Raw genomic sequence first — 57,671 nt, 5'->3', positions numbered from 1 at the left:
CCGACAAACGCAGCATCCGGTAGCCCCGGGATTCGAGTCAGCCGTATCGGAAGATCCGCCGAGATGCACTCGACGGCGAGAACGTTCAACGCGTCCACGTCCTCGTCCGCGTGATCCCACTCGTCTGCGACGGTGACGGTCCGCGATTCCCCGGCTCCACCGAGCTGGGCCAGCACGGTCACGATCGATCGACCGAACCCCGCGCCGGACAACAACCTCGCCACCTCCCCCGGAGTCGAGCGCCCGTTGCTCAGAACCAGCAGGCGGGCGCCGTCGGTCACGGCAGCCAACACGGTCGCCGAGTCTCGGTTGACCAGGCTCACGACGTCGATCTCGGCCGATGCCCATCCCATTCGCGCGCTCGCCAATGCCACCGACGACGGGTGGGAGATCACTCGCACATTGTCCGCGCCGAGCAGCCGCACCAAAGTCACCCCGAGACCGTGGAACATCGGGTCACCGCTCGCAAGTACACACACTCTGCGATCGGCGCTCTCGGCGAACATCGACGGCAAGGCCGGAATCATCGGAGACGGCCAGGTCAGTCTGGTGTGCGCTCGCCGTGCCCCGAGATGCGTAGTCGGAACCAAGTCCAACTGGCGCGGTGATCCCATCAGGACCTCCGCGCCCAGAACCGCGCCCTTTGCGCTCTCGGACAGCCCTTCCCAGCCGTCGGCACCGATACCGACGATCACCACCGGGTGTGTGGTCATCGCGGCATCCGGCGCCAGATCGTCTGAGGCAGAAGCCGCATGACGAAGAACACCGGCTGCAGAATTCGCGGTACCCACACACGCGTCGCCCCGGAGTTCAGTCCCCGTACGACGGCGTCGGCGACCTGCGACGGGGTGCTCGACATCGGGGCAGGCGACATTCCCTCGGTCATCTTGCCGATGACAAATCCCGGCCGTACCAGCATCAATTGAACACCCGAACCGTGCAGTGCGTCGCCGAGGCCGCTGGCAAACCCGTCCAAGCCGGCCTTTGCGCTCCCGTAGACGTAGTTGGCGCGGCGAACCCGAACGCCGGCGACGGACGAGAACACCACGATCTTTCCGGTTCCCTGTCGGCGCATGATCTCCGCGAGGTGAGTAAGGATGCTGATCTGAGCCACGTAGTCGGTGTGCACCACAGCTACCGCGTGCGCCGCGTCGGATTCGGCACGCGCTTGATCGCCGAGAATTCCGAAAGCCAGCACGGCAACCGAAATCCGGCCGTGCTCGGCGACCACGGCGCCGAGGAGGTCTCCGTGAGTCTCCACGGCGTCGGCGTCGAACTCGACGGTCGAGACGTCGACAGCGCCGGCGTTTTTGAGCATCTGCTCCTGCTCCGACAGCTCTCCGCTGCGTCTGGCAGCCAGAACGATGTTGCGGCCCGGCGCGAGCCTCACCGCGATCTCGAGGCCGATCTCACTTCGTCCACCGAGTAGCAGCACTGTCTCGATATCATTCGCGTTCGCACCCGCAGTCACCGCTCCAGTGTCCTGGATTACCGTCGTGGCATGACGCTCACCCCCTCCACCACGCCATCGTCACAGCAGACTCTCACCGAAGACGGGCTGAAGTTCGTCGGCGAATACCACCTCGCGACACTCACGACGTTGCGTCCGAACGGCACCCCGCACGTCGTAGCCGTCGGATTCACCTGGGATCAGGAAGCCGGAAAGGCGCGCGTGATCACCAGCGGTGGTTCGCAGAAGGCGATCAACGCCGCCCGGGGTGGATACGCCGCCGTCAGTTCGGTCGACGGTGGGCGCTGGCTCACGCTCGAGGGGCCTGCACGCGTGCTCACCGACGCGGACTCCGTGGCTGACGCCGTTCGGCGTTACGCCGAGCGGTACCGCCAGCCACGGGTCAACCCCGCGCGTGTGGTCATCGAAATCGACGTCACACGCATACTCGGGTCCGCGGCGTTCAAGGAAAGCTGATCAGTCGAGGACCGTCAGGCCGTGCGGACGGTTGTTGAACGACTCGCAACCGTCGGCGGTCACGACGACGATGTCCTCGATACGGGCGCCCCAATTGCCGCGGAAGTAGATTCCCGGTTCGATGCTGAACGCCATACCTTCGACGAGTTCGATGGTGTTGCCCTCGACGATGTACGGCTCCTCGTGTACGGACAGTCCGATACCGTGACCGGTGCGGTGAACGAAGACCTCTGCAAGCCCTTGTGCGGCAAGCACTTCGCGGGCGGCAACGTCCACGGATTCTGCGGATACTCCTGGCCGCACCGAGTCGACCGCAGCCTGCTGCGCCGCTTCGAGTACTGCGAACTGTGCTGCTACTTCGGCGGACGGCTGCCCCATGCTGTACGTGCGGGTGGAGTCCGAGTTGTATCCAGGCTCGACCGGTCCACCGATGTCGATCACCACGACGTCACCGCTCTCGATCACCCGGTCCGAAACCTCGTGGTGCGGATCGGCACCGTGCGGGCCCGATCCGACGATCACAAACGCGGCCTCGGTGTGCCCCTCTTCGAGAATCGCGGCTGAAATCGCCTCACCCACTTCGGCTTCCGTGCGGCCGACGATCAAGAACTCGGCCATGCGAGCGTGAACACGATCGATCGCCGCGCCAGCCCGTCGCAACGCCTCGATCTCGGCGTCGTCCTTGACCATCCGCAATTCACGCAACACTCCGGTGGCGAGGATCGGCAACGCACCCAACGTGTCTGCGAGCGGGATCAGATGCAGCGCGGGCATCGCATCCGTCACCGCAACCTTGGCGCCGGCCGGAAGTTGCGACGCCACAATCGCATACGGATCGACACCGTCGACCCAGTCGAGGACGGTCAACCCGAGATCGCCCACCGCCGATTCCTTCAGCGACGCCAACTCCAAGCGAGGAAGCACAACGGACGCCTTCGCCGTGTCCGCGGCGATGATCAACGCGGTCAAGCGCTCGAACGAGTCAGCCCGAGAACCCGTCAGGTACCGCAGATCCGGACCGGGAGTCACCACCAGACCGTCGAGACCTGCTGATCGAGCCAACTCGGCGGCACGAGCGATACGTGCGCCGTACACGGCGCTGGAGAATCGGGAATCCTGTTCGGCTGGAGACGTCATGGCTTACAGGTTAGTGCCGACTGGCAGGATGGTGACCATGAGTGGGCCATTGCTTCTCCTCGACGGTGCCAGCCTGTGGTTTCGTGCGTTCTACGCGCTGCCCGAGTCATTCGTCGACCCCGACGGCAGACCTGTCAACGCGGTGCGCGGATTCACCGACATGGTTGCTTCCCTGATCACCAAACACCAGCCGAGTCGTCTCGCCGTGTGCCTGGATTTGGACTGGCGACCGCAGTTCCGCGTCGATGCAGTCCCGACGTACAAAGCGCATCGCGTCGAGGAAGGCTCTGACGGTGCGTCCGAAGAAGTTCCGGACACGTTGACGCCTCAGGTCGACATGATCATGGACGTGCTCGCTGCAGCGGGTATCGCGACGGCGGGTGCGGTCGGACTCGAAGCCGACGACGTACTGGGAACGCTTGCCGCCACCGAGCGCGAAGATCTCACCGTCGTCGTCAGTGGTGACCGCGACCTTCTGCAGGTCGTCACCGACGAGTACGTGCCCGTTCGTGTTCTCTACGTCGGCCGCGGTTTGTCCAAGGCGGAACTGTTCGGACCGGTCGAGGTCGCCGAGAAGTACGGGGTACCCGGAGACCGTGCGGGCGAGGCTTACGCCGAACTCGCGGTACTGCGCGGAGACGCCTCCGACGGTCTACCCGGCATCAAGGGTGTCGGTGAGAAGACTGCGTCGACGCTGATGCTGCGCTACGGCTCGTTGGCCGGACTTCGTGCGGCCGCGGCTGACCCCGAATCGGATATGGCCAAGGGAATTCGCGCGAAACTCACCTCACCTGAGGCAATGGCATACCTCGACGCTGCGTTGCCGGTGGTACGAGTAGTTCGCGACGCGGACGTTCAGTTCTCGAAGGACGACCGACTCCCGGCGACCCCCGTCGATCCCGCACGCTTCGAGGAAGTGGCCGCTTCACTGAACATCGAACGCTCGGCCGGCCGGCTTGCCGCCGCGCTGAAGGCTGCGGCGGCAGGCCGTTCCGACCAGTAGAGCGTCAGCTCGGGCGGCTGACCTCGTACGTGCCGTTGTCGTCGACAAACGTCACGGTCACGTTCGACTTCACGCCCGCGATCGAGAGCGTGCAGGTGAACTTGTTGCCTGACTTGACTTCCTGGTCCGCGGGGCACTGAACATTGCTCACGTTCTTTGCCCCGTAGGACTCGGTGACGATCTTCTCGACGCCGGCCTGAGCCGCGCTCTGATCGAGTGTGTTCTTGCCGAATACACCGAACACCAGGGCAACCACGACAGCCGCCAGAACAACGAGAACACCGATCGCACCGAAGATCAGGGGCTTCTTCGACGTACCCGCCTGGTTTCCGGGCGCACCGGGACTCGGGAACGGCTGAGCCTGGTTCCACTGGTTCTGTTGTCCCGGTGCTTGGCCGGGAGTCGCGGCGCCCCACGCCTGCTGAGGCGCGGCAGCAGGAGGCTGACCCCACGCCTGGGTTGCATCCGGTGCCTGCTGTTGCCCGGGCTGACCCCACGGCTGAGCCGGAGGTTGTTGCTGAGGCTGGCCCCAAGGCTGTTGCTGACCAGGCTGCGCCTGGCCTGGTTGCTGGGGCTGGCCGTACGCAGGCTGACCACCCGGCTGCCCAGGCTGACCGTAGGCAGGCTGGCCCCAAGGCTGTTGCTGACCGGGCTGTTGTTGCGGCTGACCCCACGGCTGTTGCTGGCCGGGCTGCTGACCAGGCTGCTGCTGACCGCCCGGCTGCTGGGGATTCTGCCCCCACTGCTGCTCGTTCGGCTGCTGCTGATCACCAGGACCCCATTGCCGATTCGGATCGTTCGGTCCGTAAGGCCCGCTCATGTTCGCCTCCCACTCGAAATACCAGTCTGCGAATCAAACCACATAGTTGTGGTCATGCTGCGTCGACAGCAACTACCCCGCGACGAATCGCAGCTACCGCCCGCGCCGCGGTCTTCGCCACGTCGGCGTCCGTCGATGTCAGGCGGACCTGATCGAGGAGGTCGATCACCTGACGACACCACCGGACAAAATCACCCGCAGACAGCGCGCGGCCTTGCACTCCGGCTGCGATCAGAGCGTCGACCAGCGAATTTTCACTAGCCCAGTGGTAAACGGCAGTGACGAATCCGAGATCGGGTTCGCGCGTCGGCGGCAGCTTGTGGCGAATTTCGTCGGACCGCAATTCGCTCCACAGTCGTTGAGTGTCGTTGAGCGCGTGACGAAGTGCCGCTGTCGGCACCCGATCGACCGTGTCGCCGTCTCGACGTGATTCGTAGACCACCGAGGACACGACTGCCGCCAGTTCGGCCGGGCTGAGACCTGTCCACGCACCGGTCCGCAGGCACTCGGCCACCAGAAGGTCGCTTTCCGAATAGATGCGACTGAGTCGTCGTCCGGATTCGGTGACTTCGGGCGCTGCTTCGGCAGTCATGTACTCACGCTCTTTGAGTAGCGCGATGATTCGGTCGAACGTCCGCGCCAACGAGTTTGTGGTGGCCGCAGCCTTTTCCCTCATCGACTGCGTTTCCCGGGCCAATCGGTTGTAGCGCTCACCGATCCGGCTCAGATGTTCACGATCGGGCCAGCTGTGGCACGGATGCGAGCGAATAGCGCGTCGCAAAGTAGCGACCTCGGCGTCTTCGGACGCACCCGCCTTGTGACGCTTCTTCCGCCGAGGGGCGCTGATTCCGGTGCTACGCAACGCCGAGGCCAGATCGCGCCGAATCCGGGCGGTGTGGTGATCGACATGCTTGGGTAGGCGCATCTTTCCCAAAGCCTCGGCTGCTTCCGGGAAATCGCTCGAGGAGAGTCGGCCGGCCCACTGATCGGCAGTCAGAACCAGCGGACGGGGGTCTTTCGGATCGTTGTCCGGAACGAGGACCACGGCCACTCCGGAATGACGACCGATGGGAATCGCGATCACGTCACCGCGGGTGAGTGCACGGAGGGACTCCACCGCATCTTCGCGGCGATCCTCGCGGCCCTTACGTTCGAGCGCCCGCTCGCGCGCACTGAGCCGCTCACGCAACGACGCGTATTCGAAGTACTCGCCGTCTGCACCACCGAGTTTCTCCTGCAAACCCTTCAGTGCTTCTTCGTTCCGTTCGATGCCACGCACCAGGCCGACCACCGAGCGGTCCGCTTGGAACTGTGCGAAGGAACGCTCGAGCAGCTTGCGTGAATCGGCCGCTCCCATGCGCTCGACGAGGTTGATCGACATGTTGTACGAGGGGCGGAACGAACTGCGGAGCGGGAACGTCCGTGTCGACGCCAAGCCGGCGACATCCGTCGGCTCGACCCCGGGCTGCCACAACACAACAGCGTGTCCTTCGACGTCGATGCCGCGACGGCCGGCCCGACCGGTCAGCTGCGTGTACTCCCCCGGCGTCAGTTCGGCATGCGTCTCGCCGTTGTACTTGACCAGTCTTTCGAGCACCACGGTGCGTGCCGGCATGTTGATACCGAGGGCCAACGTCTCGGTCGCGAAGACCGCTCGCACGAGACCCTTGACGAACAGTTCCTCGACTGTCTGGCGGAATGCCGGCAGCATGCCCGCGTGGTGGGAGGCCAGTCCGCGTCGCAGTGCCTTGCACCAGTCCCGATATCCGAGGACTTCGAGATCTTCTTCGGGTAGTTCCCCGGTGTGCTTCTCGATGATGGTGTCGATCTCGCGAACCTGCTCCGGCGAAGTGAGATCGAGTCTGGACCGCAGGCACTGTGCAAGTGCCGCATCACAACCGGCGCGGCTGAAGATGAAGGTGATCGCCGGGAGCAGTCCGGACTGATCGAGTTGAGCGATGACCTCAGGTCGCGGCAAGGGCCGGAAATCGTTGGAACTCTGGTAGCTGCCACGCCGTCCGCGGCCACGCGGCTGCCAGCTCTCGACGCGTTCGAGCGCCTGACGCTGCTTGACGTGGCGAACCAGATCCTGGTCGACGAGTACAGTCTTCGGCCCAGCGGCGGGATGACTACGACTGTCGAAGAGATCGAAGATCCGTCGACCGACCATGATGTGCTGCCACAGCGGGATCGGCCGCGTCTCGTCCACGACCACGCTGGTGTCGCCGCGGACGGTTTCCATCCAGGCGCCGAACTCTTCGGCGTTGCTCACGGTCGCCGACAAGCTCACCAGGCGAACATCCTCGGACAGATGCAGGATCACTTCCTCCCACACCGCCCCACGGAACCGGTCGGCCAGGTAGTGCACTTCGTCCATGACGACGTGCGAAAGCCCGCGCAGTGCCTCGGAGTTGGCGTAGAGCATGTTCCGCAGGACTTCGGTGGTCATGACGACCACCGGTGCGTCGGAGTTGATGCTCGAATCGCCCGTCAGCAGGCCGACCTCGCTCGCGCCGTAGCGCTCGACGAGCTCTGCGTACTTCTGATTGCTCAATGCCTTGATCGGCGTCGTGTAGAAACACTTGCGGCCGGCCGCGAGAGCCAGATGGACAGCGAACTCACCGACCACGGTCTTGCCTGCGCCGGTTGGTGCGCAGACAAGGACACCGTGGCCCGCTTCGAGCGCAACGCATGCCTTCACCTGGAATGGATCGAGTTCGAACTTCAGGCTGGACGCAAACGTGCTCAGTTCACTCTTGTTCATAACCACCTCGTCAGGGTTTCACACGCCGCCGACGTGGTGGCACGGCGCTCAGAGCGTGTCAGTGAAATCCTGACCTGGTGCGTTGTCGCCGGCGGTGTCGGATTTCTTCGCGGCCGGAGCCTTGGGCTTGGACTTACGTCCGAACAATCCACTCGATTCGGCCTTGGGTTTGGTCGGATTGTCGAAAGCCTCGTTCAGATCGGACGGAGCCGAGATGGAGGAAGCTTCCTCGTCGGAGATTGCGCCCCAGTCTTCACCGGATCGCTTGGCCTTACGTTTGTCGTTGAGGCGAGCGATCTGGACCGCGACCTCGAAGAGAAGCGTCAGGGCCAATGCGAGCGCCAGCATCGAGAACGGATCCGAACCCGGGGTGGCAACTGCGGCAAAAACGAACAGCCCGAAGATCAATCCTCGACGCCAGGCCTTCAAACGCTCGTACGTCAGAATGCCGGCAAAGTTCAGTACGACCACGAGCAACGGAATCTCGAAGCTGACACCGAAGATCAGCAGCAGATTGATGATGAAGCCGAAGTACTCCGAACCACTGAGCGCGGTGATCTGGACGTTGTCGCCGATGGTCAGGAGGAAGTGCAAAGCCTTTGCCACGACGAGGTACGCCAGGATCGCGCCGAGGATGAACAATGCAGCACCGGCGGTGACGAATCCGACCGCGTATCGACGTTCCTTTGCGTAGAGGCCCGGGGTGATGAATGCCCACAGTTGGTACAGCCACACCGGGCAGGCAAGGACGATACCGGCGGTGAGCGCCACTTTGAATCGCAGCATGAACTGCTCGAACGGCCCGGTCGCCAGCAATCGGCACGCGTCGTCGGTGCTGAGGTTGGCGCGACTCTCGGACGGAAGCTCGCAATACGGTCCGCGAAGCAGATCGCCCAGGCTCTCGAGACCGAGTATCGAGTGTGAGTACCAGAAGAAGCCGAACGCCGTGGTGATGATCACGCCGAGGAATGCGAACAACAAACGAGTCCGCAATTCGTACAGGTGGTCGACCAACGACATGGTGCCGTCTGGATTGACCTTCCGCTTGCGGTTACGCGGGTCTAACGGAATACGCACTGTGCATCCTGGTCTTGGTCAGCAGACAACCGGGGTGAACGAATATTTCACCCCGGCTAGAACGCAGTGTGTACTAGAGCGGCTTGACTTCGGTCGGCTGCGCAACAGGTGCTGCTGCACCGTTTGCGACCACCGCGGTGTTGGCCGTCGGCAACTGTGCCGGAGCAGGCTGTGCGACCGGCGCGCTTGCGGGCGCCGCATCGTCGTTCTGCATTTCCTTGACTTCGCTCTTGAAGATGCGGAGGGAACGACCCAAACCGCGTGCTGCATCGGGAAGCTTCTTCGACCCGAACAGAATTACGACGACAACAGCGACAATCAGCCAATGCATCGGCTGCATTGCACCCATAACGACCTCCCATGATCAGATTCCTCGATGCTACCGGACACAACCGGCGCTCGGAGGTGTCAAAGCACTTACTTCAGCTACCTTTTACCTGTTTGTTTCCTGCGAACTCACTGAGGGTGAAGTTTCCCGAAGTTTTACGAACCGATTACGTCGTACGCGTCAAGTGCCGCAACGGCCCGATCGTGGACTTCGGAGACCAATTCCGGCGGATGCAGGACCCGAACACCCTCACCGAACCCGAGGACCAGCCTTGCCATCCATTCGAGAGTTCCGAAACTCATCGTCGCCTCGACCGACCCGTCGTCGTCCACGTGCACGACGTCCATCGGGTAGTAGTCGAGCATCCACACCCATTCTTTGGTGATGAACAACCGTGCTTCCGGAAGGGAACCGTCGCCGCTGAACAACTCGAGATTCGAATCCTCCTCGAGGGCTTGTGGCGGAGGATCGGCAGGTTCGTCGAGTTGGACTGCTGCGTCGATCCGATCGAATCTGAACAACCGCACACCCTCGGCTTGGCGACACCAGGCCTGGAGGTAGCTGTAGTTGTCGACCAACACGATACGAACGGGATCGACGATGCGCTCCGAAACCGCGTCGCGCGAGGCCGAGTAATACGTCAATCGAAGGGCGGTCTTGTCGGCGAGCGCGGCTCTGACCGTCGCGGCGATCGGGTCTTCGGCAATATCCGGAGCCGGCGAAGTACTGCGATCCTGGCCGACGGCTCGCGCCGCGGCCGAGCCTGCTGCGTCCTCGATCTTCGCGATAGCGCGCTGGGCCGAAGACGGATCGACCATGCCCGGCATTTCCACCAATGATCGAAGCGCGATCAGCAATGCAGTCGCTTCCGTTGAGGTCAGGCGCAACGGGCGATCGATTCCGGCCGAGAACGTGACCTCGATGCTTTCCTCGGAGAAAGACAGGTCGATGAGATCGCCCGGACCGTAGCCGGGCAGTCCACAGACCCACAGCTGATTGAGGTCGGTCATCAGTTGAGTGGTGCTGACACCGAGTTCTTCGGCAGCCTCGGCGGGACTGATGCCCGGATTCGCGATGAAGTACGGCACGAGGTTGAGCAGCCGCGCCAACCGAGATGACAGTCGATTGCTCATCAGTTCTCCCCCTGTCCGTCGTTGCCGGTGATCGGGCTCGCCGCGGCGCGTAGCTTCGCGACGACTTCCGCACGCAAATCCGGTGGGTCCAACACCAGTGCATCCACCCCGTGTCCGGCGATCAACCGAGCGGTCCACTCCCAGGATCGGACGGGGATGGACAGCACGCTGCCGTCGCGATCGGTCAACCGCCGATCGGACGACGCCGTCGCAAGCCGGCGAAGCTCGTGTGCGCGACCGTCTGCGACCCACACCGTAGCGGTCCCGGTCACCACGCCCGACCCGGTCACCCGGTCGACGACCTCGCGAAGATCGACACCCTCGGGTTTGTGGACCGATCCGGCGGGCCCGAACTCCCTGACGTCGTCACCGATCCGGGAGAGCCGGAAGGTTCTCACCGCATCACGGTCGACGTCGTGCCCGACCAGGTACCACTTGCCGTTGTGCGTGACGACGCCCCACGGTTCGACGGTGCGTTCGGTGAACGGTTCGTTCAATGCACCACGGTGCTGAAAATGAACTGCTCGGCCGGCGTCGACCGCTGCAAGCAGCTTTCCGAGAGCGGGCTCCGAGCCGCGGGTGCGTGCGGGAATCGCAGTAACCGGTGCGGCACTGACTTCTGCGTCGACCTGCACGCCGGCTGCTCGGAGTTTGAGCAGCGCACTCTGGGCTGCCGAAATAAGTTCCGGAGATTCCCACAACTGCACAGCGACGGCGACGGCAGCAGATTCCTCGCTGGTGAGGTCCACGTCCGGAAGCTCGTAGGCATTGCGATTGATCCGGTACCCCTCGACCGTCGAGAACCGTCCTGCCAGACCGGTTTCCAAAGGGACACCCAGGTCACGAAGTTCGTTCTTGTCGCGCTCGAACATGCGACTGAACGCTTCGTAGTTCGCGGAATCGTTGTACCCGGCCACACTGTCGCGGATTTTCTCCGCCGTGAGGAACTGTCTGGTGGACAGCAATGCGATCACCAGGTTCATCAACCGCTCGATTTTTGATGTCGCCACGCCGAAATCCTAGTGGCTATCCGATAACCGAACGCGCGCCGGACACTTTCGTGCCCGGCGCGTCGCCGCAAAACAGACCTGCCGTCTTGTACATCTCGAAAATGAGGGACCTACATCGAAGCGATCAAACGCTCGACACGCTCGTCGACAGAACGGAAAGGGTCCTTGCAGAGCACAGTTCTTTGCGCCTGATCGTTGAGCTTGAGGTGAACCCAGTCGACCGTGAAGTCCCGGCCGGCGGCCTGGGCTGCAGTGATGAAGTCCCCTCGCAGCTTGGCGCGGGTGGTCTGCGGCGGATTCTCGACGGCCTCGTCGATCGTCTCGTCCTCGGTGACCCGCTTGACCAAGCCTTTGCGTTGCAGCACGTCGAAGACGCCGCGGCCACGTTTGATGTCGTGGTAGGCCAAGTCGAGCTGCGCGATCTTGGGATCGGACAGATCGAAGCCGTGACGGTCCTGGTAGCGCTGGAACAGCTTGCGCTTGATGACCCAGTCGATCTCCGTGTCGACCTTCGCGAAATCCTGAGCTTCGACGGCGTCGAGGGTACGACCCCAGAGATCGACAACCTGCTCGACCTGCGGGTCCGGTTCGCGGTTACGCAGATGCTCGACTGCCTTGGAGTGGTACTCGCGCTGAATATCGAGAGCACTGGCCTGACGTCCACCGGCCAGCCGGACAGGCTTCTTGCCGGTCACGTCGTGGCTGACCTCGCGGATGGCACGAATCGGGTTGTCCAGGGCGAAATCGCGGAACGAAACTCCGGCTTCGATCATTTCGAGCACGAGTGCTGCAGAACCGACCTTGAGCATCGTCGTCGTTTCGGCCATGTTGGAATCGCCGACGATCACGTGGAGACGGCGGTACTTCTCGGCGTCCGCGTGCGGTTCGTCGCGAGTGTTGATGATCGGACGCGAGCGAGTGGTCGCCGACGAGACGCCTTCCCAGATGTGTTCCGCACGCTGCGAGAGGCAGAACGTCGCAGCCTTCGGTGTCTGCAGCACCTTGCCGGCGCCGCAGATCAACTGGCGCGTGACGAGGAACGGCAACAAGACATCCGAAATCCGGGAGAACTCCCCGGCGCGCGCGACGAGGAAGTTCTCGTGGCATCCGTACGAGTTTCCGGCCGAGTCGGTGTTGTTCTTGAAGAGGTAGATGTCGCCACCGATCCCCTCCTCGGCGAGTCTCGCCTCGGCGTCGATCAGCAGTTCTTCGAGCACACGCTCACCAGCTCGGTCGTGATTGACCAACTGGATGAGACTGTCGCACTCGGCCGTCGCATACTCCGGATGCGAACCCACATCCAGGTACAAGCGGGCTCCGTTGCGGAGGAAGACGTTGGAGCTGCGACCCCACGACACGACACGACGGAAGAGGTAACGAGCAACCTCGTCGGGGCTCAGTCGCCTGTGCCCGTGAAAGGTGCAGGTAACGCCGAATTCCGTCTCGATACCCATGATTCGTCTCTGCACACTTCGACAGTACAACCAGAATGCGAGGTTCACCCATGTACTTCGATCGCGTCGTAAGTCACGACTCGACAACGTCGGGCGGCGGCATAGTGTGACGGTGTGAGCCTTATTCGCCGAAAAGTTGTCCGAAGCGACGTCAAAGTCATGGAAAGCACTGGAGCACTGCGCCCTTCCGTGCTCGACCCGACCATGCGGTTTCTCTCCAGAGCGGCCGATCACGGCGTTTTGTGGATGGTCGTCGCCGCCTTGCTCGCGCTGATCGGTGGCCGGCCCAGGAGGGCCGCGGCACGAGGGATGCTCGCACTTGCCGGTTCGAGCGCGCTGGCCAACGGCATCCTCAAGCCCCTGTTTCCCCGGCGGCGCCCACCGGCGCGTGTCTGGCTGAGCCCGAAGCGAGGAGTCGACATTCCGACGTCGTCCTCGTTCCCCTCCGGTCATTCGTCGTCAGCGGCGGCATTCACCGCGGCAGTGGCCATGGAATCCCCGGCGGCAGGCGCGGCCATCGCACCATTGGCCGCAGCGGTCGCGTACTCACGCGTTCACAACGGAGTGCACTGGCCGTCCGACGTATTCGCCGGCCTCGCGGTCGGCGGCGCAATCGCTGCCGGCACACGACGTTGGTGGGCGGTGCGCGACGAAGAGCCCGCCGAACTCGGACCCGAGTGCGTAGTTCCCGCGCTCTCTCGGGGAGAAGGCTTGCTGGTCTTCACCAATCCGGGTTCGGGCTCCGAGGACGACGGGATCGTCGAATCGATTCGAGAATCACTACCGGCAGCGATCATCTACGAATTCGACGCCGACATCGACTTCGACATGCAGATCGACGCCAAGATCCCCGAACTCTCGCCGAAAGCGTTGGGTGTATGCGGGGGCGACGGAACAGTGGTCACGGTCGCGACCGCGGCAACAAAGCACGACCTACCCCTTGCGGTTTTTCCCGGCGGAACGTTGAACCACTTCGCCCGTGATGTTGGTGCGGTGAACGTCGAGGAGACCGCACAGGCAGTCGAGTCGGGACAGGCCGCATTTGTCGACCACGCGGTGGTGCGCACGGATTCCGGTGTGACTGCGCGCTTTCTCAACACCGCGAGCCTGGGTGGATACCCGGACGCCGTGCGGCTGCGGGAGAAGTGGGAACCGCGATTCGGAAAGTGGCCGGCCGCGGGCGCCGCAATGATCCGTGTTCTCGCGGCTGCGGAGCCGATGACTGTCAGCATCGACGGAAAGCGGACAACAATCTGGATGCTGTTCGTCGGAAACGGGCGATACTCCCCCGCTGATCAGGTGCCGATGTCGCGTCCGGAGATGAACCGTGGACTACTCGACGTCCGCTACTTGCGCGCAGACAAGAAGTTCTCGCGCTCACGTCTTCTGTTTGCAGCTGCCACAGGAACATTGGGCAGCTCGCGGGTCTACGTACGCGAACTCGTGTCGTCGATGTCGGTGCGGGTGGCCGATTCACCGGTAGCCATCGCCACCGACGGCGAAGTGGTGGCAGACGCGCGCCGGTTCGATTTCGACACCGAACCGGGCGCGGTGGCCGTCTACAGAATCACGCAGTAACTCCCAGACCTGCAGTAACTACGAGGGTGCGTCGCCGTTAGCCGGCGGCGCATCCTCAGTTGCTGCCGGAGCTGGAAGCATCCCTTCCAAAACCGTTCCAGCGATTCGTTTGAACGCGCGGCGTGGACGGTTGCTGTCGAGGACAGCAACCTCGAGCGCACTCACATCGAGTGTTCGCGGTTCCGCCTCGGTGGTTCCGGCTGGTGCCGGGCCACCCTTTTGAAGCGCCCCTACCGCGATCCGCACCGCGGATTCGAGGTCGAGGTCTCGCTGGTACGACTCACGCATCGCCGTCACGATCGGTTCGGTTGTACCGCCCATGACGACAAATTCCTGCTCGTCCGCGATGGAACCGTCATACGTGATCCGGTAGAGCTGAGCCGGCGTACTGCTTCCGAAGCGGCCGATCTCGGCAACGCAGATCTCGACCTCGTACGGCTTGGGCTGCTCGGTGAAGATCGTTCCCAACGTCTGCGCGTACGCATTGGCGAGGGAACGCCCCGTGACATCCCGACGGTCGTACGAGTACCCGCGCATGTCCGCGTGCACGATGCCCGCGCGGCGCAGATTCTCGAACTCGTTGTACTTGCCCACTGCAGCAAATCCGAGACGGTCGTACAGTTCACTGACCTTGTGCAGCGCCCGCGACGGATTCTCCGCGACAAAGAGAACTCCGTCGCGGTAGGTGAGAACGACGACGCTGCGTCCGCGGGCAATTCCCTTGCGCGCCAATTCCGAACGATCGCGCATGATCTGTTCGGCTGATGCGTAGTACGGCATCGTCATAGCGCAGACTCCCCTTCCGGACTCGCGGTCGCAGTGCGAGCCGCGACGATCTCCCTGGCAATCTCGGCAGCCCGCGTTGTCGACAACTCCACCGCACCGGCGGAGGTGATGGTGACCGCTGTCGGATAGATCCCGCGTGTCAGATCGGGACCACCGGTAGCCGAATCGTCATCTGCTGCGTCGTACAGCGCTTCGACTGCGAATCGAAGTGCAGTGTCCTCGTCGATTCCCGGGGAATACAGCTTCTTGAGCGCCGATTTCGCGAACAGAGAACCCGACCCGACTGCGTGATATCCAGCGCGCTCCTCGTATCGCCCACCGACGACGTCGTAGGAGACGATCCGGCCGGCCGTTGACGGATCGACCGCGTCCAGGTCGTAACCCACGAGCAGCGGCACGACCGCCAGTCCCTGCATCGCTGCTCCGAGATTTCCGCGAACCATCGACGAAAGTCGATTGGCCTTACCGTCGAACGTGAGTGGAACGCCTTCGATCTTCTCGTAATGTTCGAGTTCGACTGCGAAGAGCCGAACCAGTTCGATTGCGATCCCGGCCGTTCCGGCGATACCCGCAGCCGAGTAATCGTCGGTGACGTACACCTTCTGCACGTCACGGCTGGCGATGAGGTTGCCCATCGTCGCTCGGCGATCACCGGCGAGCAGAACACCACCCGCATAGCTGATCGCGACGATGGTGGTGCCGTGCGGAGCTATGTCTCCCCCGCCCATGACAACACCTCCTGTGTCGGCGAAGCGGTTCTGCGGAAGATGCTCCGGTGCATGCACACGAAGGTATTCCGAGAATGACGACAGATTCGAGCCGAAGCTCAACCGTGTGTCCCCGTCGGTGATCCGGGGCGCGCGATCCACCGTCACTGGCCGCCCTTCTGGACATAGGCGCGGACGAAGTCCTCGGCGTTCTCTTCCAACACGTCGTCGATCTCGTCGAGCAGGTCGTCGGTTTCTGCAGCCAGCTTCTCGCGACGTTCCTGGCCTGCGCTGCCGTCGCCACCAGTGGTTTCGTCGTCTTCGCCGCCACCGGCACGCTGCGTCTGTTCTTGAGCCATCGCCGTCGACCTCCTTGTGTGAAGGGAGCTCTCGCGAGCATCCTGTTCGGCCCAGCAGAGTCGGTAACTGATCCCGCTCGGACCTTCACCCTACCGAGCGGCACCGTCAGGTGTGGAGAGACGCGACGGCGAGCCGCATCGGCTGATTTCAGTGAGTGAGCTGATCAACCAATTCCGCGGCGCTGTCGACGGAGTCGAGCAACGCTCCGACGTGCGCTTTGGTGCCGCGAAGCGGCTCGAGGGTGGGGATTCGGATCAACGACTCGCCCCCGAGATCGAAGATGACCGAATCCCAGCTCGCGGCCGCGATATCGGCACCGAATCGACGTAGGCACTCGCCGCGAAAGTATGCGCGAGTGTCGGTGGGAGGGTTCATGACCGCGTCGAGAACCTGTTGTTCGGTGACAAGCCGCTCCATGGAGCCACGAGCAACCAGGCGGTTGTACAGCCCCTTGTCGAGCCGCACGTCGGAGTACTGCAGATCCACCAGATGCAACCGCGGCGCCGACCACGCGAGTCCCTCACGATTGCGGAAACCTTCGAGCAGACGCAGTTTGGCCGGCCAGTCCAGGATGTTCGCGCACTCCATGGGATCGCGCTCGAGTAGGTCGAGAACCATCGCCCACTTGGCGACGATGTCGTCCGCTCGCGGATCACGATCGGTCTCACGGTCCAGGAACTTCGAGACACGTTCGAGGTAAATACGTTGCAGCGCAAGTCCTGTCAGTTCACGTCCGTCTGCCAGCGCCACGGTCTTGCGCAGAGTCGGGTCGTGGCTGATGTGGTGGACGGCGGTGACCGGACGTGCCAGCTGCAGATCGGTGAGGTCGACACCAGCCTCGATCAGGTCGAGTACCAGCGCCGTTGTTCCCACCTTGAGGTACGTCGACATCTCCGCGAGGTTCGCGTCGCCGATGATGACGTGCAGCCGGCGGTACTTGTCCGCATCCGCATGCGGTTCGTCGCGGGTGTTGATGATTCCGCGCTTGAGCGTGGTCTCGAGGCCTACTTCGACCTCGATGTAGTCCGATCGCTGCGAAAGCTGGAATCCGGCCTCGTCGCCGGACTGACCGAGACCCACACGACCTGAACCACAGATCACCTGCCGGGACGCGAAGAACGGCGTCAAGCCGGTCACGATCGAGGCGAACGGGGTATCGCGCGAGCACAGGTAATTCTCGTGCGTGCCGTACGACGCCCCCTTGCCGTCGACGTTGTTCTTGTACAGCTGCAGCCGTGGTGCACCGGGCACGCTGGATGCGTGCCGCGCAGCAGCTTCCATCACGCGTTCGCCGGCTTTGTCCCAGATCACGGCGTCGAGCGGGTCGGCGACTTCGGGGGCCGAATATTCCGGATGGGCGTGGTCGACGTACAACCGTGCCCCGTTGGTGAGAATCATGTTCGCGGCGCCGATCTCGTCCGCGTCGATCACCGGTGCAGGGCCGCTCATGCGCCCCAGGTCGAAGCCTCGGGCGTCACGGAGCGGAGATTCGACCTCGTAATCCCAGCGTGTGCGCTTGGCCCGTGGCACGCCCGCTGCGGCGGCGTAGGCAAGCACCGCCTGGGTTGAAGTGAGAATCGGATTCGCCGACGGCTCACTGGGTGAAGATATTCCGTATTCGACCTCGACACCGATGATCCGCTGCATGACACAAGAGCCTATGTGATTGCGGCGCGGTGCCTACAGCCGTGGCACAGTTGGAGGAATGCACCAACCTCTCACCGCAGACCTCAATCCCGCGGACGAGGTAGTCGCCGTGTACGACCGGACGGGTAATCCGATCGGCCGAGCAACACGTTCCGTCGTCTACTCGGGTGGGCTCTGGCACGCGAGCGCAGGCGTCCTTGTTCGCACCATGGACGGCTCTCGTATCTACGTCCATCGCCGAACCGACACGAAGGCAGTATTCGGGGGCTATCACGACTGTCTTGCCGGAGGCGTCGTCGATCCAGATGAGACGCCGCAGGAAACTGCGATTCGTGAAGTCGGTGAAGAACTCGGAATCTTCGGAACGGCAGATCAGCCACTCCAACTGACGGAGATCGCTCGAAAATCCTGGGACGGCGAGTGGAACAATTCTCCGTTGCGCTGTCACCTGTTTGCGTTCGAACTCAGGTACGACGGTCCGATGGCTCATCAGCCCAGCGAGATCGCCGAAGGTTGGTGGTGGACGCCGAAAGAACTCGGCGTCCACCTGCAAGACCCGTCGTGGCCGTTCGTTCCGGACTCACGCGCTCTGCTGGCCGACTATTGCTGGAGCTGAACACCACCGGGACGGTGATCAGCCCGGGGTGATCGCCGAGAGCCACGCCGCAAACGCGCTGGGGTTGCGGGTCTGTGCGAGAACGCGTCCGGGGCCGGTGAAGTCGAAGACAAATCCTTCGCCGGACTTCATCGATTGAATGGTGCGTCCCTGAACGGCGCGCCGCATATTGAAGTTCATCCCGAGGTCGTAGGCGACCACGTGACCGGTGTCGATCGTGATCGTCTCGCCCGGCTGCAAGTCGATGACGTCGATCGCGCCGTACACGGCCAGTACTACCTCACCGTCGCCACTTGCCCGCAGGCCGAATCCGCCCTCACCGCCGAAGAGGTTGGACATCCCTCCCCATTTGGACTCGATCGTGACGCCGTAGGAGTTGGCCAACCAGGTTCCACGGTTGAGGAAGAACGGACGATCGGACGTGATGGTCAGCGGGATCAGATCACCGGGAAGAACACCCGTCACATCGACCCAACCGCCTTGCGGCGGAGCGGTATACGTCGTGACGAAAAACGATTCTCCACTGAGCATCGACCGCTTGAGGCCTTGCAGGACGCCGCCCTGCGCCTTCGCTTCGAGAACCACGCCGGCAGAATGCGCGAGCATTGCCCCGCTCTCCACGCGCAGCGGTTCGCCGGGCGCGAGGTAGCAGCGAGCGACTGTGGACGACGGATTGTGTCGAAGATGTATCTGCACGGCGGGACTCTAAACCAGCGCGACCGACCGGTCCAATCGGCCATGTCACCTCACACACCCTGAGGCACCGCTGGTCAGTCAACACGCGAAGTACAAGGCTCCAGGTCAACCGCCCGCGTGCGCGTTGGCCCGCCGCGCCGCCTCGATCAAGGCTCGCGCAGCACGCTCCGCTCGTTTCGTGTCATCACGACCAATAGCCAGATGGGTGTATCCCGCGCGAGTTTTCAGTCCGAGCAGAATCTTGAGATTCTTCGCCGACACCTTGTCGACGGACCCGAGCAGCGTTATGGCCTCGTTGTGGTTATCACTTTGCGAGAACTCCCCAAGCCCCGCACAGCAAATGACGTCGGATGCGGCGATGCCGGCATGAACCCAGAGCGTGACAATTGCATCATCGATGTCATCAGCACCGTCGAGGGCAATATCGGCAGCTTGGATGAACTGTTCGGCTTTGTTCATGCGCCCGTCACGAAGAACCTTGTTACACAACCTCGTTCGAGCCATTACGCATCCCCTTGCCTCAGCAACCGCACAAACGCCGTTCTCGAACCGACGATGGTGAGCCCCTCCCGGACGACGTCCATCAGGACCGGCTCAGCTGCTCCAACTCGAATGATTTCCTGTTCGGTGAACTGGAGATCACGAGCGTCATTGCCGGTCCAGCTGGTCACGTCGGCCGTCAACGACGCGACCTGAGAATCCCAGAGATCGCCGTCGACCAGATTCGGCCGCACGAGGAAGATGTCAATGTCACTGTCCGACGTCATCGATCCCCGTGCTGCCGAACCGAACAGAGCCGAATAGACGGGTGGGGTCTCCCAACCTGTCATGGTCGATTCCAGTCGCTCCAAGAAGACCGTGAACATACGGGCAAGGCCGATTACGTGGTTGTACGCCAGGTGCTCACGATTGAGTCGATATGCGTAGGCGTTTCCAACCTTCGACGAGAGGACGGTCCCCTGCACGTCCAATCGGCGCAATACCTTTCGAATTCCCTCTTCGGAATGCCGGTTGAGAACACGGTGCAGTTGCCCGGGCGTGAAAGCGATTTCCTCGGCAGATGACATCGCAGTGAGGACGTCACCGTCGACGGTCGGCGTGATGGACTGGAATGGGCGATTCAAATTCATGACCCGGCACTCGCCTCCGTTCAACCCGAACTCCATTGGGCATCCCCCACTATAGTACGGACTACTGGAGAATAGTACGCATTATGGAAAGAGATCGGGCCGACAACTCTCGAGGAGTGGCCGGCCCGATCGGTGTTGGTTTTCGCTACAGGTACTGGCCCGTGTTCGACTCCGTGTCGATCGCGCGGCTTGCACTGGCGTTCTTGCCCGTGACGAGAGTGCGGATGTAGACGATCCGCTCGCCCTTCTTGCCCGAAATACGTGCCCAGTCATCAGGATTGGTGGTGTTGGGCAGATCCTCGTTCTCGGCGAACTCGTCGACGATGGAATCGAAGAGGTGCTGCACACGCAAGCCCGGAGCACCGGTGTCGAGCACCGACTTGATCGCGTACTTCTTGGCGCGGTCGACGATGTTCTGGATCATCGCACCCGAGTTGAAGTCCTTGAAGAACAGAACTTCTTTGTCACCGTTGGCGTACGTGACCTCGAGGAAACGATTCTCTTCGCTCTCCGCGTACATGCGATCGACGACGCGAACGATCATCGCCTTCAAGCATGCAGTGCGATCTCCACCGAACTCGGCGAGGTCGTCCGCATTGATCGGCAGACCGTCCACCAGGTACTTCGAGAAGATGTCCTGAGCAGATTCCGCGTCGGGACGCTCGATCTTGATCTTCACGTCCAGTCGGCCCGGACGCAGGATGGCCGGGTCGATCATGTCCTCACGGTTGGACGCACCGATGACGATGACGTTCTCGAGCCCTTCCACGCCGTCGATCTCGCTGAGCAACTGCGGAACGACCGTAGTCTCCACGTCGGAGGAGACTCCCGAACCACGGGTACGGAAGATCGAGTCCATCTCGTCGAAGAAGACGATCACCGGAGTGCCCTCGGACGCCTTCTCGCGAGCACGCTGGAAGATCATCCGAATGTGACGCTCGGTTTCGCCGACGAACTTGTTCAGAAGTTCCGGGCCTTTGATGTTCAGGAAGTAGGACTTGGCGTCCTTGCTGTCCTGACCGCGGGCTTCGGCGATCTTCTTGGCCAACGAGTTCGCTACGGCCTTGGCGATGAGCGTCTTACCGCAACCGGGAGGACCGTAGAGCAGTACTCCCTTCGGCGGTCGCAGCGAGTACTCGTGAAACAGGTCCTTGTGCAGGAACGGAAGCTCGACGGCGTCACGGATCTGCTCGATCTGACGACCGAGACCGCCGATGTCGTCGTAGTGAACATCCGGAACTTCTTCGAGAACCAGATCTTCGACCTCGGCCTTCGGGATGCGCTCGAAGGCGTACCCGGCCTTGGTGTCGACGAGCAACGAGTCACCGGGACGCAGTTTTCTGGTCGGAGAATCGGCGTCGTACGCGATGATGTCGGCTTCGGGATCGGCGAAGACGGCCGCCAACGGTGCTGCGAGCCAGACGATGCGCTCTTCGTCGGCATGTCCGACCACCAGCGCGCGCAGTCCGTCGTCGAGTACCTCACGGAGCGTGCTGATCTCGCCGACCTGCTCGTAGGTGCCCGCCTCGACGATGGTGAGTGCCTCGTTGAGGCGAACCGTCTGTCCGAGGGCAAGGGTGTCCGTGTCGATGTTCGGTGAGCACGTCAATCGCATCTTGCGACCGGACGTGAACACATCGACGGTCTTGTCCTCGTGTACCGAGAGAAGGACTCCGTAACCGCTCGGCGGCTGACCGAGTCTGTCGACTTCTTCACGAAGTGCGATGAGCTGCTGACGGGCCTCCTTGAGGGTGTCCATCAGCTTGCTGTTTCGGATGGACAGCGAGTCCACCTTCGACTCCAGCTCACGCACCTGCTCCGGCGATTGTGCGAGTTGTCGGCGCAGTACCTGTGCTTCCACTCGTAGCGCGTGGAGTTCTTCTGCTGCCGCAACCGAATCCGGGTTCTCTGTCGAGCTCATGTGCGTCTCCTCCCAGTGCGATCCATCAACGCTACCGGCATAAGGCCCCAACTGTCGCCAGACACGGTGCGCGAGTGCGAATTCACACCCGCACGGGGACCGTGCCGACTGGTCTCGAGCCAGAATTTGGTCATGTTAGCCTTGCCTACAAGATGGAGACAGCGCCTGTCTCTCTTTACAACGAAAGGTAACGCTGTGATCATCCGCAAGACTCTCATCAGCGCTTGTGCCGTCGCTGCCGTCCTGACCATGGGTGCATGCAGCTCGGACGACAACAAGGATTCGACGGCTGCCAGCTCGACTTCCGCCGCCGCCTCGAGCACCACGGCCAAGGCCTCGGCTTCCGCCACGACGTCAGCTGCCGCTGCCGCAGCGGCTCCGACGGCCGAGGAGCTCAACGCCTCGCTCGTCGCTCTGATCGATCCGGCCAAGCCGATCGAGGAGAAGACCGCTCTGGTGGTCGACGGAACCAAGCGTCAGGCCAACATCGAGACGATGAGTGCTGCGCTGGGCGGTAACCCGGCCTACGCGATCACGTTCAACGTGGACAACGTCAAGGTCGACGGTCAGACCGCAACTGCAGACGTCGCCGTCGTCAGCCCGCACGGCGCCGCACCGGCCACCCCGTGGACCTGGGAGCTCGAAGACGGGTCCTGGAAGCTGTCCGACACCTCGGCTTGCGTGCTCCTGGAAATGGGCCGCGCTTCCTGCACCGCATAACTTCCAGCTACAACAAGAGCGGCGATCCGGATACCGGATCGCCGCTCTTGTTGGTTTCGTGTGACTACTTGGCCGCGGTGTTCGAGCCCTTGCCCGCACGCCGTTGGGGCTTCGGGGTGACAGTTCCTTCGGCGAGACGACGAGCGCTCACGAGGAACGCGGTGTGGCCTTGCATCCGATGTTCGGGGCGCACCGCCAAACCGACGACGTGCCAACCGCGCACGATCGATTCCCACGAGCGGGGCTCGGTCCAGCATTCCTGCTCGCGCATCGCCTCGACGACCTTCGAGAGCTGAGTAACGGTCGCGACGTAGACGATCAGAACGCCGCCAGGCACGAGCGCCTTCGAGACGGCGGGCAGGACGTCCCACGGAGCCAGCATGTCGAGTACGACGCGATCGACCTTGCCGCCGTGCGCTTCCGGATCGAACTCCGCGAGATCGGCGATGGTCAGTTCCCAGTTCGGGGGACGCTCCCCGAAGAAGGTCTCGACATTGCGGACCGCGTGTTCGGCGTGGTCGTCGCGGACCTCGTAGGAGATGACCTTGCCCTCGGGGCCGACAGCACGCAGCAACGAACATGTCAGTGCGCCGGAGCCGGCTCCTGCTTCGAGCACGCGAGCTCCGGGGAACACGTCGCCCTCGTGGACGATCTGAGCCGCGTCCTTCGGGTAGATGACCTGGGCACCGCGCGGCATGGACAGCACGTAGTCCACCAGCAGGGGGCGCAGTGCGAGGTAAGGCGTGCCGTTGACCGACTTGACGACGCTGCCCTCGTCGGCACCGATCAGGTCGTTGTGAACGATTCCGCCCTTGTGGGTGTGGTACTCACGGTTCGCCTCGAGGACGATCGTGTAGTGGCGTCCCTTGCCGTCGGTCAGCTGGACGCGATCGCCGACGCGGAACGGTCCCGACGGCCGCTTACCCGGCGCGGTGAGATCAGCGTCTGGAAGCTCTGGTTCGGGAATCTCGGCGACAGCGGACTGCACAACCTCATCCACTTCGGTCGTGCCTTCTTCTGGTTGCAGCTCGTTCGCCATGCGCAGATGATCCCTGTTCGCTTGTTTCCGGTGTCCTCGCCACCGGCTCCGACGGAGTTGTCGGACCAACCGCATAGCCTGCCAGGTGTGAGCTCTGTCGAATTGCCAACCCCCACTCCAACGGGTGCCACATCACACGAGCGCCCGCGTAGTCGGCCGGCGCTCTCTCCGTCTCGGGCGGGTGACTACAAACAATGCCCCCTGCTCTATCGGTTTCGAGCGGTCGACAGAATCCCGGAAACACCAACCAGAGCACAGGTCAGAGGTACCGTCTTACACGCGGCACTGGAAGCGCTGTTTGCACTCCCGACCGGTCACCGGGTTCCCGATCGCGCAGCCGAACTCGTCCGGCCCGCGTGGGAACGTGTCAGTGCCGAGTCTCCCGAGGCCGCCGATCTTGTTCCGGACGACGAGCTGGACTCGTTTCTCGGTGAAGTCGGCAAGCTCGTCGCGACCTACTACACGCTCGAAGATCCCACTCGATTCGATGCCGAGGCGTGCGAGGTCTACGTCGAGACAGAATTGGAGAACGGCGTTCGACTCCGTGGCTTCGTCGACCGGATAGACGTTGCACCGACGGGTGAGGTGCGGGTGGTCGACTACAAGACCGGGAAGGCTCCTCGTGAGTTCACCGAGTCCAAGGCGCTCTTCCAGATGAAGTTCTACGCGCTCGTACTGCTGCGCACTCGCGGAATCGTTCCCGCACAACTGCGCCTGATCTATCTGGCCTCCGGCTCGATTCTCACGTACGCCCCGGATCACGACGAGCTCATTCGATTCGAGCGAACCCTCTCCGCCATCTGGAAAGCGATCCTCGCAGCAGGTGCGACCGGAGACTTCAGACCCAAGCCTGGCAAACTGTGCGACTGGTGCGATCACAAGTCACTGTGCCCCTCGTTCGGCGGAACACCTCCGCCGTATCCAGGTTGGCCGGACCTGCTGAGCACCGAACCTGTTGCCGCAAAGGAGAATTCATAACATGACGGACAGTTCGTATTACCGCTACCTCGGAACGACGGAGGAAGGGCACGAGCGGTTCGCGAGCACCCAGGCAACTGTCAGCATCTGGGGCCCGACGCTGCAGCACGGCGCTCCCCCGTCGGCACTGTTGGTACGAGCCCTCGAGCGGTGCGGTGCGCGCGACGAGACCCGTCTGACGCGTGTCGTCGTCGAGATTCTCGGACCGATTCCGATCGCCGACCTCGAAGTCCGGTCCTGGATCGAACGACCCGGTCGCCGTATCGAATTGATCGTCGCCGAACTGTGGGCGACCACCGCCGACGGATCTGCACGCGCTGTTGCGCGAGGGACGGCGTGGCGGATGGAGACGGTGGATACCGGTGACGTCGTCCACGTAGTCGATCCCCCGCTCGAACCCCGCGACAGTGGAACCCCGGGCGTGCTCGAGGGTCTCTGGAGCGTTGGCTACCTCAAGACCCTCGACTGGTCCTGGATTGCTCCGATCGGGTGCGTGGGCACCGGAAAGGTGTGGGCACGCCCCAAGCCCGAACTGGTCGAGGGCGAGAAGATGTCTGCCCTCGAGCGCTTGTTCGCGGTGGCCGACATCTCCAACGGCGTCGGCGCCAAGCTCGACCCGGAGCACTGGACGTTCCTCAACACCGATCTCACGGTGCACATCTTCCGCGTGCCCGAGGGCGACTGGGTCGGTGTCGCCGCCGAAACCACAACCGGTCCGGACGGCGTCGGCATGTGTGCGGGTGTGCTCTACGACGAGCAGGGTGCCGTCGGCCGTATCGCCCAGACTTTGCAGATTCGCGCCCGTTCCTGACTTTCAGGAACGGGCGCGAATGCGCGTAGATCTATCAGGCAGTGATCAGAAAGCGCGTACCGAGCGGATGTTCGACGCGAGGATGGCCTTGGCGCCGAGTTCGGCCAAGGCATCCATCACCTGGTTGTGTCCCTTGATCGGGACCATCGCGCGAACCGCGACCCAGTCAGGATCGGCCAACGGTGAGAGCGTCGGCGACTCCATACCGGGGGTCATCTTGATGGCGTCGTCGAGGATGGTGCGCGGGCAGTCGTAGTCGATCATCAGGTTCTGCTGAGCGAAGACGATTCCCCGTACGCGTTCGATGAGCTGGTTGCGGGCGGGATCGTCCTGCGGAGCGCCGGTGCGCTCGATCAGGACACCCTCGGAATCGCAGAGCGATTCGCCGAAAGCCACGAGGTTGTGTTGACGGAGAGTGCGACCCGATCCGACCACGTCGGCGATCGCGTCGGCGACACCGAGCTGAATCGAGATCTCCACGGCGCCGTCGAGACGGATGACGGTGGCGTCGAGTCCGCGATCTGTGAGGTCATTGCGGACGAGGTTCGGGTACGACGTCGCAATACGAAGGCCGGACAGATCCTCGACCGTCCAATCCTTGCCGGCCGGTGCTGCGTAGCGGAACGACGAACGGCCGAAGCCCAGCGACAGACGCTCGGACACGGGAGCTCCCGAGTCGCCGGCGAGGTCGCGACCGGTGATGCCGAGATCCAGTTCACCGGAACCGACATAGATCGCAATGTCCTTGGGGCGCAAGAAGAAGAACTCGACCTGATTGGCGGGATCGAGGACCGTCAGATCACGGGAATCGGTGCGTCGACGGTAGCCGGCCTCGCTGAGAATCTCGGCGGCGGACTCGGACAGTGAGCCTTTGTTGGGAACTGCTACGCGCAGCATGGTGGATGTCCTTTCGGAAGGTGTGGTTGACGTGAGACGACGTGAATCGGAAGCCCTGGACGAGCGAGATGGCGAACATCTCGCTGGTCAGCTCCGATCACAGATGTCGGTACACGTCCTCGAGGGTCAGTCCGCGACCGACCATCAACACCTGCGTCCAGTACAGCAGCTGGGAAATTTCCTCGGCTAGCTGCTCATCGCTCTGGTATTCCGCAGCGATCCACACTTCACCGGCTTCCTCGATGACCTTTTTGCCCTGCGCATGCACACCGGCGTCGAGGGCGGCGACAGTGCCGGACCCCTCGGGGCGAGTAGCAGCACGCTCGGTCAATTCGGCGAACAAGGATTCGAAGGTCTTCACGGGTAGACATTCTTTCACGAGGACGGAAGCGGTTTTCACACGCCCACGAACAGCGGTGTTCACAGCCCTGCGTCGAGGCTGCGCGAACTGACGAACCTGCGGGTCTGCCCGGTGATCGGATCCGGGTACTCCAGCGCCCGCGCCAACAATCGCAATGGCGTGGAGAAGTCGCCAGGCACCGCGGGTAGGTACTCGGGGTAGTAATTGTCGCCGACGATCGGGATTCCAAGTGAGTTCAGATGCAGGCGAAGCTGATGGGTCCGGCCGGTCCGTGGGAGCAACCTGTATCGCCCGAGCGTCCGGCCGGCCGAATCGGTGATCACCTCGATCAGTTCGATCGAGGTCTCACTGTTCGGCTCACCCTCGATCTCGGTGGCCGTCATCTCGCCGTGAACCTTGTTGATGCGACTGCGCACCGTGCGCGGGAAAGTCAGTTCCGGATCGAAGCCCGCAATCGCCTCGTATTCCTTGACGATCCGCTGCTCGGCAAAAAGTTCCTGGTACGGCCGTCGTAGGTCCGGTGTCACGGTGAACACGATGACCCCCGCCGTCATCCGGTCGAGGCGGTGAACCGGCGCAAGATCCGGAAGATCCAGGTCGCGACGCAGTCGCACGACCGCACTTTCGACGATGTGCGCTCCCCGCGGAATGGTCGCCAGGAAGTGTGGTTTGTCGATCACGAGAATCGAGTCGTCGCGGTACAGGATCTCGATCTCGTGCGGGACCGGAATCTCGGGAGCTGGTTCGCGGTAGAAGTACACGAAACGGGTCGGCTGATAAGGCGTTTCGCCGGTGATCTCGCGCCCGTGCTCGTCGACGACATCCCCGGCGCTGACGAGGTCCGCCCACAGATCCCGCTCCCCCGGATTGTCGGCGATCAGGTGCTCGAGGACGGTACGCGCGGACGACTCGGCCGGCATCCGCAGCCGATCCGGCCCGAGACCGTTTCGGATCGGCAACGGAGCCTTGGGCACTGCTCAGTCCTGCTCGAGGTCTGGTGAACAACTTTCGCAGAGCAATTCGAGGGTGCGACCGTCGCCGTCGATCCGATTGCGGAACCGCGGCGTCGGAGTACCGCAATCGACACAGACGCCGAGCGTCTTGGCTTCGGATGAGAACTCGATGTTCATCCGCTTGTCGAACACGTACAAGGAACCGTCCCAGAGACCGCGGTCGCCGAAAGTTTCGCCGTAACGGACGATTCCGCCGTCCAACTGGTAGACCTCGTCGAAGCCACGTGAGCGCATCAGTGAAGACAACACCTCGCAGCGCACTCCCCCGGTGCAGTAGGTGACCACGGCTTTGCCCTTGAGATGGTCGTACTTGCCGCTGTCGAGTTCGGCGACGAAATCGCGAGTGGTGGCCACGTCTGGAACCACTGCATCTCGGAAACGGCCGATCTCGGCTTCGAACGCATTGCGCCCGTCGAAGAACACGACCTCGTCACCGCGACTGTCGACGAGTTCGTGTAGTTCTTTGGGCGCCAGGTGAACTCCGCCGCCGACTACACCGTTCTCGTCGACCTTCAGCTCGTCGGGGGCACCGAACGTCACGATCTCCGAGCGAGCCTTGACGCTCAGGCGAGGGAAATCGTCACCGAGTCCGTCCGACCACTTGATGTCAGCGGTGCGGAACGGCTCGTAGCCACGCGTACCTCGGACGTATCGCTTGACATCCTCGATGTCTCCGCCGACCGTCGCATTGATCCCGTGAGGCGAGACGATGATCCGACCCGTCAAGTTGTTCGACTCCGCGAGGCTGTGCTGCCACAGTTTGATCGCTTCCGGGTCCGCCAAGGGCGTGAACTGGTAGAATAGAACAATTTTCGGAATAGCCACAGCAAATCCAGCCTAACGTGCCGCGCTCGAGTGAACGTCGTGAAGATCGTGAATGGACAAGTCCACCAGGGACTCTCGGAACACGCGGCCAGGACCGGCCGGGACGTCGACCTCACACGGAACGACGAGCACCGCGCAACCCGCGGCGCTGGCCGACGCCGTACCGGTCGGTGAGTCCTCGATCGCGAGGCACTGCGCCGGCTCGAGTCCGAGCAGGTGCGCGCCGCGCAGGTACGGATCCGCTGCCGGTTTCCCGTTGGGGACCTCGTCGCCGCACACCGAGTGGTCGAAGAACTCACGGCCGAGCATGCCGAGTGCCCGATCGACCAGAACTCGCTCGGTGTTGGTGACCAGTGCAGAACGCAGACCACCGTCACGCACGGTCGACAGAGCATCGCGAGCGCCCGGTCGCCAGGTCACGCCGTCCTCGAACAGATCGCCGACGCGGGTGTACATCCAGTCCTTCGCCTCGGCGATGGCATCGGGATGCTTCTCCAGGCCGAGCGCGTCGAACACCGTCGCCAGGGCGAAGGGGCTCGACGCACCGATGACGGCGATGCGAGTCGCTTCCGTCATCGGTCCGCCCAGGCGCAGGGACAGCTCACGTAGCGCGATGTCCCACAGCTTCTCCGAATCGAGCAGCGTGCCGTCCATGTCCCACAGGACACCACCGAGGGTCGTTTCGGATACTTCGGTCAACAACTCAGACATTGAAATACTTTGCTTCCGGGTGGTGCAGGACAAAAGCGTCAGTGGACTGCTCGGGATGCAGCTGCAGTTCCTCGGACAGTTCGACGCCGATCCGCTCGGGTTCGAGCAGAGCAACCAACTTGGCACGATCCTCGAGGTCCGGGCACGCGCCGTATCCGAACGAGTAACGAGCGCCGCGGTACTCGAGATCGAAGTACCCGGCAACCTCGGTCGGATCCTGCTCCGCGACGGTGTGGCCCTCGGGAAGCACAAGCTCTTCACGGACGCGTCGATGCCAGTACTCGGCCAGAGATTCCGTGAGCTGGACGCCGATTCCGTGTACTTCGAGGTAATCGCGGTACGAGTTCGACGCGAACAACTCGTTGGCGAAGTCCGCGATAGGCTGACCCATCGTCACCAGCTGGAACGGAAGAACGTCGACCTGGCCGGTGGCCTCGGCGTCCTTGCGCGAGCGGACGAAGTCCGCGATGCACAGGAAGCGATCGCGGTGCTGACGCGGGTAGGTGAACCGGAACCGTTCGGGTGCATCCGGTTTCGGCTCGGTGAGCACGATGACGTCGTCGCCCTCCGAGATCGCCGGGAAGTACCCGTACACAACAGCGGCGTGCGCGAGGATTCCCTCGGACGTCAGGCGATCGAGCCAGTATCGAAGCCGCGGACGGCCTTCCGACTCGACCAGTTCCTCGTACGTCGGACCGTCGCCCTTGCGCTGACCGCGAAGACCCCACTGGCCGAGGAAGAGAGCGCGCTCGTCGAGCAGGCCCGAGTACTCGGACAGCGAGATTCCCTTGACGATGCGCGAACCCCAGAACGGAGGTGTCGGCACCGCAATGTCGGTGGCAACGTCGGAACGCTCCGGCAGGATGACGGGAACCGCTGCAGCCTTACGCTTTTCGGCGATTCGCTTGGAACGCTCGTGACGGGCTTTACGCTCGGCCGCCTTCTCACGCGCTGCGATGGCCTCTGGGCTGTCCGGCGCTGGGCCGCCGCCACGCTTGGTCGTCATGATCTGGTCCATCAAGTTCAGACCCTCGAAAGCGTCGCGGGCGTAGCTGACGTCGCCCTCGTACACCTCCTGCAGATCGTTCTCGACGTACGAGCGCGTCAGCGCCGCACCGCCGAGCAGAACCGGGAACTTCTCGGCGACACCGCGTGCGTTGAGTTCCTGCAGATTTTCCTTCATCACGACAGTGGACTTCACGAGCAGTCCGGACATGCCGATGACGTCGGCCTTCTTGTCCAACGCGACGTCGAGGATGGTCGCGATCGGCTGCTTGATGCCGATGTTGACTACCTCGTAGCCGTTGTTGCTCAAGATGATGTCGACCAGGTTCTTGCCGATGTCGTGAACGTCGCCCTTGACGGTCGCGATCACGATACGTCCCTTGCCGTCCTCGTCGGTGGCTTCCATGTGCGGTTCGAGGAAGGCAACCGCAGCCTTCATGACCTCGGCCGACTGCAACACGAACGGCAGCTGCATCTGACCGGAGCCGAACAGCTCACCGACGGTCTTCATGCCGGACAGCAGAGTCTCGTTGATGATGGCCAGCGGCGGCTTGATCGTCATCGCCTCGGTGAGGTCGTCGTCGAGGCCGTTGCGCTCACCGTCGACGATGCGACGCTCGAGGCGGTCGAACAGCGGAAGTCCCGCGAGTTCCTGTGCACGGGACTCACGCGCCGATGCAGCCGAAACGCCCTCGAAGAGAGCCATCAGCTTCTGCAGTGGGTCGTAACCCTCGCGACGACGGTCGTAGACCAGGTCGAGTGCAGTTTCACGCTGCTCGTCCGGAATGCGGGCCATCGGCAGAATCTTGGACGCGTGAACGATCGCCGTGTCCAGACCGGCCTCGGTGCACTCGTGCAGGAACACCGAGTTGAGAACCTGACGTGCGGCCGGGTTCAAACCGAACGAAATGTTGGAGATACCCAGGGTGAAGTGCAGTTCCGGGTAGGCGGCCTTGAGCTGACGGATGGCTTCGATGGTCTCGATGCCGTCGCGTCGAACCTCTTCCTGACCGGTCGAGATGGGGAAGGTCAACGCGTCGACGATGATGTCGGACTCGGCGAGTCCCCAGTTTCCCGTGATGTCCTCGATCAGACGCTTGGCGATGGCAACCTTGGTCTCGGCGGTGCGAGCCTGGCCTTCTTCGTCGATGGTCAGGGCGACAACGGCCGCGCCGTGTTCCTTGACCAGCGTCATGATCTTGTGGAAACGCGATTCCGGGCCGGCGCCGTCTTCGTAGTTGACGGAGTTGACGGCGCAGCGGCCACCGAGGTGCTCGAGACCGGCCTGCAGCACGGCAGGCTCGGTGGAGTCGAGCATGATCGGGAGCGTCGAGGACGTCGCCAAACGGCTTGCCAGTTCTGACATGTCGGCGGCACCGTCACGGCCCACGTAGTCGACGTTGAGGTCGAGCATGTGTGCGCCGTCGCGGGTCTGGTCCTTGGCGATGTCCAGGCACTTCTGGTAGTCCGCGGAGAGCATTGCCTCGCGGAAAGCCTTGGAGCCGTTGGAGTTCGTGCGTTCGCCGATCATCAGGATGCTGGCGTCCTGCTCGAACGGCACCGCGGAGTACAGCGAAGAGGTGCTCGGCTCGTGGATCGGAGTGCGCTGGGCCTTCTCGACCTGACGGACCGCCTCGGCCACCGCACTGATGTGCTCCGGTGTCGTACCGCAGCAGCCACCGACGAGACCGAGTCCGAACTCGGAGACGAAACCACTGAGGGCTTCGGCCAATTCGTCGGCGGTCAGCGGGTACTCGGCGCCCTTGGGGCCGAGTTGCGGCAGGCCGGCATTGGGCATGACCGACACCGGCAGCGTGGAGTACTTGGAGAGATGTCGGAGATGTTCACTCATCTCGGCCGGCCCGGTGGCGCAGTTCAGGCCGATCATGTCGATACCGAGCGGCTCGAGTGCCGTCAGCGCCGCACCGATCTCACTGCCCAGGAGCATCGTTCCGGTTGTCTCGACCGTCACGTGCGTGATGATCGGCAACCGCAGTCCGAGTTGCTCCATCGCGCGCTGACTGCCGAGGATTGCAGCTTTCACCTGAAGCAGGTCCTGGCAGGTTTCGACGAGGATGGCGTCGGCGCCACCGTCGATCATGCCGAGCGCAGCTTCGGTGTACGCGTCACGAAGGACTGCGTACGGTGCGTGTCCGAGACTGGGAAGCTTGGTTCCCGGCCCCATCGAGCCGAGTACGAATCGGGCCATTCCGTCACGGCCGGGTCCCATCTCGTCCGCCACTTCGCGGGCGAGAGCAGTGCCTTTTTCCGAGAGTTCGCGGATCCGGTGAGAGATGTCGTAGTCGGCGAGGTTGGGCAGGTTGCAACCGAAGGTGTTGGTCTCGACGGCATCGGCACCAGCGGCGAAGTACGCGCGGTGGATGTCTTTGAGCACGTCGGGACGGGTGTCGTTGAGGATCTCATTGCACCCCTCGAGGCCGAGGAAGTCGTCCAGGGTGAGGTCCGCGGCCTGCAACATGGTGCCCATCGCTCCGTCGCCGATGACAACGCGCTGTTTCAGCGCATCAAGCAGGGCAGAGTTAAATGGGGCAGACATGCCGTCCAGAGTAGTGGGCGCACCGACAAGCTCTGGCCGTAGGCTGGGTGGGTGAGTCCAAGTGAGTTCCCCGTCACTCCCGACGGCCCGGTCGATTTCGACGATTCCGCGGCCTTCGAGAGTCCTGACGGCTTTGCCGTCGACAGCAGCGACCGCCTCGAGGGCGACATCCCTGTCCTACGTGATCCCATCCTCGTTGCAGCTTTCGAGGGCTGGAACGACGCCGGTGACGCGGCCAGTGGTGCGGTCGAACATCTCGAGCTGATCTGGGATGCCCAGCCGCTCGCCGAACTCGATTCCGAGGACTACTACGACTATCAGGTCAACCGTCCCACGGTCCGTCAGGTCGACGGAGTCACCCGCGAAATCGTCTGGCCTGCAACACGTTTGTCGGTCTGTTCGCCCCCTGGCAGCGAGAGCGACATCGTCCTGCTGCGCGGGATCGAACCCAACATGCGGTGGCGCAGCTTCTGCGAGGATCTGCTCGAGTTGATCGACCAGCTGAACGTCAAGACCGTGGTCATTCTTGGTGCACTGCTTGCAGACACTCCGCACACACGCCCGGTCCCGGTCACGGGCACGGCGTACAGCAGTGAATCCGCCGCCCGGTTCAATCTGGAACAGACCCGCTACGAAGGACCGACAGGCATTACCGGAGTCCTTCAGGACGAGTGCGTTCGTGCTGGTGTACCCGCTATTTCGTTCTGGGCAGCGGTTCCGCACTACGTGTCGCAGCCACCCAACCCGAAGGCCACAGTGGCCCTCCTTCAACGCGTCGAGGATGTCCTCGACATCGAGGTCCCCCTCGGGGAGCTCCCAGCTCAGTCGGAGGACTGGGAGGAAGCGGTCAACGAAATGACCGCGGACGACGAGGAAATCGGCGAATACGTGCGCACCCTGGAAGAACGGGGCGACGCTGAAACCGACATCAGCGAAGCCATCTCCAAGATCGACGGCGACGCCATCGCCGCGGAATTCGAGCGCTACCTCAGACGGCGAGGCCCCGGCAGCTTCGGACTGTGAGCAAGAACACTCCAGAGGAAGAAGGCGGAAGTACACAGCGCCCCTTGCGCCTCCGACTTCAACTGATCGCGCTGTACGCCGGCGGGTTCCTCGGCCCGTTCGGCGGCGGTGTGGTTGCTTCGATCCTCCCCGAGATCGGTGACGATCTCGGGGTCGGGCCGTCGGCGGCCGCCTCCTCGCTCACCGCGTACCTGCTCCCCTTCGCCGCACTGATGTTGGTGTCCGGGACACTCGGGACACGGTGGGGCAAAGTCCGGACCGTGCGGATCGCATACGGGGTCTACGTCTTCGCGTCGTTGGCGTGCTTCCTCGCCCCGACTCTCGAGGTCTTCCTGGCCGCCCGGGTACTGCAGGGCTCGGCGAACGCATTCACCACACCGCTACTTCTTGCTTCGTTGGCGGCCGCAACACCGCAGGCCCGACTGGGCCGAGCGCTCGGAGCCTTCGGCGCTTTCCAGGCTGCTGGGCAGTCGTCAGCTCCGTTGATCGGCGGCCTCGCGGCCGAATTCGACTGGCGTCTGGCCTTTCTCGTCATTGCTGTGGTCGCAGGCATCCTGGGAGCCGTCGGGCTCCCGAAGTCCGAAGCGCCGACGGCAACTACTCCCGCACGCCTACGCGATGCACTGCGCCCCGAAGTGCTCCGGATCGGCATCGCTGCACTGCTCGGCTGGGGCGCCCTCGGTGGGCTGAGCTTCCTGCTTGCCTTCCGCTTCGAAGACGAGTTCGGACTGTCCCCCACTGTCCGCGGCCTACTGCTCACCGTTTTCGGTGTGGCCGGCATCCTCTCGGCCCGACGCATCGGAATCCTCATCGATCGCATCGGCGCACGGTCCTCCGTGATGATCGGCGCCCTGGGCGGTGCAGTTCTGGTGTCCGTCGTCGGCCTCGCCGGCTTGGTGCCGGTGATCGCGATCGCATGGTTTGTCGCAGGCGTCGCGAGCCAGTTCGTCCTGGTAGGCGTCAACGCTGCGGTACTCGGCTCCGAGGGGCCCAACCGCGGCGGCGCCGTGTCGGTCGTGCAAGCGATGCGCTTCGGCGGCGCTGCCCTTGCTCCCCTGGCCCTGACACCGATCTACGACTCTTCGCCTGCCGCGAGCTTCCTGATCCCCGCGATACTGCTCGCCGTCGTCGCTCCCCTGGTGATGCCGAAGCAACGCTGATCGGTCTTGGCTGGTTTCGGACATTTTGTGGTGCGAACGCCGAGGTGTTTGAGGAAAGGGACCGCCGTTGTCTTGAGACCGACCGGTTGAGCTATATTCGCAAAATCTCGTGTTTCCGTCAGCGACAGATATTGATACCATTGGAACATGAGCGAATCTGAGTCGGAACCGGAACGGCCGATCGACATTTTTCGGCGATCGGTTGCCGTCATCGAAGAAAATTTGCCTCCTACCTGGTCTTTGTCGACTCAGCGCTCCCCCGACCTGTCCGAGGCGCCGCTCCGCCTCGACCTCCGCTCCCCTGACGGCGCGGTGGCCAAATTCGGCGTGTACGCCGCTCACGGTGTCCTGAGCAGCGACGTTCCCGGTATTGCCGACCGCTTCCCCACCGGTCAATCGGGCTTCGTGTGCGCAAAATATCTGTCCGAGCCGGTCCGCCGGCAGCTCGATTCCCACGCGATCTCGTACGCAGATGCCACGGGCAACGTGTCGTTGACCGCAGATCGACCCGCCGTCTGGGTTCGCGGACGCGGAGCAGATGCCGATCCGTGGCGGGGGCCCGGACGTCCTTCCGGACAGCTGACGGGCGATCCGTCAGCTCGCGTCGTGCGTGCGCTTGCCGATTTCGCGGCGCCACTGGCGATCACTGCCTTGGTGCGCCTGGCCGGTGCGTCGACGGGAGCAACCTATCGGGTGGTTCAGACACTTTCGGATCGCGAACTGGTGACGCGTCTCCCCCGCGGCGGAATTGGCGACGTCCGCTGGCCGAAGATGCTTCGTGAATGGGCGGCTGAGGCCGGGGCCAAAGCACCAACGCCTCACGGCTTTCACGCGCCGGACGGGTTGGAAGCACTCTTCGACCAACTGCGTCAGCTCAGCGGTCACATCTATGCCGGTACCGCCTCGGTGGCCGCGGCGCCCTTTGCTCGGTACGCCCCCACCCAACGCGCGCACTTCCATGCCGACAACGTCGACCAGTTCGCCGACGCTCTCGGCCTTCGACGTGTGGAATCCGGCGGTGACGTGTGGATCACCGCTCCCCTCTCACCGTCCGCATTCGATCGATTACTCACTCGCGACGGCATCCGCATCGTCGCGCCGAGCCAGGCGTTCGCTGATCTTCTGGTCGGCCCGGACTCCGACGAAGCGGCAGCCGAGCACCTGCTCACGTGGATGATCGAGAACGAATCACAGTGGCGACGCGCCGCATCCCCTGCTACGGATCGCCCGTAGGAAAAAGAGGGGGCGTCTCTCGCCTACCCTGTCATGGTGGAAGAAACGAGTGCGCCCGATTACGCCGCGTACGCCGACACCAATCGACTGAAGCTGTTTTCGTTCACGATCGCGGAAAAACGGGCCGAGTACCTCTGGGTGCTTCGTGCCTTCGACCATGCTCGGGCCAACTACACCGTGCTGCTGCATGCCGGAACCGTCGCGCACATCCTCGAGAAGATCGGCGGCTCGGATCCGGCCGCCGACCTGTCGGCAGCAGAGGTCACTCCCCTGTTGGATCAGCTCCACGTGTGGGAGATCCTCGAGCGCAGCTACGACGGCACCCGTGCAGCGACGCTGGCCGAGTACCGGAATCGCCACTTCGTCTACCAGTTCGGTCAGGCCGGATACCAGGTCTATCGATCAGTCGAAGACGTTCTTGCCGCACGCCTGGACTCGGCGTCGCTCTCTCGTCTCGCTCTGGCGGACCTGCTCGCAGACATGTCCGAACTCGCGGAAGCCAACCGAAGCTCCGACGGCGATCTGATCTTCCGCAAGCTCAAGCGCCTCGACTCGACGCTCTCCGACATGGCCGATCGAGCCGCGCACTTCTATCTGACACTCGGCGACTTGGTGCGGACCACGGAGATCACTCCGCAGGCTTTCCTCACGCACAAGGACGCTCTGCTCACGCACATGCGCGAGTTCAGCTCCGATCTGGCGCGCTACGCCCCGAAGCTCAAGGAAGCGATCGAGCACGTCGAATCCACCGGTGTCGATCGCATGATCCGCCTCGCCGCCGCCAGTGACGAGCGGGTGTTCGTCCCGATCGCCGAACGCGAAGACGACTGGGCTGCGCGTTGGCGAGGATTGACCGCCTGGTTCGTCTCCGCGGAATCGGGGATCAGCGAATCCGAACGCCTGCGTGAAGGCACGATGAGTGCGATCGCCGCAGTTCTGGCGCTCCTTCGCCGCGTCACGGAGACCCGTCGCGGCGGCGTCAGCCGTGAGAGCCAACTCAGGCACCTCGCCGGATGGTTTGCCGCCACCCCGTCCGAAGACGCAGCGCACGCTCTGTTTCAAGCTGTCTTCGATCTCGGCCGACCCCGCCACTTGTCGATGGTGCATCCGGACGCCGACATCATTTCGCACTCGCGTTCGTGGTGGGAGGCACCGCCGGTGGAGATCGCGCGGACACTCGCCGAAACCGGCCGGCCGCCCTCACCCGGGCTGCCGAGCAAGGTTGCCCGCAACGACGGCAGCATCCGCCGACTGCGCGAAGAGCAGTTGGCGGCGCAACGTACCCGCAGCGCCGCCGCGCAATCTCTCGCGTCGAACGGCGTCTATCAACGCGAACTCAACGAGCAGGAGACCGAAGTTTTGCTGAGTCTGCTCAATGCAGCACTGACCGCGCGCGTTCCGGTGGTGGGACGCGTCAAGAGTTCCACCGGTAGCGAGAACGGGGTGAAGCTCACGCTCAGTCCCTCGGACGGTTCGACCACCATCAAGACCGCCCGCGGACGTATGCATCTCGACGGTATCGAGGTCAGTGTTCGATGAGAGCTCGCGAGATCACGCCCCTTGCCCTCGATTCGTACCAACGAGCGGCGCGTGTGATTCTGTCCAATCACCTGATCACCTCGACGTACCCGGATCGAATTGCGTTGCCGCTCTTGCGCCGTTGGGCCACCGAGCTACGCGACGACTTGCTCGAACTGTTCGGATACCGCCTCGAGGTGACAGAGACCACCGCGCGCCTGTTCACGGTGTCGGATCGACTCAACCCGTCGGCACCGGCCAGAACTGCCTCCGAGCGAACTTTCGATCGCACGCGCTACGCCTATCTGGCGTTGTGCCTGGCCGCTCTGGGCCGCGCCGGAAACCAGATCACGTTGTCGGAGTTGGCCGATCACGTCGCGGCCGACGCCGCGCAGGTCGACGGCGTCGAACTGTCCACCGATCGTGCGTCGGACCGCGACGCCTTCGTCGATGCCGTCGGGTGGCTCGGCGTCCGGGGCGCCATCGCCCTCGCCGACGGTGACGCAAACGGCTGGGCGTCCAATCCCGAAGCGGGAGAAGCGCTCTACGACATCGATCGGTCCGTCGTCGTGGCCCTGTTCCGTCCGCCGCGCGCCCTGCAGCACCTGCACTCCATCCGAGGGCTGCTGGCGGCGGAGACCTCGAGCGCCTCCGAGGACGACGGAATTCCCGTGGACGCGAAAGAGATCGGGCGCCGAGTGCGTCGGGCTCTCGTCGAGCGCCCGGTCGTACTGGCCGGCGAACTCGATCAGCACGAGTTGATCGCGTTGGCGCAGCCCAAGACCGCGTCGGAAGTCGAACTCCTGACGGGGTTGGTGGCCGAGCGTCGCGCCGAGGGAATCGCGATGATCGATCCCACCGGTCGACTCTCCGACGTCCGCTTCCCGAGCACCGGGACGATCGCTCAGGTGGCACTTCTCCTGGCCGGCGAGATTTCCGACCGCGTACTCGACGTCGACGCTCCCGAACTGCCGAAACTTCCGATCCCGCACGTGTCGGACGATCACCTGATCGAACAACTCGATGCCGCCATCCCTGAGGCTGGAATCTTCGAGGACCTCGCCGACGAGGACGACGACTTCGTGCTGCCCGCCGGCGAACCGGCCGAGCCACCGGAACCCGTCACGTACCCGAAAATCGACGACGACTGGCTCGCCGACAAGGTCACCGAGTTGGTGGACCAGTTCGGGCGAACCTTCGCGGCACAGTGGCAGGCCGATCACAACGGACTGCGCAAGCAGGCGCTCGGGTTGTTGCAACGTCTACGACTGACGCACGTGGTCGACGGCGGAGTTCTGGTCTTGCCCGTGTTGGCCCGGTACCGCGACGTCGTGGTCTCCGTGCGCGAACGCGACCCTCAGATCGACTTCGCGGTGGACAACTCCGCACCGGATCCGGTCGACGAATTCGGCCCCGAACCTTCCCCCAACGGCGAACTATCAGAGGTAGAGAACGTATGAGCAACGCCCGCTTCCGACCTACTCGGGCTGGAATCATCAACCTCTGGGATTACCGAGACCAAGAGTTCTCGTTCGCCGACGGTCGACTGGTTCTGCGAGGACCCAACGGATCCGGCAAGACCAAGGCCCTCGAGGTCCTGTTCCCGTTCGTCTTCGACGGCCGCATCGAACCGCGGCGCCTCAACCCGTTCGCCGGTGAAGAGCGCACCATGAAGTCCAACCTGCTCTACCGCGGTCAGGACAGCGCGCACTCCTACGTGTGGATGGAGTTCTGCCGCGGCTCACTCGAAGATCCCGAGTCGGTGACCGTGGGAATCGGCATGCGTGCAACACGCACCAATGACAAGGTCACTCGCTGGTACTTCGTCGCCGACGGCCGCGTCGGGGTCGATTTCTCGCTGATCGGTAACGACGATCGTCCCCTGACCAGGAAGCAGTTGGCCGAACAACTCGGCAGCGATTCCATCACCGACCGTCCCCTCGACTACCGCACTGCCATCGACGCGCGGATGTTCGGTCTCGGTGTGCAGCGCTACGACCAGCTGATCAACCTCATTCTCACGCTTCGCCGCCCCCAGCTCGCGAAGAACCTTGACCCGAAGGGCCTTTCGCAGGCACTCACCGACGGTCTCCGTCCGCTCGACGACCAGCTGGTCCTCGAAGCTGCGCGTTCGTTCAGCGACATGGAGGAGGTCGGCCGGGCGCTCGAGGGGCTGGCGGCAGCCGATCAGGCGGCGCAGAGTTTCATCGGGGTCTACACCAAGTACCTGCGTCAACAGTCCCGCGGAGAGATCGAACAGGTCAGTACCCGCCTCGCAGCGGTCACCAGAGGTGTTGCCGCCATGGACGAGTCGTCGCTCGCCCAGACCCGCAGCCGTGAGGCGCGGGCAGCTGCCGAGGAGCGATTCAACCAGGCCGAGCAGGCACTCGAGAACGCGCGCGCCAATGTCGAAGCACTGCAACGCTCGAGCGCGTACGAAGGCAAGCAGCAGCTCGACGATCTCGCCCAGGCCGTCGCGACGCTGAAGCTCTCGACCGAGCAGCAGGCAGACAAGTCACGGAAAGCGCAGGCCGCACTCGCACAACGCGGCGACGAAGCCGACAAGGCCGCATCGTCGGTCAAGCGTGCGGCCGAAGCACTCTCGCGCGCCGAGGACGAACTGCAGGCAGCAGCCGAGGACGCCGGCATCGTCTGGACTCCCCTGCCCGACGGCTCACGCAGTGACCAGATCACGGCAGCCGTCCGTGGCCATGCCGAGGAACGTGACGGTGACGTACGCGTCGTCCGCACCGCACTGGCGACCGTCGAGAAGGCGGCGACCGAACGAACCCGGGCCGAAAACAGCTCTCGCCGTGGACAAGAGCTGCTCGAAGCGTCCAAGGCGGCTGTGCTCGAGGGCGAAGCTGCCGTGGAACTCGCACGCAGTCAGTGCGCGAGTGGGCTCCGCGCGTGGTGGACCGATCACTCCTCTCTGTTCTCGGCTGTCGGCGCCGACACGTCGCTGTTCGAGGCTCTCGACGCAGCGCTCGCCGAGGTCGGCGACGAGGACGCGCCGGCGCTGTCCGCAGTTCTCGCCGAGCACACCGAGGCCGGAACCGAGACGCTGCGCGAGCGTCGTCGCGAAGCAGAAGCGGAAATCTCGGCATCACACGCCTCCATCGCGGCTCTCAAATCCGAGCGCAAGGCCGTCTCGGCGGAACACGACGACGCTCCGCCTGCCTTCCACGCACGCACCGACAACCGCAGTGAACTGGGTGGTGCACCGCTGTGGCAGCTGGTGCGCTTCGCCGATTCCGTCGAACCAGACGTGGCCACGGGAATCGAATCCGCACTCCAGGCGGCAAATCTGCTGGACGGCTGGGTCTGCCCGGACGAGAAGATTCCCGATCACGTCAGCGAGCAATTCCTGACCGCTCTTCCTGTCAAGCAGCGCCCGAAGGGACGAACGCTGGCCGACGTCCTCGAGGTCGAAGGCAATGCCGACGTACCCGACGCTCGGGTACAGGACATTCTCGCGTCGATCAGTCTCGTCGAGGCACCGGGCGACTCCGATGCAAGCGTCGCCATCGGCGTCGACGGCCGCTTCTGGCAGGGCGTCGCACGTGGCCGGCACGTCAAGGCCGACGCCGAGTACATCGGTACGACAGCACGGGCGCGTCGACGCGAAGCTCGGATCACCGAGATCGACGCTGCCCTGGAAGAGCTTGCGGCGGCAGTCGATGCAGCCAAGGCACTGGTGGCGCAGACCAACGAGCAGCTGAGCCGGATCAACTCTGCGGCAAAGGAATTGCCGAAGACCGGTTCGATCCTGCGCGCACTCAAGACCGTCACCGAATCCGCCGGTGCTCTCCGCACTCGCTCGGAGGCCACCGAAACAGCGCAACGCGAACTCGACGCGGCGATCGCCGATCTCGCAGCGAAGGAAAAGCAACTCCGGGCGACGGCGTCGCAGCACCGGACGCCGCACGTCGGCCGTGAACTGGACTCGCTCGCCGCGGCGATCCGGCACTTCGAGAAGCAGGGCGAACTGGCGCTGCGCTGCCGGCGCGAGCACGCCAAGGAAGTCGAACTCGAGCGCGAGTCCCGTGACCGCCTCGACGAATCACGGGCCAATGCCGAGGAATTCGCCGAAGAAGCCGCCATCGCCGAGGAGAGTCTGCTCCAGCAGGTGCAGCGTCTCGAGACGCTCCGCGACACTCTCGGTGCCAGCGCCGAGCAGATCGATCTCGACCTGGCGAAAGCGCGCGCGAAGATCGAAGAATGCAAGGTCGAGCAGCGTGCTGCGCGAAAGGCATACGACGCTGCAGTCCTCCAGATCGGCACGGCAGAGGGTGCATACAACACCGCTGTCGAGACGTTGCGTCACACCCTGACCGAAACCCGCAGTGATGCAGAGCGACTCGCGCCCTACGCTCGTCCCGACCTGCTGGAATTGTTGGGCGTCAAGGAGCACCTGAGCTGGCCGGCCAGTTCGGCGGCGTGGATGAGTCCCGATCAGTTGGTCTACCGCATCCAGAACGAAGATCGCAGCGAGGACGCCGCCCACCCGCCTGTCCTCCCCGAAGACGTCGACAAGTTGTACCGAGCGCTCGAGGCTGCGACCTCGGCGGTCCGCGTCACCGACGGCGCCCGCAAGGCAACCCGCACGGCACTGACCTCGGCGCTGCAGGACTTCGACGCGCAACTCGCCGCCGCCGGACAGGACTACCGCCTGCAATGGGATGCACCGGACGGACTGACCGTCGTACGAGTGCAGGACGATCAGGGCTATTCGTCGATCGGTGAATTCGCAACGCGGATCCACGACGCTCGCGGCGATCAGGAGCAGTTGCTCACCGAATCCGAGCGTCGCATTCTCGAAGATGCCCTACTGACCGGATTGGCTCAGCAGATCCACGAGCGCACCGTCGACGCACGAGAGTTGATCGCACAGATGGGCACCGAGATGCGTGAGCGTCGCATGTCCTCGGGCAACACCATCGGCGTTCACTGGGTGCTGGCCGACAACCTCGACGACAGCTCGCGGGCGATCTCGAAACTGCTGGATCGAGATGCGTCGGCCCTCGGGGTTGACGAACTGGCGACTCTGCGAGCGCATTTCGCGACCCAGATCCGCACCGCCCGCGCCGCACACCCCGAACGCTCGTACCCGGAGATCCTGTCCTCGGCGCTCGACTACCGGCAGTGGCGTGTATTCTCGTTCACCCTCATCAGCGGTGAGGGCAAGGAAGACCGGCTGACCGTCGCGCGGCACAGCGCACTGTCCGGTGGCGAGCAGTCCGTGTCGCTGCACCTTCCGCTCTTCGCTGCGGCGCACGTCATGTTGGACTCGGCCGACCCGCACGCCCCACGGCTACTGGCGCTGGACGAGGCTTTCGCCGGCGTCGACGACAACGGTCGCAGCGAGCTTCTCGGCTTGAGCGTTCAGTTCGATCTGGATCTCTTCATGACCGGCTACGACCTGTGGATCACGTACGCGGACGTGCCCGGTTGTGCGCACTACGACCTCGCGCACTCCACCGCCGAACAAGCAGTCAGCGCCGCGCTGCTGGTGTGGTCCAACGGTGAGTTGCTCGCCGAGCACGACGGAACGGATCTGGCGCGGGCGCTGGGCTCGCCGCTGCGGCGCCGGGTTCCGACCCCAGCCGAGGGTGCGTTGGACTACGCCTAGAAACCACTGTGCGCCTTTATTAACCGCCCGCGGTTAATAAAGGCGCACAGCAGGACTTCAGCGAAGCGAAATACCCAGCAACGCATCCACGGCATCGGCGAACTCGCCGGGTGCCTGTGCGTCGGATCCGCCACCTTCGATTGCGCGGCGTGCCCAACCGTCGAGCGCGTCGAGAGCCTTCGGGGTGTCGAGGTCGTCGGCCAGGTGCTGACGCAACCGTGCGACGGTGTCGGTGACGGACTGTGCGGAACCGAGGGCCGCTGCCTCCCGCCACACCTGAAGACGCGACTGAGCATCCTCGAGGACCTGTTCGGTCCACGCGCGATCCTGGCGGTAGTGGCCGGAGAGCAGTCCGAGTCGGATTGCTGCGGGGTCCACGCCCTCGCCGCGCAACTTGGAGACGAAGACCAGGTTTCCGCGACTCTTCGACATCTTCTCGCCGTCGAGGCCGATCATGCCGGTATGCACGTAGTGCCGCGCGAAACGGCGATCGCCCGTCGCCGATTCGGCATGCGCAGCCGAGAACTCGTGGTGCGGGAAGATCAGGTCGCTGCCACCGCCCTGGACGTCGAAGCCGGAGCCGATGCGGTTGAGCGCAATGGCGGCGCATTCGATGTGCCAACCGGGGCGACCCGGCCCGAAGGGCGAGGGCCACGAGGGCTCGCCCGGACGCTCCGCACGCCAGACAAGTGCGTCGAGAGGATTGCGCTTTCCGACGCGATCGGGATCTCCGCCGCGTTCGGCAAAGAACTTCTCCATCGTCGCGCGGTCGTAGCCCGACTCGTAACCGAACTGCTCGGTCGCGTCGGCGCGGAAGTAGACGTCGGGGAACTCGGCGTCGTCGACGACGTAGGCGGCGCCGGACGCCACGAACTTCTCCACCAACTCGACTACTTCGTTCACCGACTCGACGGCGCCGATGTAGTCCTTCGGCGGTAGTACCCGCAACGCTTCCATGTCCTCACGGAAGAGTGCCGTCTCACGCATGCCGAGGACCATCCAGTCCTCGCCGTCGCGATTGGCCCGCTCGAACAGCGGGTCGTCCACGTCGGTCACGTTCTGGACGTAGTGGACGTCGTGTCCGGCGTCACGCCAGATGCGGTTCACGAGGTCGAACGTGAGGTACGTGGCCGCGTGACCGAGGTGGGTGGCGTCGTACGGGGTGATGCCGCAGACGTACATTGTCGCCTTCTTGCCCGGCGTGACGGGACGAACCTGACGGTCGGCTGTGTCGTACAGCCGCAACGGCGGCCCCTGACCGGGAACGGACGGGAGTGCGGTATCGGACCAAGACTGCATGCTGCCGAGCCTAGTGGAGGCTGCTCTGAGGCTGGGAAGGTGCTGGCTGATCCTGCTCCGGTTCGGGCGTCGACGCGAGCTTGCTCGGCCACCAGATCTTCTGACCGATGTCGTAGGTCAAGGCCGGTACCAGCAGAGATCGGACGATCAGCGCGTCGAGCAGGACGCCGAACGCCACGATGAACGCGATCTGCGCGAGGAACAACAGCGGGATCACCGCCAACGCCGAGAAGGTTGCTGCCAGAACAACTCCGGCAGAAGTGATCACCCCGCCGGTAACTGTGAGCCCCCGCAGAGCACCTGCGCGAGTGCCGATCTTCAGCGCTTCCTCCCGCACCCTCGTCATGAGGAAGATGTTGTAGTCGATTCCCAGCGCCACGAGGAACACGAATGCGAACAGCGGAACCACTGGATCCGCGCCGGGGAAGCCGAAGACGTGGTCGAACACCAGCGACGAAATGCCCAGTGTCGCAGCAAACGAGAGCACAACGGTGCCCATGAGGAGCAACGGCGCCAGAAGCGAACGCAGCAGGAGCGAAAGAATGACGAACACCACGATGATCACCACCGGAATGATGAGAGTCCGGTCCCGAGTCGACGTGGTCTTGGTGTCGAGATCGGTCGCTGTGACGCCGCCTACCAACGCATCGGCGCCGTCCACGGAGTGAACTGCATCACGCAACCGAACAATCGTGTCTTCGGCCTCGAGTGAGTCGGCGGCGTCGGTCAGCGTCGCCTGCAGGGAGACTCGTCCGTCGACAACCAACGGTGATCCCCCGTTCTGGACGACACTCACATCACTGACACCGTCGACGCGACTTGCTGCCGCGACTGCATCGACCTGGTCGGCATTGGCGATCACCACGGCCGGCGACCCTGAACCGGCGTCGAAGTGCTCACCGAGAATCTCCTGGCCTGCAACCGAATCGACGTCGAGCAAGAAGATGTCGGACGAAGAGACACCGCTGGCTTTGAACTGCGGCATCATCAGCGCGAAGACCACCAACACCAGCGTCGACGCCACCCAGAAGCGGCGCGGATGCCTACCGATTCGAGCAGCGAGCCCGGCCCAGAACCGGTGATCGTTCGCCTCGTCGTGGTGCTCGCGGTCGGCGTCGAACTTCGGCTTGGTCGGCCAGTAGGCAGTTCGCCCGAACAACACCAGCACTGCCGGTAGGAACGTCATCGACGCGAGGAAGGACGCGGCAATTCCGATGGCAGCCACCGGACCGAGTCCGCGGTTGGAGTTCAGGTCGGAGAGCAACAGGCACAGAACGCCCGCGATGACCGTTCCGGCGGACGCTGCGACGGGTTCGAGCGTCGCGCGCCACGCGGTACGCATCGCCGCGTACTTGTCCTTCTCGATCCGCAACTCTTCGCGGTAGCGCGAGACCAGGAGCAGCGCGTAGTCGGTGGCGGCGCCGAACACGAGGATGAACAAAATGCCCTGGCTCTGACCGTTCAAGGCGATGACGTCTGCGTCCGCGAGCAGATATACGAGCAAGCTCGACAAACCGAGGGCGAAGATCGCCGAGAAGATCACGACGAACGGCAGGATCGGGCTCCGGTAGACGACGATCAGAATCAAGATCACCACGGACCCGGCGACCAACAACAGCAATCCGTCGATGCCCGCGAATGCTGCCGAAAGATCCGCAACCTGCCCCGCGGGTCCGGTCACCTTGACCGTGAGTCCATCAGGGCTCGATTCCAGCGCCGTGCGCAGCGCTTTCACACTGTCCTTGACCTCGAGCGTGCTGTCGACCGGCAAAAACATTTGCAGTGCCTGGCCGTCGGCTGACGGGATCGGCGGCGATGACGCGTCCCCGAACCCCTCGGTACCGACGAATGAATCGACGGTCTGGGACAGGAAGGTGGAGTCCGAAGGCTCGAGTCCACCTGATCGTTCCGCCACGATGATGGCCGGCACGAAGCGTGTGTCCGTGAAGCTCTCTTGAAGCTTCGCGACCTCGGTGGCTTCGGCCGAGGCGGGCAGGAACGAGGTGTTGTCGTTCTGCTGCACCGTGCTGAGCTTTCCGGCGAACGGCCCCCCGAACCCTCCGATTGCCAGCCAGCCGATCACGAGGAGAGCTGGCACAATCCATCGAAGGCGACGAACAGGACGATTTTGTACTGGTGTGCTCACTGGGTCTCCAGAGATCGGCAACAGATGAGGACTTGCCGACTATTTTGTTCAGCATGCTGAGTAATTGCAAACGGAAGGCAAAAACATGAGCAGCGACGGCCTGGACGACTGGCCCACCGGCCGACTGTTGTCCACCGCTGCACGCCTGGTAGAGCACTCGTGGGAGAAGGTTCTGCGGTCTCAGGACATGACTCACGCGGGCCTGATCGTGCTCCATTCGATCGCTGGTGGACCGGCGTCGCAACGCGATATCGCGAAGAACGCCCGGGTCACCGATCAGACGATGAGTCGAACGATCGACCGCCTCGAGCGAGCGGGTCACGTCACCCGAGACACCGATCCGCGGGACGAGCGTCGGCGCGTGATCGCGATAACCGACGCCGGCCGCCAGACGTACGAGCGACTGCTGACGCTCGAGAAGGAAGATGCGGCATTGACCGTCGGGGTCGGGGATGTCGCCGCGCTGCGCGAACAACTACTGCGATTGGTTCGCTCACCCGGATTGAAGACCGCAACTCGCGAACAGCAGGAAACGTCTCGAGACTAGAAAGCCGGCCAGGGAATCGTTCGATGGCCGTTCGGTTCGGGCATCACAGCGGACTCTGCGAACTGCATCGCCCGCACCGCCAAAGCCACGATCTCTTCCTCGGTGATCAGTTCGGACAACTCGTCGCCCAGATCCCCGTCGAGAGTTGTCGCGAGTTCGGCGACGTCGGTAATCAAGGCGCCCGGTACGGGCTGCCCCGCCCACCCCCACAACACGGTTCGCAGCTTGTTCTCCGAGTGAAGACAGATTCCGTGATCAACCCCGTACACCGAGCCGTCGACGCCCTCGAGGGCGTGACCGCCCTTGCGGTCGGCATTGTTGATGAGGACGTCCAGAACGGCCATTCGTTGCAGCCGCGGATCGTCCGCATGGATGAGGGAGACGGGTTCGCCCTCCGAGTCGAAGGCCTGCAGAACCTCGAACCATCCGGGTGGGACATTGCCGGGACTGCACAGGTCGACCATCTCGAGGCCGCCCGATCCGTCCGCGCGGCGATCGACGGTGTCGATCCACCGCTGCACCATTCCTGGCCCGAAAGGACCGTCCCGCAACACTGTTCGCGGAATCACTCCCCAGCCCAGCGCCTCGGACACTCGGTACGACGCGACCTCACGCCCCGCCAGAGTGCCGTCCGGGAAATCCCACAGGGGGCGTTCCCCACGCACCGGCTTGTAGACCACACGGGTGGACTGCTCCCCCAGAGTCGACTCGCACACCAGCGTGGCGTTGCTCGCCGTGGTGATCTGACCGATCAGAGTCAGATCACCCTCGAGCAGAACGTCCGGCACCCCAGGTTCGGCCACGACGTCAGACCTCGTCGTCGTCTGCGTCGTCGATCGCAAAACCGAAGGACTCGCCGCGTCGGTAGCCGTTGGTGCGGATGCAGACGTGCCCCTCGGGCGCCAACGGTTCACCACACAGTGGGCACGGCGCGCGTCCCGCCGCGATGACGCGTTCGGACCGCAGCGAAAATTCGCGCGCTTGCTCAGGTGTCAGAAACACACGGACCGCGTCCGGACCGTCGTCGGCGTCGTCGAGGACAACCGATTCGTCGAACTCCGTCTCGCTGACGGCAAGCAACTCCACGACGACCGCGCCGGCATCGGCGTCCCAACCGAGTCCCATCGTGCCCACCCGGAACTCCGCGTCCAGCGGAGTGACCAACGGGCTGAGATCGGAGACGTCGTCGGCCTGCGGCGGAACCTCGGTTCCGAACCGGCGATGTACCTCTTCGAGGAGTAGGCCCATGCGATCGGCGAGGACCTGAACCTGCTGCTTCTCGAGCAGCACACTCACCACCCGCGCTTCGTGCACGGCCTGCAGATAGAAAGACCTGTCACCGGGTTCGCCCACCGTCCCTGCGACAAATCGGTCAGGAGTGCGAAATACGTGAATCGCGCGCGACATTGCACCTCCTCGAGTTCGAGCAGAACATCACTGAGTACCCATTATCCGTCACAGCTCACGCACCGACCTCTCCGCCGGGGACGGACTCCTGTGCAGGAGCCGAGCCGTTGGTCGCGGCCTTCGCTGCACCGATCGCTGCGAGCACGTCTCCGGTGTCGTTGACCCTCAGTACGAACGGCAGAGTGGCCGTGTACCGAATCACGCTGACCGAAGCGGGCTCGGCGACGATGCGCTGGAACGAATCGAGGTGCATCGCAAACGCGTCGGCGAGAACCGATTTGATGACGTCGCCGTGCGTGCACGCGATCCAGACGACGTCTTTGCCGTGTTCTTCGGCCAGCCGTGCGTCGTGCTCGCGGATCGCGGCAACGGCTCGCGCCTGCACCTGGGCCAGTCCTTCACCGCCCGGGAACACGGCACCGGAAGCGTGGCGCTGCACCACTTTCCAGAGCGGTTCCTCCAGCAGTTCCTTGAGAGGGCGGCCCGTCCAGTCTCCGTAGTCGACCTCGATGAGGCGATCCTCCACCAGCGGCGTCAGACCACGGTCGACGGCGATGGGGCCGACCGTCTGCTCGCACCGCAACAGCGGCGAGCGGACGATCTCCGCGATGTCCAGACCGACCAGCCGATCGACGACGCCTTCGGCCTGTTTCCGGCCGTGATCGTCGAGTTCCACACCCGGCGTTCGACCGGCCAGGGTATGGGCAGTGTTGGACGTCGACCGCCCGTGCCGCAGTAGGACAACTGTCATTCCACAACCCTAATGGGGCGGTGGCCGCACGGACGGGTGGTCGACGTCGAAACGGGCCCTATGTCGCGGACACGACCCCTGTGGCCAGCAACGCAAGGACGACTACGCCGAGAGCGATTCTGTATCCGACGAACCAGTACATGGAGTGATCGACAACAAATCGAAGCAGCCAGGCGATCGCTGCGTAACCGACCGCGAAGGCGATGACGGTTGCCACCAGCAACTGCGGACCGCTCGCGTTCAGACCCTCACCGGCCGGCTCGAAGGCATCCGGGAGGCTGAACAAACCGGAGGCGAGAACTGCCGGAATCGCCAAGAGGAACGAGTAACGGGCTGCGGCCTCACGGGTGAGCCCGAGGAAAAGACCGGCGCTGATCGTGCCACCTGAGCGCGAGACGCCCGGGATGAGCGCGAGTGCCTGCGCCGAACCCATGATGATGCCGTCGCGCGCTGTGAGCGTTTCGATGGGCCGAGTCTTGCGCCCGTAGTACTCGGCAGCGGCGATGACAAGCGCGAACACGATCAACATTGTGGCGATCAACCACAGATTGCGTGCGCCGGTACGGATCTGGTCCTTGAAGAAGAAGCCGAGGATGCCGACCGGAATGGTGCCGATGATGACGTACCAACCCATGCGGTAGTCGAGATCGCCCCGATGCTCGGCGTTGAACACACCCCGGAACCAGGCAGTGATGATCCTCACGATGTCGCGCGCAAAATAGATCAGCACTGCCAGCTCGGTGCCGAGCTGCGTCACCGCGGTGAAGGACGCACCGGCGTCACTGCCGAAGAATATCTCCGACACGATTCGCAAATGTCCGGAAGACGAGATGGGCAGGAACTCGGTCAATCCCTGCACGAGGCCCAGGATCACGGCCTGGAGCCAGGTCATCGCTTCGCCCATCACTCACCGATCCCGGCTGATTCGAATGGGGTTACTGCACACAGGTTTCGTGTGTCGGGTTCACGTTTCACCGGCGCCACGCTACCGGTGCTCACTGCAGCGCGCCGCGCCCGGCACGTCCGTGTCCGAATACCCCGACTCGAGGCGAGCGCCCACTAGTCTGCACGTGGTGAGATCTCTCGGGTGCCGCACTTGCGCACACGAGTCGGGCGCGAGATGCAGGCGGTTATGAAGCACAGATCTGTCGGAACGAGCGGACTTCGGGTCTCGCGACTTGGGCTCGGCACACTGACATGGGGACGCGACACGGACGGCGACGAGGCTGCGGCGCAGCTGCTCGCCTTCGCCGAGGCCGGCGGAACCTTGGTCGACACCTCGCCCGCGTACGGCGCCGGTGCGGCGCAACGGATCCTCGCCGAGTTGCTCGACGACGTCGTTCCGCGTGACGAACTCATCATCAGCTCGAGCGCCGGCATCGATCCCACTCCGATCGGCACCGACCGCGTCGACTGCTCGCGGCGCGGATTGCTCCGCCAACTCGACGCGACTCTTCGTGAACTCGGAACCGACTTCCTCGACATGTGGCAGGTCGCAACCTGGGATCCGCTCACGCCCGTCGACGAGGTTGCAGCAACCCTCGACTACGCGGTCTCGAGCGGCAAGGTGCGGTACGTCGGGGTGCGCGGTTACCTCGGCTGGCAGCTGGCGACGGCCGTCGGAGCCGGTGGCGCAACAACACTCACCGCGACACAGGCCGAGTACTCACTGCTCGCACGCGGCGTCGAGGAGGAATTGTTCGCAGCGGCGGCCCATCACGGCGTCGGAGTGTTCGCCGCAGTGCCTCTCGCGGGCGGCGTTCTGACTGGCAAATACCGCGACGGCATTCCCGTCGATTCCCGCGGCGCCGACGAAGCACATTCACAGGACGTTCAGAGCTACCTGACCGATTCCTCGATCCGGGTGGTCGACGCCGTCGTTACCGCCGCCGACGGTCTGGGTACTTCACCACTGGCGGTGGCACTGGCCTGGGCGCGCGATCGCGCCGGGGTGGCCAGCGCCGTCGTCGGCACGCGTGATCTCGCCCAGTTGACAGGAGTACTGGCAACCGAAGAATTGGAACTTCCGAAAGCGATTGCCGCGGCTCTCGACGACGTGAGCGCTTAGTTCGTCCCGCTGATCGAAATACCGAAGGTATCGTCTTGGCGAGGGCAGGCTAACCTAGTAGGCAACGCTTTACTACAGCCTCAGGAGAATCCATGACCACGCTCGACGCAGACAGCCTTTCCGCAGACGCAGGCCCCGCCTTCTCCGAACGAATCAAGACCGAGACGGACGCTGCGCACCGCGAGACCGAGCAGTCGCGTTTCGTGGGTGCTCTGCTCGGCGGTGAGCTGACCACCGCAGGCTATGCCGCTCTCCTGGGGCAGACCTACCTCGTCTACACCAGCCTCGAAGAAGCCGGCCGCACCCACGCCGACAACGAGTTGGTCACTCCGTTCCTGTCCGAGGATCTGCTGCGGGTGGCTTCACTCGAGTCCGATCTCGAATTCCTCGGCGGACCGAACTGGCGCGACGAACTCGTGGCACTGCCGGCAACCGAGCGCTACATCGCCCGCCTGAAGGAGGTGGCGTTCGACTGGCCCGCCGGGTTCGTCGCACACCACTACCTGCGCTACATGGGCGATCTGTCCGGCGGACAGATCATCCGCCGCATGCTCGAACGCGCCTACGGATTCGAGACCGACGGACTTCGCTTCTACATCTTCGAAGGCATCCCCAAGCCGAAGCCCTTCAAGGACGACTACCGCTCGAATCTGGATGCGCTGCAGATTCCTGCCGAGGAACAGCAGCGTTTCATCGACGAGGTAAATCTGGCGTACCGCCTCAACGGCGACCTGTTCGCCGACCTCGAAGGCGACATCGAGAGCTACCTCGTCAAATGATGAAGCGCTTGGCCGCGGCGGCACTGGTCGCAGCAGCCGGTTTCGGGCTGGTGGCTTGCGGGTCCAGCGACGATTCCACGACATCTCAGGGTGCCCGGACCGCGGTACTCGAAGATTCCAGTCCGGTTCCCATCTCCGACAACCCGACCGCGACACTGCCCGTGACGGTGAAGAGCTTCGACGGCCTCGACGTGACCATCACCGACAACAGCCGGATCGTTACGGCCGACCGCTACGGGACGCTCGCGACGACGACGGTGGCGCTCGGCCTCGGTGACAAACTTGTCGGCCGCGACACCGCAGCCAAGTTCCCCGCAGTCGCGGACGTGCCGGTTGTCACGGTCGGCGGCCAATCGCTCAACACCGAGGCGATCCTCGACCTCGATCCCACCGTGGTTCTCACCGACACGAGTATCGGGCCCAAGAGCGTCCAGGATCAGTTGCGCGCCGCCGGTGTTCCAGTCGTCTTCTTCGATCCCACCCGAACACTCGAGGGTGTGCCGGGGCAACTCCAGGCCGTCGCCGACGCGCTCGGCGTCCCCGCCCAGGGCGCGGCGCTGGTCGATCGGACCGAATCGGAAATCGCTGGAGCTCGTGATCTGGTCCCCGCCGAGGGCGATCCGCTGAAGATCGCGTTCCTCTACATGCGCGGATCGGCCATCACCATGATCGGCGGTGAAGGGTCCGGAGCCGATTCCTTGATCGAGGCACTCGGCGCCACCGATGCAGGAACCGCCTCGGGCATCGCACAACAGTTCGTGCCCATCACCAGCGAGGCGCTCATCGCCGCCGCGCCGGACGCCCTGCTCATGATGACGGACGGGTTGGCGTCGATCGGCGGTATCGACGGCCTCGAAAAGGTCCCTGGCATTGCTCAGACACCGGCCGGAAAGAACAAACGAGTAGTCGACATGGAGGACGGAGTGTTGCTCAGCTTCGGGCCGAACACCGGACGTGTCATGGCGGCACTTGCCGAAGCGATCTACGAGCCCGGTGGATCGTGAGCAGAGATTTGTGAGTGCTGATTCGTGAGTACAGAAACAGATAGTTCCGACGCAGGTAAGACTGGGTCCGCAGCCGAGGATTCACACGAGGTCAAGGGCGCCGACAAGTCGGCATCTCGCCCCGCGTCGCGGTCGCGGGTGAGTGCGGTTCTGATCAGCTTGACTCTCGCTTTGGTGATCGTCGCAGTGCTGTCGGCGTGCATCGGTCAGGTTCCGACGTCACCACTCGAGGTTTTGGGCAGCATCCTGCACCGCATCGGGCTCGATCTCGGTCCGATGCCCGCCCATCCCAGCGGTGAAGTGACCTTGTGGGAGGTTCGTTTCCCCCGCGTCGTGCTCGCCATCTGTGTCGGCGCGGCGCTGGGATGTTCCGGTGCGCTCCTGCAGGGTGTGTTCTCCAATCCACTCGCGGAGCCAGGAGTGATCGGAGTGTCCGCGGGCGCTGCGGTCGGTGCGAGCGCTGTCATCGTCGTCGGCGGCACGTTCGTGGCCGGCTGGGCTGTAGCTGCCGCGGCGTTCGTCGCCGGACTGGTGACCACAGCTGCGGTGTATCTGCTCGCTCGGCACGAGGGCAGAACCGAAGTGGTGACGCTGGTGCTGACCGGCGTTGCGATCAACGCGTTCGCCGGCGGTCTCATCGCCTTCTTCACCTTTGTCGCCAGCCCGTCTGCTCGCGATCAGATCGTGTTCTGGCAACTCGGCTCACTCAACGGCGCTTCCTGGAACGCAGTCCTGATCGTGGCCCCGATGACCGTCGTCGGGATCGCCGCGACCATGATGATCGCCCCGCGTCTCGACCTGCTGGCGCTCGGTGAACACGCGGCCCGTCACCTGGGCGTCAACGTCGAACGGCTTCGCCAGTTCGCGGTTCTGATCGTCGCTCTCCTGGTCTCGGCGAGTGTGGCCTTCACCGGCATCATCCTCTTCGTCGGTCTGGTCGTTCCGCACCTGATGCGCATTCTCGTCGGACCTGGCCACCGCGCGCTGATTCCCGCGAGCGCCCTCGCCGGCGCACTGGTTCTGCTGGTCGCAGACCTCGGCTCGCGGTCGCTGATCGACAACGCGGACCTGCCACTCGGAATGCTGACCGCTCTGGTGGGTGGACCGTTCTTCTTCTGGCTTCTCCGACGCACTCGCGCACAACAGGGCGGGTGGGCATGAGCAGCCTCGTCCGAAACTGGCGCGAATTCTTCGGCCGCGTCACCCCCGAACCGGAGAGCCCTGGCGTCGGTGATGTCACCCTCGAGGCGCGCGACATCACTGTCGAGCGCGGTGGTCGGCACATTCTCGAAGGTGTGTCCCTCGAAGTTCGGGCCGGAGAAGTCGTCGTCCTCGTCGGACCGAACGGCGCCGGTAAGTCGACACTTCTTGCGGCGTTGGCCGGTGATCAGCCTGTCATCGCCGGGCGGGTTGAGGTCGGCGGCAACGACCTCACACAGTGGTCACCGATCGACATGGCGCGCCGACGCGCGGTGCTCCCCCAGAAACACACCATCGGATTTTCGTTCAGTGCTCGCCAGGTCGTTCGCATGGGACGCGCACCGTGGGCCGGAACTCGCCGAGAAGACCGCGACGGCGCTGCCATCACCGCGGCGATGAAGACCTGCGATGTCGAAGGGTTCGCCAATCGGCCGTTTGCCGTGCTGTCCGGTGGCGAGCAGGCGCGAGTCGCACTTGCGCGGGTACTGGCGCAGGAGACGTCGACCATCCTGCTGGACGAACCGACGGCAGCACTCGATCTCGGACACCAGGAGGCAGTGATGTCCGTGGCTCGCGCCCGCGCTGCGGACGGCGATGCCGTCGTCGTCGTGTTGCACGATCTCGCGTTGGCAGCGGCGTACGCGGATCGGATTGTCGTGCTCGAAAATGGACGGATCGCCGCTGACGGTCCCCCGGAATCGGTGTTGCACGAAGAACTTCTGACCCGCGTCTACGGTTATCCGGTCGAGGTGTTCCCACATCCGAAGACCGGAGCAACCCTGGTGATCCCGCGCCGAGAATTCACCGAACAGAATCGATGATCGATCCCAGCCTGTTGAGGACGGCTCTCACCGTCGGCAGGCTGCGACTGTCGCCCTCACGAACTCCGTCACCGGGACCGGGCTGTGACCAATCAGCCTCCGTCGACAGAACTGCGTCGCGGACCACACCGGCGATGCTTCGCTCGTCGGTCAGATCGATATCGGTCACCGATCGCTCGGCCGTAGCGATGACATCCGACGGGGTCGGCACACTGTGCTCGCAGTATTCGCCGTAAACCTCGACGAACAACACGCTCTTGCGTACGCGAAACGCGAAAGTCCGACCGTCGGACCTGCCGAAACCGTGTGCGTGAGCGCCGACGGTGAGGTCCTCGATCTCGAAGCCCGGCCGCGCCGGTTCGGGCGACTGCGCGCCGGAATCGGTGGGTTCTGTGGGAATCACAATGATCTCCTCGGTGATTGCAGCGTTAACCGCAATCGCTGTTCGTACGGTATCGCGTCAAGGGTGTGAGCGGAATGGTCGGTAGATCCTCGACGCGATGAACGGCGCCCGACTGCGATCAGGGATGATCGATGACAGTCGCACTGCGTGAAGAACAGATGACAAGAAAAAGAGGAACTACACATGGCTCGCCTAGGGATCCGCACCACTGCAGCAGCAATGGGAGCGGCGGTTCTGCTGGTCACAGGATGTTCTTCCGGAGATGGCGGTGACGACCTCATCACGATCGATCCCGCAACGGCCGCGGTCTCGCCGGCCACCACCAGCACCCCGGACGGCGTGGTTCACCCGTATTCAGGTCTGATCGATTCCATCACATTCGACCCGATCACGCGCAGCGCTGTCCTGGTCGCCGACAACCCACGCTCGGTGCTGGTCGTTCCTGCGGACGGCCTGTCCGGCGCCGACCCGGCCTCGACAGGTCGTCCGATCACCCTGAATTCGGACGTACGCGACGTCTCGATCGCCGCTGACGGCAACGCACTGCTGTCAATGGATCGCCAGGTAGTGAAGCTGAAACTGACTTCGGGCGAACAGACTTCCATCCCGGTCGACGGCCAGGCGAACTCCGCGGTCGAACTCACCGACGGCCGCATCGCGATCGGTACGGACAATGGTTCAGTTCACATCGTCGACCCTAAGACCGATCAGTCACAGAAGGTTTCGGGATTCGCATCCGTGGACGAACTCGCGGTGACCGGCGACAACCTGAGCGCCCTCGATCACCGTCAGACCTCGCTGACGGCGATCAACCTCGAAGACGGCAAACTCGGCGTTGCACTCCGTGCCGGTGAGGGTGCGACCCACCTGGCCACCGATCGCTTCGGACGCATCCTTGTCACCGACACCACCGGCAACGAACTGCTCGTCTTCACTGCCGATCCGCTCCTGATGCACCAGCGCTACCCCGTCGGCGAGTCACCGTACGCCGTTGCCTACGACGAGACCGCGGATCGAGTGTGGGTCACGCTGACCGCAACCAACGAGGTAGTCGGCTTCGACCTGTCGTCCGGCATCCCTGTGGAGACCGGACGGTTCAAGACGGTGCGACAGCCGAATTCGTTGGCCGTAGACTCTTCCAACGGCAATCTGATCGTCGGATCGGCAACCGGTGACGGGCTGCAGGTCATCCCGTCACGGGAGAACTGATGGAAAAGCGTGCGCGCGGGATCCCCGCGCAGTGGGAAACGTCGGACGACAAGTTCGACTACGTGCCACTCCGGCTACCGCCGAACGTTTCGCGGGTCACGGCGTCGATGCGCCTGGCGATCTCCGCCGAGTTCGGCGGGTGGGAGCTCTCCCGTGTTCGTCTCTATCCCGACGGCAGCCGACGTGTGCTTCTCAAGCGCAAGAAGACGCCGCTGCACGTGACCGATCCGGACGGCATTCAGCACTGATCGTCCAACAGACGACCAGGGCCCGCCGCTGTCGAAGCCGCTGACAACATCACACCACCGAAGAGCTGGAGAATCGTGTACCAACTGCTGCTGAGCCTGATGTTCCGGGTACCACCGGAACGCATCCACCACATTGCCTTCACCGCGATGAAACTGGTGACACGGTTCGCTCCCCTTCGCTGGCTGGTCGCAAAAGTTCTTGTCGTCGACGA

The 57,671-nt window shown here is 63.7% G+C and carries 54 protein-coding genes (2 of these 54 cut by a window edge); 22 read left to right on the top strand and 32 right to left on the bottom strand.

What is annotated here, in order from left to right:
* Positions 1-713: the 5' portion of a precorrin-6y C5,15-methyltransferase (decarboxylating) subunit CbiE gene (cbiE, locus tag ACFQ6Y_RS05700; protein WP_378630044.1), read on the bottom strand. The gene continues 571 nt to the left of window position 1, outside the view; only the first 713 of its 1,284 coding nucleotides appear in the window; its start codon is at positions 711-713; its stop codon lies off the left edge, out of view.
* Positions 710-1,471: an SDR family NAD(P)-dependent oxidoreductase gene (locus ACFQ6Y_RS05695; protein ID WP_378630043.1), complete on the bottom strand. Its 762-nt coding sequence runs from the start codon at positions 1,469-1,471 to the stop codon at positions 710-712. Before ACFQ6Y_RS05695 ends, cbiE begins: the two co-directional genes overlap by 4 nt.
* A 30-nt stretch (positions 1,472-1,501) precedes the next feature.
* Here ACFQ6Y_RS05695 and ACFQ6Y_RS05690 point away from each other — a divergent pair, with 30 nt between their 5' ends.
* On the top strand, positions 1,502-1,927 hold the full coding sequence (locus ACFQ6Y_RS05690; protein WP_030536346.1) for a PPOX class F420-dependent oxidoreductase: 426 nt from the start codon (positions 1,502-1,504) through the stop codon (positions 1,925-1,927).
* On the opposite strand, the gene ACFQ6Y_RS05685 is transcribed toward ACFQ6Y_RS05690, so the two are convergent.
* Complete coding sequence (locus ACFQ6Y_RS05685; protein ID WP_378630041.1) at positions 1,928-3,064, bottom strand: M24 family metallopeptidase; 1,137 nt, start codon at positions 3,062-3,064, stop codon at positions 1,928-1,930. It abuts the gene before it with no gap.
* A 37-nt stretch (positions 3,065-3,101) separates the two neighbouring features.
* Here ACFQ6Y_RS05685 and ACFQ6Y_RS05680 point away from each other — a divergent pair, with 37 nt between their 5' ends.
* Positions 3,102-4,067 (top strand): 5'-3' exonuclease H3TH domain-containing protein, encoded by a 966-nt coding sequence (locus tag ACFQ6Y_RS05680; protein WP_378630037.1) that lies wholly within the window; start codon positions 3,102-3,104, stop codon positions 4,065-4,067.
* Between the two features lie 4 nt (positions 4,068-4,071).
* Here the strand turns inward: ACFQ6Y_RS05680 and ACFQ6Y_RS05675 are convergent, their stop codons facing one another.
* From ACFQ6Y_RS05675 to pafA, 7 genes are all read right to left on the bottom strand, one after another.
* Positions 4,072-4,887, bottom strand: a complete 816-nt coding sequence (locus ACFQ6Y_RS05675; RefSeq protein WP_378630035.1) for a DUF4333 domain-containing protein — start codon at positions 4,885-4,887, stop codon at positions 4,072-4,074.
* A 52-nt stretch (positions 4,888-4,939) separates the two neighbouring features.
* Entirely contained in the window at positions 4,940-7,651 is a 2,712-nt protein-coding gene (locus tag ACFQ6Y_RS05670) for a DEAD/DEAH box helicase (protein ID WP_378630032.1), read from the bottom strand.
* 48 nt (positions 7,652-7,699) lie between these two features.
* Positions 7,700-8,728, bottom strand: a complete 1,029-nt coding sequence (gene tatC / locus ACFQ6Y_RS05665; RefSeq protein ID WP_378532946.1) for a twin-arginine translocase subunit TatC — start codon at positions 8,726-8,728, stop codon at positions 7,700-7,702.
* Between the two features lie 73 nt (positions 8,729-8,801).
* The gene (tatA, locus tag ACFQ6Y_RS05660) at positions 8,802-9,077 is read right to left on the bottom strand and encodes a Sec-independent protein translocase subunit TatA (protein ID WP_003944836.1); all 276 of its coding nucleotides are present in this window, start codon (positions 9,075-9,077) and stop codon (positions 8,802-8,804) included.
* Positions 9,078-9,211: 134 nt separating this feature from the next.
* Positions 9,212-10,189, bottom strand: coding sequence for a helix-turn-helix transcriptional regulator (locus ACFQ6Y_RS05655; protein ID WP_378630029.1), 978 nt, complete (start codon positions 10,187-10,189; stop codon positions 9,212-9,214).
* On the bottom strand, positions 10,189-11,199 hold the full coding sequence (locus tag ACFQ6Y_RS05650) for a helix-turn-helix transcriptional regulator (protein ID WP_378544066.1): 1,011 nt from the start codon (positions 11,197-11,199) through the stop codon (positions 10,189-10,191). Before ACFQ6Y_RS05650 ends, ACFQ6Y_RS05655 begins: the two co-directional genes overlap by 1 nt.
* A gap of 110 nt (positions 11,200-11,309) precedes the next feature.
* On the bottom strand, positions 11,310-12,668 hold the full coding sequence (gene pafA, locus ACFQ6Y_RS05645) for a Pup--protein ligase (RefSeq protein WP_230815667.1): 1,359 nt from the start codon (positions 12,666-12,668) through the stop codon (positions 11,310-11,312).
* A 144-nt stretch (positions 12,669-12,812) separates the two neighbouring features.
* Between pafA and ACFQ6Y_RS05640 the strand changes: the two genes are divergently transcribed.
* Positions 12,813-14,231, top strand: a complete 1,419-nt coding sequence (locus ACFQ6Y_RS05640) for a phosphatase PAP2 family protein (protein WP_378630025.1) — start codon at positions 12,813-12,815, stop codon at positions 14,229-14,231.
* 18 nt (positions 14,232-14,249) lie between these two features.
* On the opposite strand, the gene prcA is transcribed toward ACFQ6Y_RS05640, so the two are convergent.
* The 4 genes from prcA to dop form a co-directional block, all read right to left on the bottom strand.
* Complete coding sequence (prcA, locus tag ACFQ6Y_RS05635) at positions 14,250-15,017, bottom strand: proteasome subunit alpha (RefSeq protein WP_378630020.1); 768 nt, start codon at positions 15,015-15,017, stop codon at positions 14,250-14,252.
* A complete protein-coding gene (prcB, locus tag ACFQ6Y_RS05630; RefSeq protein ID WP_378544057.1) occupies positions 15,014-15,892 on the bottom strand; it encodes a proteasome subunit beta in 879 nt (292 codons plus the stop codon). The genes prcA and prcB overlap by 4 nt, the downstream gene beginning before the upstream one ends.
* Positions 15,889-16,083: a ubiquitin-like protein Pup gene (locus tag ACFQ6Y_RS05625; protein ID WP_003944925.1), complete on the bottom strand. Its 195-nt coding sequence runs from the start codon at positions 16,081-16,083 to the stop codon at positions 15,889-15,891. Before ACFQ6Y_RS05625 ends, prcB begins: the two co-directional genes overlap by 4 nt.
* A 148-nt stretch (positions 16,084-16,231) precedes the next feature.
* On the bottom strand, positions 16,232-17,731 hold the full coding sequence (gene dop / locus ACFQ6Y_RS05620) for a depupylase/deamidase Dop (protein WP_283304750.1): 1,500 nt from the start codon (positions 17,729-17,731) through the stop codon (positions 16,232-16,234).
* Between the two features lie 58 nt (positions 17,732-17,789).
* On the opposite strand from dop, the gene ACFQ6Y_RS05615 reads away from it, so the two are divergent.
* Positions 17,790-18,347, top strand: a complete 558-nt coding sequence (locus ACFQ6Y_RS05615) for an NUDIX domain-containing protein (protein ID WP_378630018.1) — start codon at positions 17,790-17,792, stop codon at positions 18,345-18,347.
* A gap of 18 nt (positions 18,348-18,365) precedes the next feature.
* Here ACFQ6Y_RS05615 and ACFQ6Y_RS05610 read toward each other — a convergent pair whose 3' ends face one another.
* The 4 genes from ACFQ6Y_RS05610 to arc all read right to left on the bottom strand — a co-directional run bounded on the left by ACFQ6Y_RS05610 (position 18,366) and on the right by arc (position 22,094).
* The gene (locus ACFQ6Y_RS05610) at positions 18,366-19,043 is read right to left on the bottom strand and encodes a TIGR00266 family protein (RefSeq protein WP_378630016.1); all 678 of its coding nucleotides are present in this window, start codon (positions 19,041-19,043) and stop codon (positions 18,366-18,368) included.
* Between the two features lie 105 nt (positions 19,044-19,148).
* Positions 19,149-19,502 (bottom strand): hypothetical protein, encoded by a 354-nt coding sequence (locus ACFQ6Y_RS05605; protein ID WP_378630014.1) that lies wholly within the window; start codon positions 19,500-19,502, stop codon positions 19,149-19,151.
* 44 nt (positions 19,503-19,546) lie between these two features.
* Complete coding sequence (locus ACFQ6Y_RS05600) at positions 19,547-20,173, bottom strand: nucleotidyltransferase domain-containing protein (RefSeq protein WP_378630012.1); 627 nt, start codon at positions 20,171-20,173, stop codon at positions 19,547-19,549.
* 145 nt (positions 20,174-20,318) lie between these two features.
* The gene (arc, locus tag ACFQ6Y_RS05595; RefSeq protein WP_003944870.1) at positions 20,319-22,094 is read right to left on the bottom strand and encodes a proteasome ATPase; all 1,776 of its coding nucleotides are present in this window, start codon (positions 22,092-22,094) and stop codon (positions 20,319-20,321) included.
* A 195-nt stretch (positions 22,095-22,289) separates the two neighbouring features.
* Here arc and ACFQ6Y_RS05590 point away from each other — a divergent pair, with 195 nt between their 5' ends.
* Entirely contained in the window at positions 22,290-22,814 is a 525-nt protein-coding gene (locus ACFQ6Y_RS05590; RefSeq protein ID WP_003944789.1) for a hypothetical protein, read from the top strand.
* Positions 22,815-22,878: 64 nt separating this feature from the next.
* Here the strand turns inward: ACFQ6Y_RS05590 and ACFQ6Y_RS05585 are convergent, their stop codons facing one another.
* A complete protein-coding gene (locus ACFQ6Y_RS05585; RefSeq protein ID WP_378446127.1) occupies positions 22,879-23,802 on the bottom strand; it encodes a tRNA (adenine-N1)-methyltransferase in 924 nt (307 codons plus the stop codon).
* 138 nt (positions 23,803-23,940) lie between these two features.
* Between ACFQ6Y_RS05585 and ACFQ6Y_RS05580 the strand changes: the two genes are divergently transcribed.
* Positions 23,941-24,831: a RecB family exonuclease gene (locus ACFQ6Y_RS05580; RefSeq protein ID WP_378630010.1), complete on the top strand. Its 891-nt coding sequence runs from the start codon at positions 23,941-23,943 to the stop codon at positions 24,829-24,831.
* Position 24,832: 1 nt separating this feature from the next.
* On the top strand, positions 24,833-25,642 hold the full coding sequence (locus ACFQ6Y_RS05575; RefSeq protein WP_378544051.1) for a thioesterase family protein: 810 nt from the start codon (positions 24,833-24,835) through the stop codon (positions 25,640-25,642).
* A gap of 45 nt (positions 25,643-25,687) precedes the next feature.
* Here ACFQ6Y_RS05575 and hisG read toward each other — a convergent pair whose 3' ends face one another.
* The 6 genes from hisG to metH all read right to left on the bottom strand — a co-directional run bounded on the left by hisG (position 25,688) and on the right by metH (position 33,011).
* Positions 25,688-26,539, bottom strand: a complete 852-nt coding sequence (gene hisG, locus ACFQ6Y_RS05570; protein ID WP_378544048.1) for an ATP phosphoribosyltransferase — start codon at positions 26,537-26,539, stop codon at positions 25,688-25,690.
* Between the two features lie 97 nt (positions 26,540-26,636).
* A complete protein-coding gene (locus ACFQ6Y_RS05565) occupies positions 26,637-26,900 on the bottom strand; it encodes a phosphoribosyl-ATP diphosphatase (protein ID WP_003944933.1) in 264 nt (87 codons plus the stop codon).
* Between the two features lie 59 nt (positions 26,901-26,959).
* Positions 26,960-27,820 carry a pseudouridine synthase gene (locus ACFQ6Y_RS05560; protein ID WP_378631310.1) on the bottom strand — a complete coding sequence of 287 codons (861 nt, stop codon included), beginning with the start codon at positions 27,818-27,820 and terminating at the stop codon, positions 26,960-26,962.
* Between the two features lie 57 nt (positions 27,821-27,877).
* Positions 27,878-28,738 carry a rhodanese-related sulfurtransferase gene (locus ACFQ6Y_RS05555; protein WP_378532928.1) on the bottom strand — a complete coding sequence of 287 codons (861 nt, stop codon included), beginning with the start codon at positions 28,736-28,738 and terminating at the stop codon, positions 27,878-27,880.
* Positions 28,739-28,750: 12 nt separating this feature from the next.
* On the bottom strand, positions 28,751-29,449 hold the full coding sequence (locus ACFQ6Y_RS05550; protein ID WP_378532927.1) for an HAD family hydrolase: 699 nt from the start codon (positions 29,447-29,449) through the stop codon (positions 28,751-28,753).
* On the bottom strand, positions 29,442-33,011 hold the full coding sequence (gene metH / locus ACFQ6Y_RS05545; RefSeq protein WP_378532925.1) for a methionine synthase: 3,570 nt from the start codon (positions 33,009-33,011) through the stop codon (positions 29,442-29,444). The genes ACFQ6Y_RS05550 and metH overlap by 8 nt, the downstream gene beginning before the upstream one ends.
* Positions 33,012-33,179: 168 nt before the next feature.
* On the opposite strand from metH, the gene ACFQ6Y_RS05540 reads away from it, so the two are divergent.
* The 6 genes from ACFQ6Y_RS05540 to ACFQ6Y_RS05515 all read left to right on the top strand — a co-directional run bounded on the left by ACFQ6Y_RS05540 (position 33,180) and on the right by ACFQ6Y_RS05515 (position 43,577).
* Positions 33,180-34,034, top strand: coding sequence for a PAC2 family protein (locus tag ACFQ6Y_RS05540; protein ID WP_223257810.1), 855 nt, complete (start codon positions 33,180-33,182; stop codon positions 34,032-34,034).
* Positions 34,031-35,194: an MFS transporter gene (locus ACFQ6Y_RS05535; RefSeq protein ID WP_378630008.1), complete on the top strand. Its 1,164-nt coding sequence runs from the start codon at positions 34,031-34,033 to the stop codon at positions 35,192-35,194. Before ACFQ6Y_RS05540 ends, ACFQ6Y_RS05535 begins: the two co-directional genes overlap by 4 nt.
* 147 nt (positions 35,195-35,341) lie before the next feature.
* Positions 35,342-36,427: a hypothetical protein gene (locus ACFQ6Y_RS05530; protein ID WP_230815679.1), complete on the top strand. Its 1,086-nt coding sequence runs from the start codon at positions 35,342-35,344 to the stop codon at positions 36,425-36,427.
* Positions 36,428-36,460: 33 nt separating this feature from the next.
* The gene (locus ACFQ6Y_RS05525; RefSeq protein ID WP_230815680.1) at positions 36,461-37,966 is read left to right on the top strand and encodes a TIGR02677 family protein; all 1,506 of its coding nucleotides are present in this window, start codon (positions 36,461-36,463) and stop codon (positions 37,964-37,966) included.
* Complete coding sequence (locus ACFQ6Y_RS05520; protein WP_378630005.1) at positions 37,963-39,405, top strand: TIGR02678 family protein; 1,443 nt, start codon at positions 37,963-37,965, stop codon at positions 39,403-39,405. The genes ACFQ6Y_RS05525 and ACFQ6Y_RS05520 overlap by 4 nt, the downstream gene beginning before the upstream one ends.
* Positions 39,402-43,577 (top strand): TIGR02680 family protein, encoded by a 4,176-nt coding sequence (locus ACFQ6Y_RS05515; protein WP_378630002.1) that lies wholly within the window; start codon positions 39,402-39,404, stop codon positions 43,575-43,577. The genes ACFQ6Y_RS05520 and ACFQ6Y_RS05515 overlap by 4 nt, the downstream gene beginning before the upstream one ends.
* Positions 43,578-43,634: 57 nt before the next feature.
* On the opposite strand, the gene mshC is transcribed toward ACFQ6Y_RS05515, so the two are convergent.
* A complete protein-coding gene (mshC, locus tag ACFQ6Y_RS05510) occupies positions 43,635-44,876 on the bottom strand; it encodes a cysteine--1-D-myo-inosityl 2-amino-2-deoxy-alpha-D-glucopyranoside ligase (RefSeq protein ID WP_378532915.1) in 1,242 nt (413 codons plus the stop codon).
* A gap of 10 nt (positions 44,877-44,886) precedes the next feature.
* On the bottom strand, positions 44,887-46,974 hold the full coding sequence (locus tag ACFQ6Y_RS05505) for an MMPL family transporter (RefSeq protein ID WP_378630000.1): 2,088 nt from the start codon (positions 46,972-46,974) through the stop codon (positions 44,887-44,889).
* 133 nt (positions 46,975-47,107) lie between these two features.
* Between ACFQ6Y_RS05505 and ACFQ6Y_RS05500 the strand changes: the two genes are divergently transcribed.
* Positions 47,108-47,569, top strand: a complete 462-nt coding sequence (locus tag ACFQ6Y_RS05500) for a MarR family winged helix-turn-helix transcriptional regulator (RefSeq protein ID WP_378544032.1) — start codon at positions 47,108-47,110, stop codon at positions 47,567-47,569.
* Here the strand turns inward: ACFQ6Y_RS05500 and ACFQ6Y_RS05495 are convergent.
* The 4 genes from ACFQ6Y_RS05495 to ACFQ6Y_RS05480 are packed head-to-tail and all read right to left on the bottom strand — an operon-like array spanning position 47,566 to position 50,631.
* Positions 47,566-48,372 (bottom strand): SCO1664 family protein, encoded by an 807-nt coding sequence (locus tag ACFQ6Y_RS05495; RefSeq protein WP_378544029.1) that lies wholly within the window; start codon positions 48,370-48,372, stop codon positions 47,566-47,568. The two genes, ACFQ6Y_RS05500 and ACFQ6Y_RS05495, sit on opposite strands and share 4 nt — an antisense overlap.
* 4 nt (positions 48,373-48,376) lie before the next feature.
* Positions 48,377-48,976, bottom strand: a complete 600-nt coding sequence (locus tag ACFQ6Y_RS05490; protein WP_030537532.1) for a DUF3090 domain-containing protein — start codon at positions 48,974-48,976, stop codon at positions 48,377-48,379.
* Between the two features lie 55 nt (positions 48,977-49,031).
* Entirely contained in the window at positions 49,032-49,727 is a 696-nt protein-coding gene (locus ACFQ6Y_RS05485; protein WP_378446070.1) for a histidine phosphatase family protein, read from the bottom strand.
* A 58-nt stretch (positions 49,728-49,785) separates the two neighbouring features.
* Positions 49,786-50,631, bottom strand: a complete 846-nt coding sequence (locus ACFQ6Y_RS05480) for an undecaprenyl-diphosphate phosphatase (RefSeq protein WP_378446071.1) — start codon at positions 50,629-50,631, stop codon at positions 49,786-49,788.
* A gap of 228 nt (positions 50,632-50,859) precedes the next feature.
* Here ACFQ6Y_RS05480 and ACFQ6Y_RS05475 point away from each other — a divergent pair, with 228 nt between their 5' ends.
* The 5 genes from ACFQ6Y_RS05475 (at position 50,860) to ACFQ6Y_RS05455 (ending at position 55,599) form a co-directional block, all read left to right on the top strand.
* The gene (locus ACFQ6Y_RS05475) at positions 50,860-51,795 is read left to right on the top strand and encodes an aldo/keto reductase (protein ID WP_378629997.1); all 936 of its coding nucleotides are present in this window, start codon (positions 50,860-50,862) and stop codon (positions 51,793-51,795) included.
* Between the two features lie 92 nt (positions 51,796-51,887).
* Positions 51,888-52,574 carry a heme oxygenase (biliverdin-producing) gene (locus ACFQ6Y_RS05470; RefSeq protein WP_378532906.1) on the top strand — a complete coding sequence of 229 codons (687 nt, stop codon included), beginning with the start codon at positions 51,888-51,890 and terminating at the stop codon, positions 52,572-52,574.
* Entirely contained in the window at positions 52,571-53,578 is a 1,008-nt protein-coding gene (locus ACFQ6Y_RS05465; protein ID WP_378629994.1) for a hemin ABC transporter substrate-binding protein, read from the top strand. The genes ACFQ6Y_RS05470 and ACFQ6Y_RS05465 overlap by 4 nt, the downstream gene beginning before the upstream one ends.
* 138 nt (positions 53,579-53,716) lie before the next feature.
* Positions 53,717-54,739 (top strand): iron ABC transporter permease, encoded by a 1,023-nt coding sequence (locus tag ACFQ6Y_RS05460; protein WP_347873118.1) that lies wholly within the window; start codon positions 53,717-53,719, stop codon positions 54,737-54,739.
* A complete protein-coding gene (locus ACFQ6Y_RS05455) occupies positions 54,736-55,599 on the top strand; it encodes a heme ABC transporter ATP-binding protein (protein WP_378629991.1) in 864 nt (287 codons plus the stop codon). The genes ACFQ6Y_RS05460 and ACFQ6Y_RS05455 overlap by 4 nt, the downstream gene beginning before the upstream one ends.
* On the opposite strand, the gene ACFQ6Y_RS05450 is transcribed toward ACFQ6Y_RS05455, so the two are convergent.
* The gene (locus ACFQ6Y_RS05450) at positions 55,580-56,002 is read right to left on the bottom strand and encodes a hypothetical protein (protein ID WP_378629988.1); all 423 of its coding nucleotides are present in this window, start codon (positions 56,000-56,002) and stop codon (positions 55,580-55,582) included. The genes ACFQ6Y_RS05455 and ACFQ6Y_RS05450 overlap by 20 nt on opposite strands.
* 183 nt (positions 56,003-56,185) lie before the next feature.
* On the opposite strand from ACFQ6Y_RS05450, the gene ACFQ6Y_RS05445 reads away from it, so the two are divergent.
* The 3 genes from ACFQ6Y_RS05445 to ACFQ6Y_RS05435 form a co-directional block, all read left to right on the top strand.
* A complete protein-coding gene (locus ACFQ6Y_RS05445; RefSeq protein WP_378629986.1) occupies positions 56,186-57,211 on the top strand; it encodes a YncE family protein in 1,026 nt (341 codons plus the stop codon).
* Positions 57,211-57,459, top strand: coding sequence for a DUF5703 family protein (locus ACFQ6Y_RS05440; protein ID WP_007733391.1), 249 nt, complete (start codon positions 57,211-57,213; stop codon positions 57,457-57,459). Before ACFQ6Y_RS05445 ends, ACFQ6Y_RS05440 begins: the two co-directional genes overlap by 1 nt.
* A gap of 75 nt (positions 57,460-57,534) precedes the next feature.
* Positions 57,535-57,671 carry the 5' end (the start) of a quinone-dependent dihydroorotate dehydrogenase gene (locus ACFQ6Y_RS05435; protein WP_378629983.1) on the top strand. Its footprint extends 934 nt past the window's final position, so the window shows 137 of its 1,071 coding nt (coding positions 1-137); its start codon is at positions 57,535-57,537; its stop codon lies off the right edge, out of view.

Origin of the sequence: Rhodococcus sp. NPDC056516 (assembly GCF_042794655.1) — a bacterium.
Lineage (GTDB): Bacteria > Actinomycetota > Actinomycetes > Mycobacteriales > Mycobacteriaceae > Rhodococcus_F.
This window is presented reverse-complemented; position numbering and strand designations above follow the sequence as displayed.

Coding starts and splice junctions, on each gene's coding strand:
- ACFQ6Y_RS05680 (WP_378630037.1), top strand. CDS start 3,102: ATGAGTGGGCCATTGCTTCTCCTCGACGGTGCCAGCCTGTGGTTTCGT.
- ACFQ6Y_RS05500 (WP_378544032.1), top strand. CDS start 47,108: ATGAGCAGCGACGGCCTGGACGACTGGCCCACCGGCCGACTGTTGTCC.
- tatA (WP_003944836.1), bottom strand. CDS start 9,077: ATGGGTGCAATGCAGCCGATGCATTGGCTGATTGTCGCTGTTGTCGTC.
- ACFQ6Y_RS05470 (WP_378532906.1), top strand. CDS start 51,888: ATGACCACGCTCGACGCAGACAGCCTTTCCGCAGACGCAGGCCCCGCC.
- mshC (WP_378532915.1), bottom strand. CDS start 44,876: ATGCAGTCTTGGTCCGATACCGCACTCCCGTCCGTTCCCGGTCAGGGG.
- ACFQ6Y_RS05675 (WP_378630035.1), bottom strand. CDS start 4,887: ATGAGCGGGCCTTACGGACCGAACGATCCGAATCGGCAATGGGGTCCT.
- ACFQ6Y_RS05640 (WP_378630025.1), top strand. CDS start 12,813: ATGGAAAGCACTGGAGCACTGCGCCCTTCCGTGCTCGACCCGACCATG.
- ACFQ6Y_RS05600 (WP_378630012.1), bottom strand. CDS start 20,173: ATGAATTTGAATCGCCCATTCCAGTCCATCACGCCGACCGTCGACGGT.
- metH (WP_378532925.1), bottom strand. CDS start 33,011: ATGTCTGCCCCATTTAACTCTGCCCTGCTTGATGCGCTGAAACAGCGC.
- ACFQ6Y_RS05520 (WP_378630005.1), top strand. CDS start 37,963: ATGAGAGCTCGCGAGATCACGCCCCTTGCCCTCGATTCGTACCAACGA.
- ACFQ6Y_RS05560 (WP_378631310.1), bottom strand. CDS start 27,820: ATGCCGGCCGAGTCGTCCGCGCGTACCGTCCTCGAGCACCTGATCGCC.
- ACFQ6Y_RS05490 (WP_030537532.1), bottom strand. CDS start 48,976: ATGTCGCGCGCGATTCACGTATTTCGCACTCCTGACCGATTTGTCGCA.
- ACFQ6Y_RS05485 (WP_378446070.1), bottom strand. CDS start 49,727: ATGACAGTTGTCCTACTGCGGCACGGGCGGTCGACGTCCAACACTGCC.
- ACFQ6Y_RS05690 (WP_030536346.1), top strand. CDS start 1,502: ATGACGCTCACCCCCTCCACCACGCCATCGTCACAGCAGACTCTCACC.
- ACFQ6Y_RS05655 (WP_378630029.1), bottom strand. CDS start 10,189: ATGAGCAATCGACTGTCATCTCGGTTGGCGCGGCTGCTCAACCTCGTG.
- ACFQ6Y_RS05550 (WP_378532927.1), bottom strand. CDS start 29,449: ATGTCTGAGTTGTTGACCGAAGTATCCGAAACGACCCTCGGTGGTGTC.
- ACFQ6Y_RS05670 (WP_378630032.1), bottom strand. CDS start 7,651: ATGAACAAGAGTGAACTGAGCACGTTTGCGTCCAGCCTGAAGTTCGAA.
- ACFQ6Y_RS05575 (WP_378544051.1), top strand. CDS start 24,833: ATGACGGACAGTTCGTATTACCGCTACCTCGGAACGACGGAGGAAGGG.
- ACFQ6Y_RS05465 (WP_378629994.1), top strand. CDS start 52,571: ATGATGAAGCGCTTGGCCGCGGCGGCACTGGTCGCAGCAGCCGGTTTC.
- ACFQ6Y_RS05530 (WP_230815679.1), top strand. CDS start 35,342: ATGAGCGAATCTGAGTCGGAACCGGAACGGCCGATCGACATTTTTCGG.
- ACFQ6Y_RS05625 (WP_003944925.1), bottom strand. CDS start 16,083: ATGGCTCAAGAACAGACGCAGCGTGCCGGTGGCGGCGAAGACGACGAA.
- ACFQ6Y_RS05445 (WP_378629986.1), top strand. CDS start 56,186: ATGGCTCGCCTAGGGATCCGCACCACTGCAGCAGCAATGGGAGCGGCG.
- ACFQ6Y_RS05480 (WP_378446071.1), bottom strand. CDS start 50,631: ATGGGCGAAGCGATGACCTGGCTCCAGGCCGTGATCCTGGGCCTCGTG.
- arc (WP_003944870.1), bottom strand. CDS start 22,094: ATGAGCTCGACAGAGAACCCGGATTCGGTTGCGGCAGCAGAAGAACTC.
- prcA (WP_378630020.1), bottom strand. CDS start 15,017: ATGACGATGCCGTACTACGCATCAGCCGAACAGATCATGCGCGATCGT.
- ACFQ6Y_RS05440 (WP_007733391.1), top strand. CDS start 57,211: ATGGAAAAGCGTGCGCGCGGGATCCCCGCGCAGTGGGAAACGTCGGAC.
- dop (WP_283304750.1), bottom strand. CDS start 17,731: ATGCAGCGGATCATCGGTGTCGAGGTCGAATACGGAATATCTTCACCC.
- hisG (WP_378544048.1), bottom strand. CDS start 26,539: ATGCTGCGCGTAGCAGTTCCCAACAAAGGCTCACTGTCCGAGTCCGCC.
- ACFQ6Y_RS05455 (WP_378629991.1), top strand. CDS start 54,736: ATGAGCAGCCTCGTCCGAAACTGGCGCGAATTCTTCGGCCGCGTCACC.
- ACFQ6Y_RS05685 (WP_378630041.1), bottom strand. CDS start 3,064: ATGACGTCTCCAGCCGAACAGGATTCCCGATTCTCCAGCGCCGTGTAC.
- ACFQ6Y_RS05615 (WP_378630018.1), top strand. CDS start 17,790: ATGCACCAACCTCTCACCGCAGACCTCAATCCCGCGGACGAGGTAGTC.
- ACFQ6Y_RS05515 (WP_378630002.1), top strand. CDS start 39,402: ATGAGCAACGCCCGCTTCCGACCTACTCGGGCTGGAATCATCAACCTC.
- ACFQ6Y_RS05525 (WP_230815680.1), top strand. CDS start 36,461: ATGGTGGAAGAAACGAGTGCGCCCGATTACGCCGCGTACGCCGACACC.
- ACFQ6Y_RS05475 (WP_378629997.1), top strand. CDS start 50,860: ATGAAGCACAGATCTGTCGGAACGAGCGGACTTCGGGTCTCGCGACTT.
- ACFQ6Y_RS05605 (WP_378630014.1), bottom strand. CDS start 19,502: ATGAACAAAGCCGAACAGTTCATCCAAGCTGCCGATATTGCCCTCGAC.